Here is a 57,671-nt window from a genome sequence, read left to right as displayed (position 1 = left end):
CAGGCGCCACGGCACTGGAGCTTGGTGTCGCATACTCAGACCCGCTTGCAGATGGTCCGGTGATCCAGCGGGCTTCAAAGCGGGCACTTGATCATGGAATGAATATCGTAAAGGCAATCGAATTAGGCGGAGAAATGAAAAAAAACGGCGTGAATATTCCGATTATCCTCTTTACGTATTATAATCCTGTGTTACAATTGAACAAAGAATACTTTTTCGCTTTACTGCGGGAAAATCATATTGACGGTCTGCTTGTGCCGGATTTGCCGTTAGAAGAAAGCGCCAGCCTTCAAGCGGAATGCAAAAGCCATGAAGTGACGTATATTTCTTTGGTTGCGCCGACAAGCGAAAGCCGTTTGAAAACCATTATTGAACAAGCCGAGGGCTTCGTCTACTGTGTATCTTCTCTAGGTGTGACCGGTGTCCGCCATGAGTTCAATTCATCCGTGTACCCGTTCATCCGGACAGTGAAGGATCTCAGCACTGTTCCGGTTGCTGTAGGGTTCGGTATATCAAACCGCGAACAGGTCATGAAGATGAATGAAATTTGTGACGGTGTCGTAGTGGGAAGTGCGCTCGTCAGAAAAATAGAAGAGCTAAAGGACCGGCTCATCAGCGCTGAAACGAGAGATCGAGCGCTGCAGGAGTTTAAAGATTACGCAACGGCGTTTGGCGGCTTGTACAGTTTAAAATGAGGTGACTGGATTTGCGTATCAAAGAACATTTAAAACAGCTGAAGCCTTATCAGCCTGGAAAGCCGATCGAAGCAGTGAAATTAGAATATGGCTTGGATAAAGTTGTGAAGCTTGCTTCAAATGAGAATCCGTACGGCTGTTCAGAAGCTGCAAAAGAGGCGCTTCATCATGAGATTCAACAGCTTGCCCTTTACCCGGACGGGTATAGCGCTGCTTTGCGGACAAGGCTCAGTGAGCACCTCAATGTCAGCGAAACATCACTTATTTTCGGAAACGGATCAGATGAAATCATTCAGATCATCTGCCGGGCATTTTTAAACGATAAAACCAACACGATTACTGCTGCCCCCACTTTTCCGCAATATAAACACAATGCGGTCATTGAAGGCGCTGAAGTTCGTGAAATTGCACTTCGTCCTGACGGCTCACATGATTTAGACGCCATGCTCGAAGCAATCGACGAACAGACACAAGTTGTTTGGATATGCAGCCCGAATAACCCGACTGGCACTTATACATCAGAAGGGGAATTACTCGCATTTCTGGAACGAGTTCCTTCTGGTGTCCTTGTTGTTCTTGACGAAGCATATTATGAATATGTAACAGCAGAGGATTATCCGGAAACCGTGCCGCTCTTAAACAAGTATTCCAATCTGATGATTTTGCGCACATTTTCAAAGGCTTACGGTCTGGCAGCGCTCAGAGTCGGATACGGAATTGCTGACGAGAACCTGATTCGCCAGATTGAGCCGGCAAGAGAGCCATTTAACACGAGTCGTCTAGGTCAGGCTGCGGCGATTGCAGCGCTCGATGATCAAGCGTTTATTGCTTCCTGTGTCGAGCAAAATAATGCAGGCCTTCAGCAATATTATGATTTTGCGAAGACTCATGGTTTAAAGTGCTACCCTTCACAGACAAACTTTGTGTTAATTGACTTTAACCGTCCGGCCGATGAACTGTTTCAGGCTCTGCTGGAAAAAGGCTATATTGTCCGGTCGGGAAATGCATTGGGTTTCCCGACATCACTCCGGATTACGATCGGAACAAAAGAGCAAAATGAAGAAATTCTTGCAATTTTAGCTGAAATTTTATAAGAGGTGATCAAATATCACCTCTTTAGTCTATAAACCAGGTGATGACGTATGAATCGAATGAAAGATACAATATTGCTCGCCGGTCTCGGATTGATAGGCGGTTCAATTGCGTTAGCGATCAAAAAAGAGCATCCCGGCAAACGGATTATCGGAATCGACATCTCTGATGAACAGATAGTAGCCGCATTAAAGTTAGGTGTGATAGACGAGCGTGCTGATTCGTTTATTAGCGGTGCAAAAGAGGCAGCTACAGTAATCATTGCAACACCTGTCGAGCAAACCCTGCTTATGCTTGATGAGCTGGCTCATTCAGGAATTGAACATGAGCTTTTGATTACCGATGTAGGAAGCACAAAGCAAAAAGTGGTTCAGTACGCTGAGCAAGTGCTGCCTGGCCGCTATCAATTTGTCGGAGGGCATCCGATGGCGGGTTCACATAAATCAGGAGTGGCCGCTGCGAAGGAATTCCTGTTTGAAAATGCATTTTATATTTTAACACCGGGCCAGAAAACAGACAGACAAGCGGTAGAACAATTGAAAAACCTGCTGAAAGGGACGAATGCCCATTTTGTTGAAATGTCACCAGAAGAGCATGATGGCGTTACAAGCGTGATCAGCCATTTTCCGCATATTGTCGCAGCAAGCCTTGTTCATCAAACCCATCATTCGGAAGAGCTTTATCCGCTTGTTAAGCGTTTTGCTGCGGGCGGGTTCAGGGATATTACAAGGATTGCATCGAGCAGCCCGGCAATGTGGCGGGATATTCTATTACATAATAAAGATAAAATCTTGGACCGTTTTGATGAGTGGATTCATGAAATTGAAACGATCCGGACATATGTAGAACAAGAAGATGCGGAAAATCTATTTCGTTATTTTAAAATGGCCAAGGATTATCGCGATGGGCTGCCGCTTCGGCAGAAGGGCGCGATACCTGCATTTTACGATTTATACGTGGATGTTCCCGATCATCCGGGTGTGATTTCCGAGATAACAGCTATCTTAGCTGCGGAGCGCATCAGTATCACGAATATCCGCATTATTGAAACACGAGAAGATATTAATGGGATTTTAAGGATCAGTTTTCAGTCTGATGCCGACCGCAAACGGGCAGAACAATGTATTGAAGCCCGGGCGGAATATGAAACTTTTTATGCTGATTGAGGTGGAAAATAATGAAAAGAGAAAAGGTGCAGGCCTTAAACGGAGAAATACACATTCCCGGCGATAAATCCATTTCCCATCGCTCCGTCATGTTTGGCGCGCTAGCGAAAGGCACAACAACTGTTAAAAACTTTTTGCCGGGAGCGGATTGTCTGAGCACAATCGATTGCTTTAGAAAAATGGGTGTTCAAATTGAGCAAAATGGCAGCGATGTAGTGATTCACGGAAAAGGAATCGATTCCCTGAGTGAGCCAGAAAGCCTTTTAGATGTCGGAAATTCAGGTACAACGATTCGCCTCATGCTCGGCATTTTGGCGGGCCGTCCTTTTTACAGCGCGGTAGCCGGAGATGAGAGCATTGCGAAGCGCCCAATGAAACGTGTAACTGAGCCTTTGAAGCAAATGGGGGCTAAAATCGACGGCAGAGCCGGCGGAGAATTTACACCGCTGTCAGTGAGCGGCGCTTCATTAAAAGGGATTGATTATGTATCACCTGTTGCAAGTGCGCAAATTAAATCTGCTGTTTTGCTGGCTGGATTACAGGCTGAGGGCACAACAACCGTCACAGAGCCTCATAAATCTCGGGACCATACTGAGCGGATGCTTTCTGCTTTTGGCGTTAAGCTTTCTGAAGATCAAACAAGCGTTTCCATTGTAGGAGGCCAGAAACTGACCGCTGCAGATATTTTTGTGCCTGGAGATATTTCTTCAGCGGCGTTTTTCCTTGCTGCGGGTGCAATGGTTCCAAACAGCAAGATTGTATTAAAAAACGTAGGTTTAAATCCGACTCGGACCGGTATCATTGACGTCCTTCAAAACATGGGGGCAAAACTTGAAGTCAAACCGTCTGCTGACAGCAGTGCAGAGCCTTATGGAGATTTGGTCATAGAAACGTCATCTCTAAAAGCGATTGAAATCGGAGGAGATATCATTCCGCGTTTAATTGATGAAATCCCTATCATTGCGCTTCTTGCGACTCAGGCGGAAGGAACCACCGTTATTAAGGATGCGGCTGAGCTGAAAGTAAAAGAAACAAACCGCATTGACACCGTGGTTTCTGAGCTTCGTAAGCTAGGTGCTGAGATTGAACCGACAGCAGATGGAATGAAGGTTTATGGCAAGCAAACACTGAAAGGCGGCGCAACAGTGTTCAGTCATGGGGATCATCGGATCGGAATGATGCTTGGTATCGCTTCCTGTATAACGGAGGAGCCAATTAAAATAGAGCAGACAGAGGCTATTCACGTTTCTTATCCGACCTTCTTCGAGCATTTAAATAAGCTATCAAACAAATCCTGAAGTTTTTGCTTCAGGATTTTTTGTGCAGATTGCCCGTGAGAATCATAATCTAAGACAAGAAAACATAGCTTGTCTTATAGAGGGAAAAGAAAAACGAAAAGGGGGGGATGCGCTTGGCAGGTCAAAGAGCTGCTTTACTGTACAGAGGGCGATCTTCCTTTTTTTCATTTTCTATCTCAAGAACTTTTGGTAAACTAATAAGACTCAATAATTCCCTGCCGTACAGCAAGCATCTTATTTGCCGGGGGCTTTCGTCTGAATTATGATAAGATTAACCCGAACAAATAAAGCTTTTTTGTATGGTTGATGTTGTATAGGAAAAGAAAGGACCGGTCCGATTTGAATACATTGATTCAAGAAGCCATAAAATTAGTTGAAGCAGGTGAAACAGAAAAAGGCCTCAACACTCTCTCGAAAGCTGAAAAACAGCTCCATGACGAAGACAAAGCCATTGCAGCCCAGCTTTATTACGAGTGGGGCAATGTAGAAAAAGCGATTTCGCTGATCAGTGATTTACATGATTTATATCCAAATGAAACAGAACTGACGAATTTTTACGCTGAACTTTTAATAGATATTGACGAAGAAGAAAAAGCCCTCGCTGTGCTTGAAACTATTCCGGAAACAGATCCATCCTATCCGGAAAGTTTGCTGCTTATGGCAGATCTTTATCAGATGCAGGGGTTATTCGAAGTCAGTGAACAAAAGCTTTTACAAGCAAAGTCCATTCTGGACAATGAACCCATTATTGATTTTGCACTGGGGGAGCTTTACTTTACACAGGGAGCTTATGCAAAAGCGGTTCAATATTTTAAAGCAACGGCTAAGGAGCAGAGTGAGATCGGAGGGGTTAATGTCCATCAAAGGCTGGCCGAATCGTTAAGTGCCTCAGGTGAATTTGAGGATGCCATTCCGTGGTACGAGAAAGCTGTTGATGAGAATCCTGATCCTAATACGATTTTTGGCTATGGGTTTACAGCCTTACAGGCGGGGCTTGTTAAAACAGCCATTAAGCAGCTGTCTGATTTAAAAGAACTTGATCCATCTTATTCTTCACTTTATATGCCGCTTTCGAAAAGCTATGAAGCTGAAGGGATATATGAAGAGGCATTAAAAACGGCAAAAGAGGGTATCAGATATGATGAATATAACAAAGAGCTTTTCCTCTATGCTGCAAAAATGGCCTTGAAAATCGGGAAGTCGGAAGATGGGAAAAAGCTGCTTCAGGAGGCGCTTGCACTTGATCCGGGCTTCGTCGAGGCACTTCATACACTTCTTGCCGTGTATCATAAAGAAGAGGATTATGAACAGATCATTGATCTTATTCAAGAGGTGCGCGGCTATGGGGAAGAAGACCCGAAATACAATTGGTATCTTGCGAGCGCATATACCGAATTAGAGCAATACGGGAAAGCAAAACAATCCTTTGAGGCTGCCTTTCTTCACTACCGGGAGGACAGAGATTTCTTATATGAATACGCAAGCTTCCTATTAGAAGAAGGCCTGCAAAAAGAAGCGTTGCCGCTTTTGAAAAAGGTTCTTGAAATTGACGGGGCCAATGAAGAGCTGGAAGAAACGATTTTGCGAATCGAGGATGAATTTTCTAGATAAGCAGGAATGTTTACCATTCATGTGGAACATATAAGTATATAGATTATACGAACGATAGAGGAGGGAATTACATGCAGACCCCTGTTTCTGTCAATGAGAAAAAGGATTTTATCCGTTGGTTTTTAAACCATTATCAGTTAAAGCGCCGAGAGTGCGTTTGGATCCTGAACTACTTAATGAGCCATGATTCTCTCATGGAAAAGGTTCATTTTGTAGAGCAGGCAGAATTTTGCCCGAGAGGCATTATAATGTCAACACATTGTGTTGAAGAAGTTCCGTTTCGGTTCTATAAAGAGAATGTCATGACAACCGACGCGGAAAAATCTTTTCATGATATTAGATTAAATAAACAGCAGGATTTGTTTATCCAGCTTAATTTCCGTTCAGCTTACAGCTCACCTGAGTATGCTGCAGTACTGGAATCCAACCCTCATATTCCGAAGGATCTATATGAGAACAAAAAAGATCAGGGGTTGGCTGAACAAATTTTGGAGCACGCTATTTCCACATTCCAAAGAGAAAAGTTATTAAAAGATATTGACGATGCGTTAGATCGTCATGATAAAGAAGCATTTGAACAATTATCGCGCCAATTGAATCAGCTCACATAATTTGACCAGCCTTGCAGCGTATTGCAAGGCTTGTTGTCGTAAGGGGGAGAACGATGAGGTGGAGAATTACTGATGCCAAGGACTATTTACAAGCTAAGGATTACATTGATACCGCTGTCATCCCATTAATTAACATAAAGGTAGGCGGCCATTTCAAAATGGCGGCGGAGAAAGGCGAATTCACGCAGCTTCTGTCAGAAGAACTGGAAAGGCAGTTAAAGGGACGGGTATATTTACTGCCCCCTTATACATATGTTGATAGAAACGAAATAACCGTTCAAGGACTTAAGGATTTACGGGAAGAGCTTATATCAGAATTTCAGCATGTTGTGCTGCTCACGTCTGACGAAAATTGGAAAAGTGAGGATGCGTTAGGCAAAATCATTGTTACACCGTCTGTTCCGTTAGAGCATTTAAATGACTCTTTAAAAAGAAAAATATTGGATGAACGCACTGCTGAAATTTTGAACGTTTTGTTACAGTTGTGGAGCACTCCATAAAAACACTTACATTTCCTCATAAACAATATTTTGGGCTATATTGACCTTGCTGAGAGATTCATATATTATGAGGGTGTCTAGAGTTATTGCAATATTTTCTATATTAGTCAGTTTGCAGGGGTGACCTAGAGGGGGGAGAAGTTATGGGCGGAAAACATGATATATCCAGACGTCAATTTTTGAATTATACGCTCACAGGCGTAGGGGGCTTTATGGCGGCTAGTATGCTCATGCCTATGGTTCGCTTTGCACTCGACCCGGTATTAAAATCGACAGGGAAGCAGGACATGGTTCAGGTTGTCAGCGTAGATGAGCTGACAAAAGAGCCGCAGCGCTTTGATTTCAAAATTAATCAAGTCGATGCCTGGTATGAGTCAGAAGAGTCAAGATCAGCCTGGGTCTTCAAAAGCGGGGATGAAATTGTAGCACTTTCGCCAATTTGTAAGCATTTAGGGTGTACGGTGAACTGGAATAGTGATCCTAAAAATCCGAATAAATTCTTTTGTCCATGCCATTACGGACTCTATGAAAAAGACGGCACCAATGTCCCGGGCACGCCGCCGCTTGCGCCTCTTGATCATTATGAGCAAGAAGTAAAAGACGGCTTCCTGTATCTTGGAAAAGCAAAGCCTAAGGGGGAAGGGTGACATGCTGAACAAAATTTATGACTGGGTAGATGAGCGGCTTGATATTACACCGATGTGGAGGGATATTGCCGATCACGAAGTACCGGAACATGTGAATCCCGCCCATCATTTCTCTGCGTTTGTGTATTGCTTTGGGGGACTGACGTTTTTTGTAACCGTTATCCAAGTGTTATCTGGAATGTTTTTAACGATGTACTATGTGCCTGATATCAAAAATGCCTGGGAATCAGTATATTATTTGCAAAATGAAGTGGCATTCGGCCAGATTGTCAGGGGAATGCACCACTGGGGTGCGAGCCTGGTCATTGTGATGATGTTTTTACATACGCTGAGGGTCTTTTTCCAGGGGGCGTATAAAAAGCCGCGCGAGCTGAACTGGATTGTAGGTGTGCTGATCTTTTTTGTCATGCTTGGGCTTGGCTTTACAGGCTACTTGCTTCCATGGGACATGAAGGCTCTATTTGCAACAAAAGTCGGGCTGCAGATCGCTGAAGCCACGCCTTTGATCGGGACGCAAGTCAAAACACTCCTTGCGGGGCACCCGGATATTGTAGGCGCCCAAACGCTGACTAGGTTTTTTGCGATCCATGTATTCTTTCTTCCTGCCGCATTGTTCGGGCTGATGGCTGCACATTTTATTATGATCCGGAAGCAGGGGATTTCAGGACCGCTTTAAACTCTTGATCTGCGAATAAAAGGGAGGGGATGACATGCACCGGGGCAAAGGGATGAAATTTGTAGGCGACTCAAGGATACCGGCTGAAAAAAAGCCGAATATACCGAAGGATTATTCGGAGTATCCTGGTAAAACAGAGGCTTTCTGGCCGAATTTCTTGTTGAAGGAATGGATGGTTGGGGCTGTCTTTCTGATCGGTTTTCTTGTTTTGACGATTGTGCATCAGCCGCCTTTGGAGCGGATGGCGGACCCGACTGATACAGGTTATATTCCGCTGCCGGATTGGTATTTTCTTTTCTTATACCAGTTGTTGAAGTATGAATACGCCGCTGGAAGTTTTACAGTGGTCGGTGCCATGATTATGCCGGGACTCGCTTTTGGCGCCCTGCTTTTGGCGCCGTTCCTTGACAGAGGAACAGAAAGAAGGCCGTGGAAGCGTCCTGTTGCTGTCGGTATGATGCTTCTTGCCATTTCCGCTGCTGTATTTTTAACATGGCAGTCAGTTGCTACTCACGACTGGGCCAAGGCAGAAGAACAGGGGAAAATCACAAAAGAAGCCGACATTGACACCAATGCAGAAGGATATAAGGTTTTTAAGGAGCAGGGCTGTATTTCTTGCCATGGGGATAACCTCCAAGGGGGAGCGGCCGGGCCTTCATTGGTTGACAGTGGACTGAAGCCGGACGAAATCAAAAAAATAGCTGTTGAAGGGAAAGGCAAAATGCCGGCGGGCGTGTTCAAAGGGAATGATAAGCAGCTTGAAGAACTTGCAAAATTTATTTCTGAAACAACCGCAAAATAACGTGTTGTGAATTGTGAAATGGAAGGATATACTTTTATTATCAAAAGCTGACTCGGCGTCAGCTTTTTTATATGGACACATTATTTTTACAGACTGAGAGTTGATTTGATGTGAAATGGTTTCAATATGTATTAGGACTGCGGCCGATGCTTATTCTTGTCTTAGCCATCAATTTTCTGGGAACAGTTTACGGATACTATTGGTACTTGCCGCAGCTTCTGGAGACACCGGCCCGTTTCCTGATTTTTGTGCCGGACAGTCCGACAGCAACGTTTTTCTTTCTGTTTGTGCTGCTCGCCTTTATCATGAAACGGAATGCTCCGCTCTTTGAGGCCCTTGCGCTAGTCACCCTCGTAAAGTATGGCCTATGGGCGGTCGCTATGAATTTTCTTGTGCTGGCTGTAGAAGGTGACTTGCCGTGGGAGGGCTATATGCTGATTGCCTCGCATTTTGCCATGGCAGTCCAAGGCGTGTTGTACAGTCCGTATTTTCGTTTTTCTTTTTGGCATCTTGCAATTGCTGCAGTCTGGACGCTGCACAACGATGTCATTGATTACTTGTTTGACATGATGCCGCAATACTCTATGCTTTCTGATTATATGACTGATATAGGGTACGGAACATTTTGGCTGAGCATTTTTTCAATTGGGCTAGCTTACTTTCTTGTGGTCTCGAAAAAGCAAACAAAGCTTGAGCTGATGTAAAGACAATGTTGGTCTATCCTTGTCCCTTTCTTCATATTCTGTAAGGAGAGAGAGTGGGAGGGACCTGCATGAAACGAAAGCTGACGATCTGTTTGTTGATTGCTCTTATTTTTTATAATGGAAATGCCAAGGCTGCAGAGCGGGGAAGTCTCGAAGAATTGAACGATTTATCCGATACGGTCTTTCAAATGACCCGCCAGTCAAAATATGAAGAGGCGCTGCAAGTCCTTGCTTATTTTGAAAAAACATTAAAATCCGCTGAGAAAAAAAAGCAAGACACCATGCTAACTGGAGCCCAAATCCGCCAAATCACACTGGGCTATAATGATATGGTACGGAGTTTAAAGCAGGCTGATACATCAGATACACAAAAACTCAGAGCAGCCGCGCAGTTCAGAATGCTGATGGACGCAGTTGACAATCGGTCTGATCCGCTTTGGGGCTCACTGGAAAAACCGATTATGGAAGCCTTTGCTGAACTGAAGCAGGATGTCCAAAAGAATGAAAGTACGAGTTTTCATGAAAAATGGAATGAATTTATCAGTCTATATGATTTGATTTACCCCAGTCTCACAATCGATGTATCAGAGGATCAGCTTGAAACAGTCGGAAAACATATAGATGTCATTGAGCAAGAGGAATTTCAGCAAATGACCGAGAGCACGAAGCTTGAACGGCTTTCTCTTCTTCAGCATGATCTGAAAAATGTTTTTGACAGGGTGGAGGAGGATGATGCCGACCCGTCCTTACTCTGGGTGATCATCACAACCGGCAGTATCATCATTGCAGCTCTGACCTATGTCGGCTACAGAAAGTACAAAGCGGAGAAAAACAAGCTGAAAAAACGGGACTACCCTAAGTAAGTTTGAGGGGCGGCGGCAGCCGCCTTTTTTCTATCAAATGTCAGCGCGGAAGCGGATTTTTATTTTCATCAAGCGTAAATCCTTCTCCGAGCACATCGTGGACATCGCTTACCGCCACAAAGGCATGAGGATCAACGGAGTTAATCACACTTTTCAGCATCACCAATTCGTTTTTCGGCACAACACAATAAAGCACATCTATATCTTCTTTTGTATAGGAACCCTGTCCTTTCAAAATGGTGACGCCCCGTTCCATTTCTTCAAGAACCTTTTTCTGAATCAGATCGTTTTTCGAAGAGATAATCGTAGCGCCTTTAGCAGCGTATCCGCCTTCCTGAATAAAATCAATTAATCTTGCAGCTACAAATACAGCCACAAGGGTATACATCGCTTCTTTATAGGAGAGATAAGTAAGCAAAGACAAAATGATGACGCAGGCATCGAAAGCAAACATCGTTCTGCCCATCGGAATCCCAAAATATTTATTGGCCAAACGGGCGATGATATCAACTCCGCCTGTCGTACCGCCGAACTTAAAAATAATTCCTAGTCCGGCTCCGATAAACACGCCGGCAAATAAAGCAGCGAGCGCTAAGTCGTGCTGAAGAGGCATATGTATTTCATATCGCTGAAAGATGCTGAGGAACAAAGACAAGGCTACAGTGCCGACAAGGGTGTAAACAAACATTGTTCTGCCAAGCAGACGCCAGCCGATAAAAAAGATCGGAATGTTCAACACCAGGTTCGAGATAGAGGGGCTGATGTGGAAAAGAGCATAAAGCAAAAGTGTAATACCTGTAAAACCGCCCTCAGCCAGATTGTTCTGCATATTGAAATGAACCAAGCCAAAAGAAAAAATTGCCGCTCCGATTAAAATGAAAAATATGTTTTTTAATCTAATTTCTCCAAGCATCACATAAAACCCCTTTTCCTTCCATTAGATAGCGTTTATATTATAGTGGATGAAAAAGAAAACAGCAAACGTGCTTAAACATTTGTCAAACGTATCTGAATTAGCTAACATGTAAGAGGATGATAGGAGGTTTCGTTTAGTGAGTGATAAAACAATGAAAGACATACAGGCTGAAGTAGACCGTTACATCGGCCAATTTAAAGAAGGATATTTCAGCCCGCTTGCCATGATGGCGAGGCTGACCGAAGAACTGGGCGAGCTTGCCAGAGAAGTGAATCACCGCTATGGAGAAAAACCAAAAAAAGCGACTGAAGATGATAAAAGCATGGAAGAGGAAATGGGCGATGTGCTGTTTGTATTGGTTTGCTTAGCCAACTCTCTTGATATCTCTTTAGAGGAAGCCCACGACCGAGTCATGCATAAATTTAATACTAGAGATAAAGATCGCTGGACCAGAAAAGAAGAAGGAAAGTAGAGGAGATCGAGATGTCAAACGAAACAATTAAAGTAGTCATTGCAGGACCGCGTGGAAGAATGGGGCAGGAAGCTGTTAAATTGACGGAACGAACACCTCATTTTAACCTTGTCGGGGCCATAGACCATACATACGACCAGCAAAAATTATCTGATGTGATGTCTGTTGAGTCAGATGCCCTCATTTACACAGATATCCGTGCATGTTTTACCGAAACACAGCCGGATGTATTAATTGATTTAACAACGCCTGAAATCGGGAAAGTACATACAAAAATTGCAGTAGAGCACGGAGTTCGCCCGGTTGTCGGAACAACCGGTTTCTCAGAAGCTGATTTAAAAGAGCTTACATCTTTAACAGAAGAGAAGGGAATCGGAGCCATCATCGCACCAAACTTTGCGCTTGGTGCAGTGCTGATGATGAAATTTTCGAAAATGGCTGCCAACTACTTTGAGGATGTTGAGATTATTGAGCTTCACCATGACCAGAAGCTTGACGCACCAAGCGGAACGGCGCTTAAAACAGCGGAAATGATTTCAGAAGTTCGTAAAGAAAAACAGCAAGGGCATCCGGATGAAAAAGAAATTCTCCCAGGAGCAAGAGGAGCGGAGCAAAACGGTATCCGCCTGCACAGCGTCCGTCTTCCGGGATTGATCGCACATCAGGAAGTCATGTTCGGCATGGATGGGCAAACGCTTCAGATCCGCCACGATTCCTATAATCGCGCTTCTTTCATGTCAGGTGTTAAACTTTCAGTCGAACAAGTCATGAAGATTGATCAGCTTGTGTACGGATTAGAAAATATCATTGATTAGACAGGGGGATAAATGATGAAAATTGCTTTAATCGCGCATGACAAGAAAAAACAGGATATGGTTCAATTTACGACTGCCTATCGTGATATTTTGAGGCATCATGATCTATACGCAACCGGCACAACAGGGCTGAAAATTCAAGAGGCGACAGGTCTTCAAATTGAACGTTTTCAATCCGGCCCTTTAGGGGGAGATCAGCAAATCGGCGCACTGATCGCGGCCAATGCACTTGATCTTGTCATCTTTCTGCGCGACCCGCTGACCGCGCAGCCGCATGAACCGGATGTCTCGGCATTAATCCGGTTATGTGATGTGTATTCCATTCCGCTCGCTACAAATATGGGTACTGCGGAGATTCTTGTCCGCACACTTGATGAAGGTGTTTTCGAATTCCGCGACCTTCTTCGGGGAGAAGAGCCGAATGTATAATGCTGACGTTCTTGCGTTTGGCGCTCACAGTGATGATGTCGAGATCGGAATGGGCGGCACAATCGCGAAGTTTGTCAAACAGGGAAAAAAAGTAATGATATGCGATTTGACTGAAGCGGAACTCTCTTCAAACGGAACGGTCAGTTTACGTAAAGAAGAAGCTGCTGAAGCAGCTCGTATATTAGGTGCAGAAAAAAGAATTCAGCTGACGCTTCCGGACCGCGGCCTGATGATGAGTGATCAGGCAATACGGGTGATTGTCAGTGTCATCAGAACGTACCGGCCAAAAGCAGTCTTTATGCCGTATAAAAAGGATCGCCATCCGGATCACGGCAATGCAGCTGCACTGGTGGAAGAGGCAATTTTTTCCGCAGGAATCCACAAATATAAAGACGAAAAAAGCCTTCCCGCGCATAAAGTAAGCAAGGTTTACTACTATATGATAAATGGTTTTCATCAGCCTGATTTTGTCATTGATATCTCGGATACAATAGAGGCCAAAAAACAGAGCCTCAATGCCTACAAAAGCCAGTTTATACCGTCAAAGGATTCAGTTTCAACTCCTCTGACGAATGGCTATATCGAAATCGTTGAAGCGAGAGAAAAGCTTTACGGTAAAGAAGCGGGTGTGAAGTATGCCGAGGGTTTCTTTTCCAAACGGATGCTGATGCTCGATCATGATGTGCTTGGGGGCGAACAATGAAAAAACTAAAAATAGGGATCACATGCTATCCGAGCGTCGGAGGCTCAGGTATCATTGCGACAGAACTGGGGAAGCAGCTTGCTGAAAAGGGACATGAAATCCATTTTATCACGTCAAGCATTCCGTTTAGACTAAATACATATCACCCCAATATTCACTTTCATGAAGTTGAGGTTAATCAATATGCTGTTTTTAAGTATCCTCCGTATGATTTGACATTGGCAAGCAAAATCGCTGAGGTGGCAGAACGGGAGAATTTAGACATTATCCATGCTCACTACGCTCTCCCGCATGCCGTTTGCGCCTATCTTGCAAAGCAGATGCTGAAACGCAATATCGGCATTGTAACAACTTTGCACGGCACGGATATCACGGTGTTAGGCTATGACCCGTCTCTCAAAGACCTTATCCGTTTTGCCATTGAGGCATCAGACAGGGTGACCGCTGTCTCCTCAGCGCTTGCAGCTGAAACGTATGATTTAATTAAACCGGAGAAAAAAATCGAAACGATTTATAACTTTATAGATGAGCGCGTGTATCTGAAGAAAAACACTGCCGCGATTAAAGAGAAACATGGTATTTTACCAGACGAAAAAGTCGTCATCCATGTGTCCAACTTTAGAAAAGTCAAACGCGTGCAGGACGTCATCCGTGTGTTCCGCAATATCGCCGGCAAAACGAAAGCGAAGCTGCTTTTAGTTGGAGACGGTCCAGAGAAATCGACAGCCTGTGAGCTAGTCAGAAAATATGGATTGGAAAACCAAGTTTTAATGCTTGGAAATCAAGATCGTGTTGAGGAACTTTATTCCATTAGCGATTTGAAGCTGCTGCTGTCTGAAAAAGAAAGCTTCGGCCTTGTCCTGCTTGAGGCGATGGCTTGCGGGGTGCCTTGTATCGGAACAAACATTGGCGGTATCCCGGAGGTTATTAAGAACAATGTGAGCGGGTTTTTGGTGGATGTCGGCGATGTTGCAGCCGCAACAGCCCGCGCGATGAGTATTTTAGAAGATGAACAGCTAAGCAAGCGTTTTACAAAGGCGGCAATGGAGATGCTCAAAAATGAATTTTCTTCACAAAAAATTGTCAGCCAGTATGAACAGATTTATGCCGATTTAGCAGAACCGGAGTGATAACATGGAACAAGTTTTTATCAAAGCACTTCCCGTGCTCCGCACCTTAATCGAAGCGGGCCACCAGGCTTATTTTGTCGGAGGCGCAGTTCGTGACAGCTATATGAAACGAACGGTCGGAGATGTCGATATCGCAACTGATGCAGCACCAGAACAAGTAGAACAGCTGTTTCAGCGGACGGTTGATGTAGGCAAAGAGCACGGGACGATTATTGTGCTCTGGGAAGATGAAACCTACGAAGTCACTACATTCCGGACTGAATCAGAGTATGAAGATTATAGAAGGCCGTCAGACGTGCAATTTATCACATCATTAGAAGAGGATTTAAAACGCAGAGATTTGACGATTAATGCGATGGCCATGACAACGGATGGGAAGGTGCTTGATTACTTTGGCGGCAAGAAAGATATTGATCAGAAACTAATTCGAACCGTCGGAAAGCCTGAGGACAGATTTCAAGAGGATGCGCTTCGTATGCTGAGAGCTGTACGCTTTATGAGCCAGCTTGGCTTTACGCTTTCACTAGAAACAGAAGAAGCCATCACGAAAGAAAAATCACTCCTATCCCATGTTTCAGTTGAACGAAAGACAATAGAGTTTGAGAAACTGCTGCATGGAAGAGCGTCCCGCCAGGCGCTTCAAACGCTTATTCAAACGGGACTGTACGAGGAACTGCCTGGTTTTTATCATAAACGAGAGAACCTGCTTGCAGCGAGTGAGTTTCCGTTTCACTCTTTAACATCCCGTGAAGAGCTTTGGGCTGCGCTTTTAATTGATCTTGAAGTAGATTTGAAAGATGCGCCGCTTTTCCTGAAAGCATGGAAGCTCCCGGGAAAAGTGATGAAGGAAGCCGTTCACATTGCCCATACGTTTGGCCAGAGACTTGACGCTATGTCAATGTACAAAGCAGGGGGGAAATCACTTCTTTCAGCGGCCAAAATATCGCAGCTTCGGCAAAACGAAAAACTGGATGAAGAAAAACTGAAAGACATTCAATACGCTTATCAAAGCCTGCCGATCAAAAGCCTTAAGGATCTTGATATCACGGGTAAGGATTTGCTTGCGCTTCGAAACCGGCCTGCCGGGAAATGGGTGTCGGAAGAATTACAGCGGATCGAGCAGGCTGTTGTGACAGGAAAGCTCTCCAATCAAAAGAAACACATAGAGGAGTGGCTGAAGACATGCGGTCAACATTAAGAAAAGACCTTATTGAATTATTTTCTCAGGCCGGAAATGAATTTATTTCCGGCCAAAAAATCAGTGATGCCCTCGGCTGTTCCCGAACTGCCGTGTGGAAGCATATTGAAGAGCTTCGGAAAGAGGGCTATGAAGTAGAAGCCGTTAGAAGAAAAGGATATCGGCTCATCAAAAAGCCCGGGAAACTCAGTGAAAGTGAAATTCGCTTCGGTTTGAAAACGGAAGTAATGGGCCAGCATCTAATTTATCAAGACGTTATATCAAGCACGCAAAAAAAGGCGCATGAGCTTGCGAATAATAACGCACCGGAAGGAACTCTCGTGGTGGCTGACAAACAAACAGCCGGCAGAGGCCGAATGTCTAGGGTATGGCATTCTCAAGAGGGAAACGGCATTTGGATGAGCCTCATTTTGCGGCCTGACATTCCGCTCCAAAAAACACCGCAGCTCACATTACTGGCTGCAGTAGCTGTTGTGCAGGGAATAGAAGAGGCAGCAGGCATCCAAACGGATATTAAATGGCCTAATGATATTTTGATTAACGGAAAAAAAACAGTCGGCATCTTAACAGAAATGCAGGCCGAGGAAGATCGCGTACGTTCAGTCATTATCGGGATCGGAATTAACGTGAACCAGCAGTCTGATGATTTTCCAGATGAACTGAAGGACATCGCGACAAGCCTCAGCCAAGCTGCCGGAGAAAAAATTGACCGGGCCGGCGTCATCCAGCATATTTTACTTTGCTTTGAAAAACGGTACCGGGATTATATGACACACGGTTTTACACCAATTAAGCTTTTATGGGAAAGCTATGCGTTGGGAATCGGCACTCATATGAGAGCCAGAACGTTAAACGGAACCTTTTACGGGAAGGCGTTAGGTATAGATGATGAAGGCGTTCTTCTTTTAGAAACGCAGAAAGGCATTAAAAAAATCTATTCTGCCGATATTGAATTGGGTTAATGTATTGGTACAAGCCCGTTGATTTTGGTATACTTCCATTGGGCAGTATCGCCTGCGAACTGCACCTATTATAAAAATAGATAGACATTGCAGCAGTCTGCCTTGATCCAAAAAAGGACTGGGACAGAGGGATGAAACTCGCCGAACTTTAGAAAGTGAAGAATCCTTCTCGTTAAACGGAAGGTTTTTTGGCTTGTATAAGAAAACGGCAGCTCATCTCCTCTAAACATGAGGAGGAGAAAACATGAAAACAAAACTCGATTTTCTAAAAATGAAGGAGACTGAAGAACCGATCGTGATGCTGACCGCTTATGATTATCCGTCAGCTAAGCTTGCTGAACAAGCGGGAGTGGACATGATTTTAGTCGGTGATTCACTCGGAATGGTCGTCCTCGGCCTTGATTCAACTGTCGGTGTGACAGTTGCGGACATGATCCATCATACAAAAGCTGTTAAAAGGGGCGCGCCGAATACTTTTATTGTGACAGATATGCCGTTTATGTCTTATCACCTGTCCAAGGAAGATACACTGAAAAATGCTACGGCTATCGTTCAGGAAAGCGGAGCTGACGCCCTTAAGCTTGAGGGCGGAGAAGGTGTGTTTGAATCTATTCGCGCATTGACGCTCGGAGGCATTCCGGTAGTCAGTCACTTAGGCCTGACACCGCAGTCAGTCGGTGTATTGGGTGGATATAAAGTACAAGGAAAAGACGAACAAAGCGCCAAAAAATTAATAGAAGACAGTATAAAATGCGAAGAAGCAGGAGCTATGATGCTTGTCCTGGAATGTGTGCCTGCAGAACTCACAGCCAAAATTGCCGAGGTGCTAAGCATACCGGTCATCGGAATCGGGGCTGGTGTGAAAGCAGACGGGCAAGTTCTCGTTTATCATGATATTATCGGCCACGGTGTTGAGAGAACACCTAAATTTGTAAAGCAATATACGCAAATTGACGAAACAATCGAAACAGCAATCAGCGGATATGTTCAGGATGTAAGACATCGTGCTTTCCCTGAACAAAAGCATTCCTTTCAAATGAATCAGACAGTGCTGGACGGCTTGTACGGAGGAAAATAAGATGAGACAGATTACAGATATTTCACAGCTGAAAGAAGCCATAAGACAATATCAGTCAGAGGGGAAGTCAATCGGATTTGTTCCGACGATGGGCTTTCTGCATGAGGGGCATTTAACCTTGGCAGACAAAGCAAGACAAGAAAATGACGCAGTCGTTATGAGTATTTTTGTGAATCCCGCGCAATTCGGTCCTAATGAAGACTTTGAAGCATATCCGCGTGATATTGATCGGGATGCGGCTCTTGCACAAAACGCCGGAGTCGATATTCTTTTTACGCCTGATGCTCATGATATGTATCCCGGTGAAAAGAATGTCGCGATTCACGTCGAAAAACGTACAGGCGTTTTATGCGGACGCTCAAGAGAAGGACATTTTGACGGTGTTGCAATTGTACTGACGAAGCTGTTCAATCTTGTGCAGCCGACCCGCGCCTATTTCGGTTTAAAGGATGCACAGCAGGTAGCAGTTGTTGACGGCTTAATCAGCGATTTCTTCATGGATATTGAATTGGTTGCAGTCGATACGGTCAGAGAGAAAGACGGCTTAGCCAAAAGCTCCCGCAACGTATATTTAACAGCTGACGAAAGAAAAGAAGCGCCTAAACTGTATCGGGCCCTTCAAACAAGTGCAGAGCTGATCAGAGCCGGCGAAAGAGACCCTGAAGCGGTGATAAAAGCTGCGAAAGAAATCATTGAAACGACAAGCGGCACCATTGACTATGTGGAGCTTTATTCCTATCCGGAACTCGAGTCTGTGAACAAAATTGAAGGGAAAATCATTTTGGCTGTTGCAGTTGCTTTTTCAAAAGCGCGTTTAATAGATAATATCATTATTGATATTCGAGAAATGGAGAGAATATAATATGTATCGCACGATGATGAGCGGCAAGCTTCACAGGGCAACCGTTACGGAAGCAAACCTGAATTATGTGGGAAGCATTACAATTGATGAAGATCTCATTGATGCTGTGGGAATGCTTCCTAATGAAAAAGTGCAAATTGTGAATAATAATAATGGAGCACGTCTGGAAACGTATATTATTCCTGGTAAACGAGGAAGCGGCGTCATCTGCTTAAACGGTGCAGCCGCACGCCTTGTGCAGGAAGGAGATAAGGTCATTATTATTTCCTACAAAATGATGTCTGATCAAGAAGCGGCAAGTCACGAGCCGAAAGTGGCTGTTCTGAATGATCAAAACAAAATTGAACAAATGCTGGGGAACGAACCAGCTCGTACAATTTTGTAGGAGAAAAGCCCCCTTTATCGGGGGTTTTCTTTTAAGATTTTGAGAGTAAAACGGTTTTGCCGCTCCATTATCGTACAAAACGTGTTACACTTTTGTCGTATGCAAGAATTGAGGTGTCCATTTTAATGAATAAGCAACGGTTCGTTGTTATAGATGTTGAAACAACAGGGAATTCGCCAAAGAAAGGCGATAAGATCATACAAATCGCAGCGGTTGTAATTGAAAATGGACAAATTACTGAGCGGTTTTCAAAATACATTAATCCAAATAAATCCATACCTGCTTTTATTGAGCAGCTTACTGGAATCTCTAATCAAATGGTAGAGCATGAACAGCCGTTTGAGGCTGTCGCTGAAGAAGTGTTCCATTTGCTTGACGGCGCTTATTTTGTCGCCCACAATATCCATTTTGATCTTGGATTTGTCAAGTATGAGTTACATAAGGCGGGCTTTCAGCTTCCGGATTGTGAAGTGCTGGATACTGTCGAGCTCTCCCGTATTGTTTTTCCGGGATTTGAGGGATATAAGCTGACTGAATTAAGCGAGGAGCTTCAGCTGCGGCATGATCAGCCGCATCGGGCTGACAGCGACGCTGAAGTGACAGGGCTTATTTTTTTGGAAATCCTTGAAAAGCTGCGGCAGCTTCCTTATCCGACATTAAAGCAGTTAAGAAGGCTTTCGCAGCATTTCATCAGTGATCTGACACATTTGTTGGATATGTTCATTTATGAAAACAGACATACCGAAATGCCGGGATATGTGCGCTTTTCCTCTTTTTCTGTCAGAGAACCCCAATCAATCGATGAACGTGTCAATGAAGACGGGAACTTCTCATTTGAGATCGAAAATTGGGAGGCGGGAAATGAAAAAGCGCTGTCAGAGTTAATGCCAAGGTATGAAAAAAGAGAAGGCCAAATGATGATGATGAAAGAAGTAGCTGAAGCGTTTGCCAATCGTGAGCACGCGTTGATTGAAGCTCCTCCTGGAATCGGAAAAACGATTGGCTACCTCATTCCGGCTGCGCTTTTTGCCAAGAAATCAAAAAAGCCGGTCATTATCAGTACGTATTCAACGCTTTTACAGCAGCAGATTCTGACAAAGGATTTGCCGATTGTCCAAGATCTGTTTCCATTTCCGGTAACAGCGGCGATTTTAAAAGGGCAATCGCATTATTTATGCCTGTATAAATTCGAGCAGGTGCTTCACGAAGACGATGATAATTATGATGCCGTACTGACAAAGGCACAGCTCCTCGTTTGGCTGACAGAGACTGACACAGGAGATGTAGCTGAACTGAATTTGCCTTCAGGCGGAAAATTGCTGTGGGACAGATTGGCTTATGACGATGACTCATATAAAAAAAGTCGCAATGAGAATGTGACCGGCTTTTATGAGCGGGCCAAACAGATTGCTATGCGTTCCGATTTGGTGATCACCAACCATTCTCTTTTGCTGACCGATGAAGGCAGCCAGAAAAAAAGGCTCCCTGAAAGCGGCACATTTATTATCGATGAAGCACATCATTTTGAACGTGCGGCAAGCGAACATTTAGGAAAAAGAGCCACGTACATAGAATTGCATACTAAATTGAGCAGAATCGGCACTCTGAAAGAACAGGGACTTCTAAAAAAGATGAGACAGCTATTCCAGCGAAACAGCCTGCCGGTTGATTCCTTCTTCGAATTAGAAGAGTGGATTCAGCACATTCAAGCAGAAAGTGATGCTTTCTTCAGCTCGGTACATTCTTTTGTCAAACGAAGAAAACCTAAAGAGGACTTAAACCGTCTAGTTTTTAAGGTGAACAAAGAAAGCCAAGATAAAAGCTGGCCGATTTTAACTGATGGAGCGGAGAGGCTTTGTTCCATGCTGACACATTTGCAGCAGCTTTTTGAGGCACAGTCGGCCCTGATGGAAAAACACCTGACGAGTATGAAGAGAAAAACCGTCTTTTTAGCCGATGAATATCAAAGAAGCATGAAAGGCTTGCAGCATTACTGTCAGACGTTGCAGAAGCTGTTCTTTGAGTCTGAAGATGATGAAGCGGTTTGGGTTGAAATAGACGCAAAGGGAGCGAAAAATGCGGTGGCCATTTACGCACAGCCGCTTGAACCTGGTGAACTTCTGGCTGATCAGTTTTTCGCGCGCAAAAACAGTGTGGTGCTAACATCTGCAACCCTTACAGTCGAAGATTCTTTTCAATTTATGATTGAGCGATTGGGGCTGGGTGACTTTTTCCCGCGGACAATGAGAATTGAGTCGCCTTTTTCTTACGATGAGCGCATGCGGGTGATGATACCAAAAGAAATGAAATCAATCCAAGATACGGGGCAAGCTGAATTTATACAGGATACTGCCCGTTATATCGAACTGATGGCAAAGGAAAAACAGCCTAAAATCCTTGTGCTGTTAACATCCCATGATATGCTGAAAAAGGTTCATCAGGAACTCAAGCACGTGATGAGCGCTTCTGGCATTCAGCTCTTGGCGCAAGGAATTACAGGCGGAAGTCCTGGCAAACTGATGAAGACTTTTAAAACAGCCAATCAGGCGATCCTGCTTGGCACGAATCACTTTTGGGAAGGCGTTGATTTTCCTGGTGATGAGCTGACAACAGTAATGATCGTGAGGCTTCCATTCCGGTCCCCTGATCATCCGCTTCATGCTGCGAAATGTGAGCTTGCCCGCAAAAAAGGGCGGAATCCGTTTCAAACAGTATCACTTCCCGAGGCTGTGCTGACCTTCAGACAAGGAATCGGCCGCTTGCTGCGGACGGCGGGAGACAAAGGGACGATTGTCATATTGGACAGACGGATAAAAACGGCTGGTTACGGCCGACTGTTTCTTGATGCCCTGCCGACAACCTCTGTATCTGAAATGACTGACAGCGAGCTTGAGGCTTACGTTGCAGGGAAAAATGAATAAAAGCCGCATAAAGCGGCTTTCCGGTGTGGGAGTAGGATGGTGTTTTATTTAAAAGCGGTTTTGCCGCTCTGTGATACTAGTATGCCGTGTCCTGAAATGGAGTATGACTAACAATATTTGTTCAAACTGGAGGATGAAAAAATGGAAAGCAAAATCGAAATTCTTTCAACAATTAATGTAGAGCATTCTGATGACCTGTATAAAATTGTAGACACACTGAATCGGACACTGAAAAGAGACAATCTGATGTTCGGCCTTGCGCTGGATGAAGAAAACAAAAACCAAGCCGTTTTTACCATTTATCGTACGTAGGTGAGAAGATGAGAAAAAAAGCATTAATATTTACCGCCATTTTTGGTATTATTTTTTTAGCAGTACTTCTTGTCTCGGCAAGCATTTATAAATCAGCCATGGCACAAAAGGAAGAGGGGCACGAAGCAGCAGCTGCTGAAGCTAAAAAAGAAACCGATCTCGCCAACGTTGATCAAGTCGAAACATTTGTCGGAAAAGAAAAATATTATGTCGTAAAGGGAACGAACAAAAAAGGCACTACATTATATGTCTGGGTTCCTACGGATAAAAAAGCAAAAATTCTCTCAAAAGAAGCAAAAGAGGGGATCTCGGAAGACAAAGCGGCAAAAATCATACAGGATGAAGGGCTGGTTTCAAAGCAAAAAGAGGTTCACCTGGCAAGAGAAGGAAATGTCCTGCTTTGGGAAGTAACGTACTTAGACAAAGAAGGTCAATACAGTTTAAGTTATGTGGACTTTACAACTGGAAAGATTCTCAAAAATATCACGCCTTAAGACGAATTAGGGGGAGTTCAAGTTGAAACTGGCAAAAAGAGTATCCGCATTAACACCATCTACCACACTGGCAATCACAGCGAAAGCGAAAGAACTGAAAGCGGCAGGCCATGATGTCATCGGCTTAGGAGCAGGCGAACCTGACTTCAATACACCTCAGCACATTATTGATGCCGCTGTACGTTCAATGAACGAAGGTCATACGAAATACACGCCTTCAGGTGGTCTGGCTGAACTGAAAAACAGCATTGCAGAGAAATTTAAACGTGACCAGAATATTGAATACAAACCATCTCAAATTATTGTCTGCACTGGTGCCAAACATGCTCTGTACACCCTTTTCCAAGTGATTTTGGATGAAGGAGATGAAGTCATTATTCCAACGCCTTACTGGGTAAGCTATCCGGAGCAGGTGAAACTCGCTGGCGGAGAGCCTGTTTATGTAGAAGGGCTTGAGGAAAATCATTTCAAGATTACTCCTGAGCAGCTGAAAAATGCGATCACGGATAAAACAAAAGCGATCGTCATTAATTCTCCAAGCAACCCAACTGGTGTTATGTATACGGAAGAAGAACTGTCAGCGCTTGGTGAAGTTTGCCTTGAACATGACATCCTGATTGTGTCTGATGAAATTTATGAAAAACTTACATATGGCGGAAAGAAACACGTTTCCATTGCACAGCTGTCTGACAGTCTGAAAGAGCAAACGGTTATTATTAACGGCGTGTCGAAGTCACACAGCATGACGGGATGGAGAATTGGTTATGCCGCAGGGTCTGAGGACATTATTAAAGCGATGACGAACCTTGCAAGCCACAGTACGTCAAATCCAACATCAATCGCACAGTACGGAGCAATTGCTGCCTATAACGGGCCTTCTGAGCCATTGGAAGAAATGAGAGAAGCATTTGAACATAGATTAAACACAATCTATGCAAAGCTCGTAGAAATCCCTGGGTTCAGCTGTGTGAAGCCGGAAGGTGCTTTTTACTTGTTTCCGAATGCAAAAGAAGCAGCTCAATCCTGCGGTTTCAAAGATGTAGATGAATTTGTTAAAGCGCTTCTTGAGGAGGAAAAAGTTGCGATTGTTCCTGGGTCAGGATTCGGCTCTCCTGATAATGTCCGTCTGTCTTACGCAACATCGTTAGATCTTCTTGAAAAAGCGGTTGAAAGAATCAAGCGTTTTGTAGAAAAACATAGCTAACAGATTAAAAAGCGGCTGACAGAAAAGCCGCTTTTTATCTGCATTGACCCGGTTAGTTAAGTGCGGGTATAATAAAGTGATGATAATAGAGTTCGGGCCAATGGGCTTCCGAATGTCTTTCTTGTTTTGGAGGGAAATATGTTGAAAACAACAATCAACCAAGTGTACAAGCACGTAGGTGAGGAAGTAACGATCGGAGCTTGGGTCGCTAATAAGCGCTCAAGCGGGAAAATCGCGTTTTTACAGCTGCGGGACGGTACCGGATTTATTCAAGGTGTCGTAGTAAAAGCGGAGGTGGAAGAAAGCATTTTCCAAACAGCTAAATCTGTGACGCAGGAAACGTCACTCTATATAAAAGGGATTGTCAAAGAGGACGAGCGTTCTCCTCTTGGGTATGAATTAGCTGTGACAGGTATTGAAGTGATTCACGAAGCGACTGACTATCCAATTACGCCAAAAGAACACGGCACAGAATTCTTGATGGATCACAGACATTTATGGCTGCGTTCAAAACGCCAGCATGCGATCATGAAAATCCGTAATGAAATCATTCGCGCGACTTACGAATTCTTTAATAACGAAGGCTTCGTAAAAGTGGATCCGCCGATTCTGACTGGAAGCGCACCTGAAGGAACAACAGAGCTCTTCGCGACAAAATACTTTGATGAAGATGCTTACTTGTCTCAAAGCGGTCAGCTTTACATGGAAGCTGCGGCAATGGCTTTAGGAAAAGTTTTCTCCTTTGGGCCGACATTCAGAGCGGAAAAGTCTAAAACAAAGCGCCACTTGATCGAATTCTGGATGATCGAACCTGAAATGGCGTTTGTAGAATTTGAAGAAAACCTTCAGGTACAGGAAAATTACGTTTCTTTCATCGTGCAATCAGTTCTTAAGAATTGCAAGATTGAATTAAACACATTAGGAAGAGACACGTCAAAACTTGAACAAATCAAAGCTCCGTTCCCAAGAATCACGTATGACGAAGCGATTGATTTTCTGAAAGAAAAAGGCTTTGATGATATCGAGTGGGGAGATGACTTCGGAGCACCTCATGAAACAGCAATTGCCGAACACTATGACAAACCGGTGTTCATCACTCGCTACCCGACGTCCTTAAAACCGTTCTACATGCAGCCTGCTTCTGACCGTGATGATGTCGTGCTTTGTGCTGACCTGATTGCGCCGGAAGGCTATGGAGAAATTATCGGCGGATCTGAACGGATTCACGATATGGAACTTTTGGAAGCGCGTCTTAAAGAACATGGACTGGATTCTGACGCATATAAATGGTATGCTGAACTTAGAAAATATGGATCAGTCCCTCATTCCGGCTTTGGCCTTGGACTAGAGCGGACAGTAGCTTGGATCAGCGGAGCGCCTCACGTTCGTGAAACCATTCCGTTCCCAAGACTGTTAAACCGTCTGTATCCGTAATACATTCAAATGAAACAAGAAAAAGAGTCTCCTGCAAGGGAGACTTTTTACAGTAAAGGGGAAATCATGATCCTTTACAGTAAGAGGTGTGACGATGAAAAAACATCAATTTATTGACATGCAGGAGCAGGGAACATCAACAATCCCCAATCTTCTGCTCACGCATTATAAACAGCTCGGGCTTAATGAAACAGAACTTATCCTGCTGTTAAAAATCAAAATGCATTTAGAAAAAGGCTCTTATTTTCCTACACCGAATCAGCTGCAGGAAGGTATGTCAATTTCTGTTGAGGAATGCACAAACAGATTGCGGATGTTCATTCAAAAAGGTTTTCTGTTTATAGAAGAATGCGAAGACCAAAACGGCATCAAATTTGAGAAATATTCTCTTCAGCCTTTATGGGGTAAGCTGTACGAATATATGCAGCTTGCACAGAATCAAACTCAGGAAAGAAAAGCAGAAGGGGAACAAAAAAGCCTTTATACCATTTTTGAGGAAGAGTTTGCAAGGCCGTTATCACCTTTGGAGTGTGAAACACTGGCTATTTGGCAGGATCAAGACCAGCATGACGCACAGCTGATCAAACACGCATTAAAAGAGGCTGTACTATCAGGAAAACTCAGCTTCCGCTACATTGACCGGATTTTGTTTGAATGGAAGAAAAACGGACTGAAAACTGTGGAACAGGCAAAAGTCCACAGCCAAAAATTCCGGCGGGTGCAAACAAAGCAGAATGAACCGCAAAAAGAGTATAAAAGGCAGGTTCCTTTTTACAATTGGCTTGAACAATAAAGTGAAAAGGTGACAATCGTGTTAAATCTAAAACAAATTGAATTCTGTTTAGACAAGATAGGCGACATGTTTCCCCACGCGGAGTGTGAACTGGTTCATTCCAATCCTTTTGAATTAGTGGTGGCAGTTGCTTTATCGGCGCAATGTACAGATGCACTAGTAAACAGAGTGACCAAAACATTATTTCAAAAATATAAGCGGCCTGAAGACTATTTGGCTGTTTCGCTGGAAGAGCTTCAGCAGGATATTAAATCAATCGGTTTGTACCGTAATAAAGCGAAAAATATCCAAAAACTGAGTAAAATGATTATTGAAGATTACGGCGGAGAAGTGCCGAGAGACCGTGATGAGCTTGTCAAACTGCCAGGTGTCGGAAGAAAGACTGCCAACGTCGTGGTATCCGTTGCCTTTGGCGTGCCAGCCATTGCTGTAGATACCCATGTGGAGAGAGTCAGCAAACGTTTGGGATTCTGCCGATGGAAGGACTCGGTGCTGGAAGTGGAAAAGACGCTGATGCGCAAGGTTCCAAAAGAAGACTGGTCCGTTACGCATCACCGGCTTATTTTCTTCGGCAGATACCACTGTAAGGCCCAGTCGCCGCGCTGTGCAGAATGCCCGTTGCTTTCTTTGTGCAGAGAAGGGCAGAAGAGAGATAAAAAAGGGCTGGTGAAACGATGACGCAAGCGAAAGAAGTGTTGGCTTCCTATGAGCAATACTTACGCAGTCTTGGCCAGATGAGCTTCTCAGATATGAAAGAAGCCTTGTGGATGAATCCAGTGTATTTTGATTTCTGCACGGAATCTCAAGGCGTTTTGCCATGGGAGGACAGCGGCAACTATGTTCCGCTTTTATTTAATGTATGGGAAGACATTAAAGAATCACTTCTTCCAGTCTTTCGAACACGAAAATCGAGATGTGACCAAAACGACATGCTGAAGGGCATTGTGTGTTTGTTGGCTTCGCTTCACTGGACAGCAGGTGAGCGGGTGAAATCACTCGATTGGCTAGAACTAACAAAGAAATCATTTCCCGCAAAGCCGATCAATTGGGCTGAACGAGTAGAATTTATTCTTCTAAAGCCGACCCAATATCATTGCTTTATTCAGCTTGATGAGCTGTTTACTGAAATGAAAAAGCATTTTTATAAATACCATGCGATGAATCGATAAAACCTTCCCAAAATAGGGGAGGTTTTATCATGAAGAAAAGCCATCACCTTTTGGGTGATGGCTTTTTGTTTAATTTGTTTTTTCAGTTGATGATGAGTTCGTTTGTACTTTGTCAGATGTGTCTGTTTTGTTTTTATTTGTATCAGAGCCTGATGAATCATTCTTATCTGAGTTCGAATCACCATCCGACGTATCCTGGTTGTTGCTGTTATTGTTGCTGTTATCGTTAGGTTTGTCTTGGTTACCGTTGTCGGGCGGATTGGTGTTCGTGTTATCTTGTTTATTGTCTTGGTCGTTTGTTGAATCATCTGTCTGATCTTGATCTGTCTGACTGTCATCTGTTTGAGAATCATCAGTTTGTGTGTCATCCTGAGTCTTCTCATCATCTTGATTTTCATCATCGGTTTGTTGCTGGTCTTCTTTATCTTTTTCGTCTTCATCTTTCGGTACTTCATAAGATGTGGAAGCTGTGCTTTTGCCATCATCACTGACGGCTGTTACTTCGAATTTGTATACAGACCCTGGCTGCACGCCCGAAATGACTGCCTCTTTTGCGGAGCTGTTTTGAATTTCTGAGTAGCTGCCGCCATCAACAGATTGCTTAACAGCAAAGGTCGCATCTCCGTCGTACTTCCAGCTTAATGTCAAAGATTGATTGTCTTTATCATATTTCACGCTTAAACCAGATAGTTTTTCTGTTTCTTCTTTTTCTTCTTTCTCATATGTTTTAGAAACAGTAGAAGGAGCTGTGCCTTTTACAAAGTACTCTGTGAGCTTTTTATCGCTTGGCGTATTTGGCCCTGCCAGTTTTGCCGGGTTAGAGCCTTTTTCTACAGTGGCTTCCACTACGCTGTCAGGCTTCTCAAATGATCCGCTTCCGTCATCGACTTCGGCAATGAGTTGGGCGAATAGCCGTTTTGCGACCTGTTGTTCTGTGTGATTTAAAGATTTTTTTCCTATCTTATTTTGAGAATCTACACCTGTCCACACGGCAGCGGTATATTGAGGTGTATACCCCACAAACCATGAATCTGGTACACCGCCTGATGCGATATTGTATTTTTGCATTGTCGCTTCGTCAAAGTTTGTTGTACCTGTTTTACCCGCGACTTCCACTCCTGGTACTTGAGCGAGCTGTCCAGTACCTGTCTTAACAGCAGTTTTTAGCATATCTGTAATCATGAACGCAGTATAATCGCTCATTGCTGATTTTGATTTTGGTGTTAAATCAAGCTTCGTACCATCGTTAAATTCAATGGATTTCACAAAATGCGGTTCATTATACGTTCCATTATTTCCGAACGCGCTGTATGCTCCAGCCATAGTTAGAGAAGAGACACCCGGATTATCATCCCCGAATCCTCCGATAGAATATGATTCATACACTTTTTCTTTATTTAATCCGAGCCCCAATCCATTAGCAAAATCCACTGCTGCATCTTTTCCGACTGCTTGGAATGCTTTTAAGGCCGGGATGTTACGAGATTGAGCAAGGGCGTAACGCATAGAAATTTGCCCTAGATATTTACGATCCCAGTCACGAATTGGATCCCCATTAGAATACGTGTAAGCCGAGTCGTCTATTTGCTCGTAAGTAGACCATTTTTTGTTTTCAATAACTGGTCCATAGTCTAAAATCGGTTTAATAGTAGAACCAGGCTGAGTTTTTCCTTGAGTAGCATAGTTGAAGCCTCCAACCGTAGAATTTCTTCCGGCACCAATCGCGCTTACTTCTCCAGTTTTTGTATCGAGAAGTGTTACGCCGCCCTGCATGCCTTCAGTAAATCCAACAGTGTCTCCGTCCATTAATTCATCTAGTTTGTCTTGTGCTTTTGTATCTAATGTCGTATAAATCTTTAATCCGTCAGTACCTGGATTGACATCAGATTTTTCTTCAATTTCTTTCATGACTTCTTCAACAAACGCGCTGTACTTGTTTGAATTGTTTTTTTCATATTCTTTTTGTGAAACAACGCCTTCATCTTTCATCGCCACTTTTTTGGCTTTATTATATTCAGAATCAGAAATGAATCCTTGCTTTTTCATGAGACTGAGTACGATGTTCCGTCTTTTTTCCGCTTTATCCGGGTTTTTAACGGGATTGTACGCTGTCGGGCTTTGCGGCATACCCGCAAGAGTCGCAGCTTGTTCCACAGTCAATTTGCTTAAATCTGTGACGCCGAAAAATTCTTCCGCCGCTTTTCCGATTCCGTATGCTCTAGGAGAAAAATAAATCCGGTTTAAATACATTTCTAAAATTTCATCTTTAGAGTAATTGCGCTCCAGCTGAAGTGAAAGCCATACTTCCTGCACCTTCCGTTTCAGCGTCTTCTGATGTGAAAGAAGGGAGTTCTTGACGACCTGCTGTGTGATCGTACTGCCGCCTTCAGCTCCGAAGCCGTCTGTAAAGTTGGCAACTAAGGCGCCGCCGATACGGACAGGATCAATCCCGTGGTGCTCATAAAATCGGGCGTCCTCTGTCGCAATAAAGGCTTCTTTTACAACATCGGGAATTTCATCTATCGAGACGTAGGTCCGCTTTTCGGAGCCATATTCAGCGATTTCTTTACCATTTTTATCGTAAATTGTCGATGAATAAGGCGTCTTCAATTTGTTTTCGTCTAGTGATGGCGCATCTGAAACCATGACGGCAAATGTTACGGCACCGCCGACTACGCCTAAAACAAACAGAATGAGTAAAGTGAAAAGAGTCTTTTTAAACAATCCGCCTTTTTTTCGTTTCTTGCCTTTTTTCGGTGAAGGACTCGATTTGCTGTTCGCTTTTCGTCGAGCTTCACGGCTGTTAAATTGATCTGACATAACATCTCAACCTTTCGTTAATCAACCTTTCGCACTAGATGATGATGGCGAAAAATAAAGCTGTTCAATAATACTAATATAATCAATTCTAGGTGCGTATCCAAGAGAAATCGGATACGCTGCTTCCTCTAACTCATCTTTTCGAATTGATTTTCTGCCGTTTTTTTCTTTTCTGTCCCAGAAATAAAACAGCTTATCGGCTTCCAAAAAATAAACTTGGTCGAAAGCGGATATAATAACAAAACAAATACCGTCTTGAGCCTTTACCTGCTTCATATGCTCGATTTGATGGTCATGGAAATTCTGCAGGGGGAAAGAGGTCTTGTTTTTCGTTTCTTTCGCCTCAAAATCAATATACCGCCCTTTGTAAATCCCGTTATAATCTGTTGTCGACGATTGTTTAAAGTAAGCTTCTTTAATCACTGCGGCGCTTCTTTTTGGATAATGGACATTTACAATTTGAACAGGTGTCGGCTTTTTGTGTATGACGGCAATTTGGTTTGTCAGATAATACTTATTCGTTTCGTTTAAGTCATCTTCGAGGGTCATTCCGCGATTACTGTAAGACGGGGCCCTTTTCTGACTGTTTTGGGATGAAACCGAATGTTTCGGCTGGAACGTTTTTCCGTTAGGATACCGAATCACTTTCTCATCCTCCTTATTAAACTATTCATGACGGAAGTGAATGAACGTGCAAGAACAACATACCAACAGAAAGCTTCTGAGCCGGATTGAGCGGCAGACAAAAGCAAAAAACGCAGATAACATCTCAAGAACGAACGCGTATAAAGCGTTTTATGACCGTCATCCGGAAATCAAATGGTCGCTTTTGGCATCTTTCGTTTCCCGCAATGCCGGCTGGTCAATGACTGACTTAAAAGGCAGTCTGTTTCAGCTTGGACTCCGTGAGAGACAGCAAAAGTGGTTCTTCTTAGCCTATGAAAGAGCGAACTGGCTTATTTTTTCGGATGCCTATCCGCAGCTTCTTTTGTACCACTGGTCAAAAAAAATCGGGAAACCGTTGTTTCATCACCTGCATGTGTTTGGCGTCTCGCAATTTATGACGGAAGAGTGGGCCCGATTTTGGCATGAGCGAAACACGGAGCGGCTGATGTATGCCCTCATTATAAATGAACAAAACACTATCCAAACACCTATTATACAAAATCCTTCGTTTAAAAAGAACGTTTTTGACACGATTCCTTTTTATTTAAGTGATTGGTTTCATTTTAACACGGTTATTTTTCCTTCTTCAGACGGGTTTCTTTATGGCATTTCAGTGAAGCGCTTTTCAAAAACAGAGGAAAGAGTAAGGCTGGGAAAGCAGCTGTCTCAATTGCTGTTCAGTCCAGAATTGTTCCCCTCTTTTTATCGCTTTTTGCACACAGTGCCGCACACAGGCTCCCGTTTTGATATGGAAAAAATGATTGGGATCACAAAAAGAACATCTCCTATGCTAAGGACATGCTATCCTGAGTTAATCCACTCATTAGACGGAGAGAAAACAGATTGGTTTCATGGAAAGATTAAGAAAACGTTCTTTAGGCGTGAGGAATTGCCGAAGCAGATTGAATTGACAGACTGGTATTTACATAAAAAACGCCAGCTTCATGCGCTTTTTGCGGTGGAGCATTGGCTGAAAAAATAAAGAAGCAAGGAATTTCCTTGCTTCTTACGTAGAAGGGCGGTTCGGGCCGCCTAGTTTTTTATCTAAAGAATCGATTGCTTTTGATTCAGTCTTTTTTTGCTGGCCGGCTTTTTTCGGTCTTGTTTTCATACGGCACCTCCTCACAAGTATCGTTTGCATTAAGGGAGAGGATCATACAATTTTTGCGGGTGTTTTTGTCGAAAACTTCAGCTTTTCGTGGAATACCTGTTTGTTTGGCGATTTGCTTCTAGTTTTGTCATGAGGAAGGAAAGAGCCTGAAGAGCAAAGAATTTTAACCGGGAGAGACAAGGAAAGGGAGGTACACGAATGTCCGGTTATGTAAGCAAAACAGATATTCTCCGTATGCTTTCTGATATAGAAGATGAATTAACACGAGCTGAGCAAAGCCTGAATCTTTCTTTACATGCATTTGAGGCTGAGATGCGGGAAACGGAAAACGATCGCCTGAGTGTGCTTGAAGAAGAACTCATGGACCTTCATATTTGTATAAATGAACTGTATCAATCGCCTCAACACAGGTATGCGTTTGAAAAGGTATACCGCATCGGCTGAATTTGCGAGTGAAATTTGGTACGATATGCATTGAGGTGAAGGGTATTGCAATCACAAACGTTGCTGGAAATGACCGAACAAATGATTGAAGCTGCTGAAAAAGGTGCTGATCGATATCTAGAAGGAAAAGACAGTGATCATTCTTATGATTTTTTTGAGACGATAAAGCCTGCAGTTGAGGAGAATGATGATCTGGCGGCTCGCTGGGCGCAAGGAGCGCTTGAATTGATAAAAGCCCGCCGTCCGAAATATGTGCATAAAGAGCAAATCGAGACCGTAAAGGATAATTTCCTAGAATTGGTCCTTCAATCATATGTTCATCATATTCATAAAAAACGATTTAAGGACATCACTGAGTCAGTCCTTTATACATTGCACGCAGTAAAGGATGAAATTGCAAGAGAAGACAGCCGGTAAAGGCTGTCTTCTTTTAAGTTTGTTATAGGGGGCCGGACATTAATTCAACTCATATGCCGGGCTTTCTGCTCCATTTGCTTCGAGAACCTTCATACTGTTACGAAACTCAGTTGTGCTGAGATGTCCTTGAATATAGAGGAACTTGGCAAAGTCCATCAGTTTATTCATACAGTCTGTTTCATATTTCTTCATTTCTGCAAAACGTTTGCTTAAGTATGATACGTTCATTATGGTGCATCCCCTCTCATCTGTATTGAAAATATGGTACCATAATGATTCGACTTTTTTCTGTTTTTGAAAAATTTAAACTTTCGACACAATTAGACAAATGCGAATCAGGACCTGTGACACAAACAATAGATTTTATTCATACATATATAGAAGAGAAACATGTTGAGTTTAGGGGGAATCGCAATGAACAGGAGTTCTCAAAGCTATCCTCGGCAAATGGGCTATTATTATCCGCAGCAAATGCAAGGATATTATCAGCAGGCTTCGCCAGGCCAATACTTGCCGCAGCAGCATTATGGGCAGCAGGATTATTACCAGCCGTACGTTCCAATCCAGTCAATGCCTATGCAGCCGCCTGTATTTTCTAACCCTTATCCAATTCCAAGGCCTAATCAGCAGCAGCCCACACAATTTCAAAGTATTATGTTGCAGTTCAAAAAAGCCAACGGGCAGTTTGATTTTAATAAAATGATGGATACGACAGGTCAAGTGATGAGTGCAATGAATCAGGTCGGATCTTTAATAAAAGGATTTACCAGCTTTTTTAAATGATAGAAGCATGAATGACTCGTTCATTCATGCTTATTTTTTGGAAAGAAAAGTGTCATTGTCTGCTCGTTCCAAGAGGTTTCCATATCTTCTTGGTGCACTTCATAAGGCAGCTGAACTGTTCTCGTCATGCTTGTAAAAGTGGCCTCATTGTACTGTTTCTGTTTCTCTTGAAGTGTTACATGCAGGTACCTCGATTTAATATCAACGACGATCTCGCCATCTCGAAACGTTGCCGGAATTGTAATATCGACATACAGCCCGGTATCTCTTTCTCTTACATGTATGGTCGTCTGTATATCCTTTAAACTCGAGTTAATCAGGTTTTGAAATCCGTTTAATAGATTGCCGAATGCTGAGGATTGAAAAAGATGGTCCATTGCCTCCGTGATGATATCTTCTTTCTTTTGCAGTTCTTTCTTCTTGTCATCATGGAATTCCAAATCTGCCACCGCCTTTTTTAACCAGATTATGCGTCTATGCCAGATGTTGTTATAAATTGAAGCAAAATTGAAAGTGTGGTTAAATAGTGGTGAATGAAGGGATAACGGTTGGAAGCGAATGAGAAGGGAGAAAACACATTGCTGAAAAAATTATTCGGAATGGGCAAAACTCAGGAAAAAACGACAGAAGAGGTTATTTATTCGCCGGCAGACGGTACGGTAATGGACCTGACAGATGTGCCGGACCCTGTTTTTTCACAGAAAATGATGGGGGAAGGAATAGCAGTGGAACCTTCAAACGGTGAAATCGTTTCACCTGCTGAAGGTGAAGTGATTCAGATTTTCCACACCAAACACGCCGTTGGTATTCGAACTCGCTCGGGAATTGAACTGTTAATTCATGTCGGGCTGGAAACGGTCAATATGAACGGAGAAGGGTTTACTGCCCACATTAAAGAAGGGGACAAAGTGAAGGTCGGTGACCCGCTGATTACGTGTGATTTAGAATTAATAAAAGAAAAAGCGAGCAGCACAGTCATCCCGATCGTTATTATGAATGGTGAGGCTGTAGGGTCAATTGTGCCGGCAGGCGAAAAGGCTGCCCACAAAGGCGAAACAAAGCTTCTCACAATAAAAGCGAAATAAGCAGGGCGTATGCCTTGCTTTTTTTGTTCGATTGTATAAAATTTGCACCTAGCCATGCAAACAAATATTCGGTAAACTGTACTTGACAAAGAGGTGTAAAGAATGAAAAAGAAATCACTGACTGAGCTCATTTCTGAATTAAAGGGAAATGAAAACGTTGTGAATTGGCATGAAATTGAGCCTCGTGAAGCAAGAACTAGGCCGATGCCTGAAAGTATAGACGAAAGAATAAAAGCGGCCCTTTCGAAAAGGGGCATTGATGAACTATATACCCACCAATTTTCCGCTTTTCAATATGTGCAAAAAGGAGAAAGCATCGTTACGGTAACGCCAACTGCATCAGGAAAAACGTTATGCTATAACCTCCCAGTCCTGCAGTCCATCGCCCAAGACGAAACAAACCGGGCGCTGTATTTATTTCCGACTAAAGCGCTGGCACAAGATCAAAAGAGCGAGCTAAATGAAATCATTGATGAAATGGGCATTGATATTAAAAGCTTTACATATGACGGGGATACGTCCCCGGCAATCAGACAAAAGGTGAGAAAAGCCGGTCATATAGTCATTACAAACCCCGATATGCTGCATTCTGCCATTCTTCCGCATCATACGAAATGGGTCAGTTTGTTTGAAAACCTTAAGTATATCGTCATCGATGAGCTTCATACGTATCGCGGTGTTTTTGGGAGCCATGTGGCGAATGTGATCCGGCGGCTAAAGCGGATCTGCCGGTTTTATGGAAGTGATCCGGTTTTTATTTGTACTTCCGCAACGATTGCCAACCCGAAGGAATTGGGGGAGCAGCTGACCGGACAACCGATGCGGCTGGTCGATGATAACGGTGCCCCGAGCGGACGGAAGCACTTCGTGTTTTATAATCCGCCAATTGTGAACAAACCGCTTAATATTCGAAAGAGCGCAACAGCAGAAGTGAACGAACTGGCGAAAGAGTTTCTGAAAAACAAAGTGCAGACCATTGTTTTTGCCAGAAGCAGAGTCAGGGTGGAAATTATTTTAAGCCATATTCAGGAGCTTGTAAAAAAAGAGATTGGGACAAAGTCAATCAGAGGCTATCGGGGAGGCTATCTTCCGAAAGAGAGAAGAGATATCGAAAGAGGCCTGAGAGAAGGCGAAATTTTAGGAGTGGTCAGTACGAATGCCTTAGAGCTTGGTGTTGATATCGGCCAGCTGCAAGTGTGTGTGATGACGGGTTATCCTGGAAGTGTGGCAAGCGCATGGCAGCAGGCGGGCCGGGCCGGCAGAAGACACGGTGAGTCTTTGATTATCATGGTCGCCAATTCAACGCCGATTGACCAATATATTGTACGTCATCCTGAATACTTCTTTAACCGTTCGCCGGAATCTGCAAGAATCAATCCGGAGAATTTGATTATTTTAGTTGACCACTTAAAATGTGCGGCTTATGAGCTTCCTTTCAGAGCTGATGAAGAGTTTGGGCCGATGGATGTACGTGATATTCTAGAGTACCTTCAGGAAGAGGCCGTTCTTCACCGGAACGGCGAACGGTATCATTGGGCAAATGAATCATTCCCTGCATCAAATATCAGTTTGCGTTCCGCCTCACAGGAAAATGTCGTTATTGTTGATCAGTCAGATATTGCAAATGTAAGGATTATCGGTGAAATGGATCGTTTTAGCGCGATGACGCTTTTGCATGATGAGGCGATTTATTTGCATGAGGGCGTTCAATATCAAGTAGAGAAGCTCGATTGGGACCATAAAAAGGCTTATGTCAGAAAAGTTGATGTCGAATATTACACGGATGCCAATCTGGCAGTTCAGCTAAAAGTATTAGAAATTGATAAAACGAAAGAAAAAAGCCGTACATCATTGCACTATGGTGACGTCACTGTCAATGCCCTGCCGACCATTTTTAAAAAAATTAAAATGACCACTTTTGAAAATATCGGGTCTGGTCCTATTCATTTGCCGGAAGAAGAACTTCATACAAGTGCAGCTTGGCTCGAAATTAAAACAACAGACGAAGACATCGGGGAAAAGACGCTGGAACAGCTGCTTCTTGGCATCTCAAATGTGCTGCAGCATATTGTCCCTGTGTATATCATGTGTGACCGAAGCGATGTGCATGTCGTTTCTCAAATCAAAGCAGCCCATACCGGATTGCCGACTATATTTTTATATGATCATTATCCGGGCGGTATCGGTTTGGCGGAGGAAGTCTTCAAACGGTTTGCAGATATTAATGAAGCTGCGAAACAGCTGATTAAACAATGTCCCTGCCATGACGGCTGTCCGTCTTGTATAGGTACCGAAATAGAAGGGATAAAAGCAAAGGAAAGAATTTTGCAGCTGTTGGATCAAATGTCGTAAGGAGGGAGGTTAGATATGTCATTAAAAGGGAAACTCCAGCGAATGAAAAAGCATATGGTGCTCGACGAAGGAGAACATAAAATAGAAGCAGGCAAACAAGAAAACAATTTCGCTGACATCCATACTGAAATCCCGTTTTTAAAAGAATGGGAGGCTTTTGGCATTAAGCCTTTTTTCTTCGAAGATGAATATTGCCTCATCAGAGAAGTCGAATATCCGCTTTCTCACCGCCATGGGCTATACAGTTTTTCTGAGCTTGATGAAGTGATTACACTCTGGAATCAAAGCAGCCTGTCGCATACGTTGTCAGCAAAAGGGTATAACAAAAACAATCTCTTTTTCTTTGATACAGAAACAACTGGTCTTGGAGGCGGAACCGGAAATACCATTTTTTTGCTTGGGCATGCGAGAGTATATGAAGACCGAGTGACAGTCAAACAGCATCTTTTGCCCAAACCGGGGAATGAAGTCGCCTTGTATCAAAGCTTTTTAAGCGAGGTTGACATTACATCACTTGTAACCTACAACGGAAAAGCCTTTGATTGGCCGCAGGTGAAAACAAGGCACACATTGATCCGTGACAGACTTCCGAAGCTCCCGGAGTTTGGCCATTTTGACCTTCTGCATGGGGCAAGACGCTTGTGGAAACACAAAATGGACCGCGTATCACTTGGCACGGTTGAAAAAGAGGAGCTCGGTATTCGCAGACAAGAAGACACACCGGGCTACTTGGCGCCAATGCTTTACTTTCATTTTGTCAAGGCGCAAGAGCCTGATCTTCTAAAAGGTGTCCTGCATCATAATGAAATGGATGTGCTATCACTCATTTCACTGTACATTCATATGTCTAAAAAAATTCTTTCAGCATCTTATGAGCCAAAAGAGTACATTGAGCACAGTGAAGCTTATGCCATGGCGAAATGGTTTATGGCCCATAAAGAAACGGATCAAGCGGTCAAACAGCTGGAAAGGCTTAAAGAAAAGTCGTTTGAGGATCAGGACAGAGCCCAGCTGGATTTATCGCTTCTGTACAAAAAACAAAACCGGCTGGAAGAAGCAGTGCCGCTTTGGGAAAAGCTGTCCTGCTCCAAAAATCAGAAGTGCAAATACGCTGCTACGATAGAGCTCGCGAAATATTACGAGCATAAGAAAAAAGAGTTCGGGAAAGCATTGTATATAGCAGAACAATTACTTAGCGATGCGGCATTCTTATCAGAAAAAGAATCAGAAAAACTGCAAGTAAGAATTGCCCGGCTGAAGAGGAAATATTCCTCTTAAATATTCCCCGGGAAAGCGCAAAAGGCGACTTGTTTCGCCATGAATTTTTTTTGCTGAATTCACATTGATTTTGTTGTAGAATAGCGCCGAATCCTGTAAAATGACGTTAGTTATTTTTAAAGGGAGAGTTGGTATGTATAAGGGTGTTTTTTACTTGTTCTTTGTTGTGGTATTTTTGATTGCTTTTGTGTTTTCAAATTTTAAAGACAGTTTAATTGTACACTTTTAAAATAGGTCTTTGTATTAGAACATGTACCCCTTATTTTTCATAGCTTAGTAATGTAATAAAGTTTATGGAAAGGGGATTTAATCATGCATCACTGCAGACCGCACATGATGGCGCCGATTGTCCATCCTACTCATTGCTGTGAACACCATACGTTTTCAAATACTATCGTGCCGCACATTCACCCACAGCACACAACAAACGTAAATCACCAGCATTTTCAGCACGTTCACTACTTTCCACACACTTTCTCAAATGTTGATCCGGCAACGCATCAGCATTTTCAAGCAGGAAGACCTTGCTGCGACTAGTATGGAAACGTGCAGCTTGATGGTGTAAACAAACAGCACATCAAAATGGGGCCCAATGGGAGCCCCATTTTTTAAAGCAGGTGAAGTAATGAAAGTATTGGCAGTAACAGGATACAAGCCGTTTGAACTCGGGATTTTTAAACAGGATGATAAGGCACTGTATTACATAAAAAAAGCGATCAAAAACCGGCTGATCGGATTTTTAGATGAGGGCTTAGAATGGATTTTAATATCGGGCCAGCTTGGAGCGGAACTGTGGGCGGCTGAAGCTGCATATGATCTGCAGGAGGAATACCCTGATTTAAAGGTAGCTGTGATTACCCCTTTTTACGATCAGGAAAAGAACTGGAAAGATCCTAATAAAGAGCTTTATGAAGCTGTTCTGGCACAGGCTGACTATGAAGAAAGCCTAACTCACAGGCCGTATGAAAGCCCGCTTCAGTTTAAACAAAAAAATCAGTTCTTCATAGAAAAATCAGACGCGCTGATGCTTTTATATGATCCTGAGATGGAAGGATCTCCAAAGTACATGCTTGAGACGGCTGAAAAGAGACGCGAACAGGATGGCTACCCCATTTACTTTATCACAATGGATGACTTAAGAGTGACAGTAGAGGAAGACAGCTACTCATAGCAATAAGAGAAATTTGACAACCGTACAGATTTCTGAAAAAATATATGTAATGATTCACGATACGAGGTGAAAAAGATGCTTGCTGATAAAGTTAAGCTTTCTGCGAAAGAAATTTTGGAAAAAGAATTTAAAACAGGCGTTAGAGGCTACAAGCAAGAAGACGTTGACAAATTTTTAGATATGATTATTAAGGATTATGAAACCTTCCATCAAGAAATTGAAGAACTGCAGCAGGAAAATCTGCAGCTGAAAAAACAGCTTGAAGAAGCCAGCAAAAAACAGCCTGTGCAATCTAACACAACGAACTTTGATATTTTAAAACGGCTGTCCAACTTAGAAAAACACGTTTTTGGCAGCAAGCTTTATGATTGATCGCGCTTGAAAAAAATGGTGCTTGTAAATTGCAAACAGTTGTTATATAATAATTCTTGTTCTTAACGTTCGGGTAATCGCTGCAGATCTTGAATCTGTAGAGGAAAGTCCATGCTCGCACGGTGCTGAGATGCCCGTAGTGTTCGTGCCTAGCGAAGTCATAAGCTAGGGCAGCCTTGATAGGCTGACGGCAGGAAAAAAGCCTACGTCCTTTGGATATGGCTGAGTATCCTTGAAAGTGCCACAGTGACGAAGTCTCACTAGAAATGGTGAGAGTGGAACGCGGTAAACCCCTCGAGCGAGAAACCCAAATTTTGGTAGGGGAACCTTCTTAACGGAATTCAACGGAGAGAAGGACAGAATGCTTTCTGTAGATAGATGATTGCCGCCTGAGTACGAGGTGATGAGCCGTTTGCAGTACGACGGAACAAAACATGGCTTACAGAACGTTAGACCACTTACATTTAAAATGATGAAAACAAGCTCTCCCGTATAAGGAGAGCTTTTATCTTGAAAAGAAAAGTTTTAAAAGACAGGGTGATACGATGAAGAAGTATACACTAATTGCAACGGCGCCGATGGGCATTGAAGCTGTTGTCGCAAAGGAAGTACGAGATTTAGGATACGAATGCAAGGTTGATAACGGAAAAGTTATTTTTGAAGGCGATGCGCTTGCTATTTGCCGTGCAAACCTTTGGCTTAGAACAGCCGACCGTATAAAGGTCCAGGTTGCTTCTTTTAAAGCGAAGACATTTGATGAACTGTTTGAAAAAACGAAAGCGATTAACTGGCGCTCATTTATACCTGAAAACGGGAAATTCCCTGTCATCGGGAAATCGGTAAAATCAACACTTGCAAGCGTTCCCGACTGTCAGCGGATTGTCAAAAAAGCGATAGTCGAAAAGCTCAAGCTGCAGTCCGGCAAAGCCAATGACTGGATTGAAGAAACAGGTGCCGAGTATAAGGTGGAAATTTCTTTATTGAAAGATCAAGCGGTTATTACGCTGGATTCTTCCGGGACAGGCCTCCACAAACGAGGATACCGTGTCGACCAAGGCGGTGCGCCGATTAAAGAAACACTTGCTGCCGCTTTAGTGCAATTAACCAATTGGACCCCGGACCGTCCATTTGTCGATCCTTTCTGCGGTTCCGGAACGATCGCGATTGAAGCCGCGTTAATCGGCCAAAATATCGCCCCGGGCTTTAACCGCGATTTTGTCTCAGAGGACTGGGGATGGATTGGTAAAGAGCTGTGGGACAAAGCACGCCTTGAAGTCGAAGAAAAGGCGAACTATGACCAGCCGCTTACGATATTTGCAAGCGACATCGACCACCGCATGGTTCAAATCGCAAAAGAAAATGCAGAGGAAGCAGGCTTGGGAGATTTAATCGAATTTAAGCAGATGCAGGTCAAAGACTTCACGACAACTTGGGATTTTGGCGTGATTGTCGGCAATCCGCCATACGGAGAGCGTCTTGGTGAGAAAAAAGCCGTTGAGCAGATGTACAAAGAAATGGGACAGGCGTTCGAACCTCTTGATACCTGGTCTGTGTATATGCTGACTTCGAATGAGAATTTTGAGGAAGCATACGGCAGAAAAGCGACGAAGAAACGAAAGCTCTTTAACGGATTTATTAAAACGGATTATTATCAATACTGGTCAAGAGTAAGACCGCAGCGCAAGAAAACAGAAAACGCATAAAAAGAAGACGCTCTGCATGCGTCTTCTTTCATCTTTCAGCCATATTCTATCGTTACCAACGGTGCGCTTTCGCATTGCTTCTCAATATAATGTTGGTTTGGGACATTTCAGTGTGACCGTTTACTTGAGACTTAGAACGTTTAGGCCGCGTCCAATTGTGATGAAACAGTTCAGAATGCTGATCTAATCGATTTCTATAACTCATGTCAACATCACTCCCTGATAGAATATTGTTGATAAGACGGATAATCCGGTTACGGAATATCGAATGTAGTTTGTGCATGTTTCGGCGATAACATGCGGAAAGCATGTATATAAAATGAAAAGTTCGCATACAATGATGATTATTTCCATCAGAGGTGATCTCATGCTGAACAGCGAACATATTAATCTTATTCAAAGGGCGCTTGACGCAACAGCCAACGAGCTGAAGGAGCTCGGGGCTGATTTGTCTCCGTCTGTGATGTCGCATGCGCAAAATGATTTAGAAAAAGCGGTGGAACATATTTTTTCAACAGACCATCCTTTTTTATCATCGCATGTGATCAATCGAAAGTAAGTAGCAAAAAACTTGGCTTTGCCAAGTTTTTTTATTGTATTCATCAGTAGGAAATGATATTATTGGTGGTCTGAATGTTGAATAGTTGGGGGTTGGAACTAGGTGACAACATCACGTTTGCCTTTTTCTTTAACGAAAACAAAGAATTTTTATGAAGAATTGAACAATTGGATTGGTGACGTGTTTTACGATATCCTTCCCGAAAAAGGGTTTGATCTTCGGGATGAGCAAGTATTTATGGCTTTTCAGCTGGAGCGGGCGTTTAAAGAGAAAAAAGTCATGTTTGCCGAAGCTGGAGTGGGAACGGGGAAAACGCTGGTTTATCTTCTTTTCGCGATCAGCTATGCAAGATATGTCGGCAAACCTGCCATTATCGCTTGTGCTGATGAAACATTAATCGAACAGCTAGTAAAAAAAGAGGGCGATATTTCAAAGCTGGCTGAGCATCTCGATCTGAAAATTGATACAAGGCTGTCGAAGTCACATGAGCAATATTTATGCTTAAAGAAGCTTGAAAAAACGATGCAGCGATCTGATGATGATAAATGGCTGGATCTTTATGAGTCGTTACCGTCATTTGTCCATGAATCACAGGCGATGCAGCGCTTTTATCCGTATGGCGACCGTAAGCAGTACGCTAATCTATCGAATGAAGAATGGTCTGAAGTAAGCTACGACTCGTTTCAGGATTGTCTGACTTGTGATATGAGACACAGATGCGGTTTGACGCTTTCCAGAGATTATTACCGTAAGTCAACCGACTTGATCATTTGTTCTCATGATTTTTATATGGAGCATGTATGGACGGAAGAATCGCGCAAACGAGAGGGCCAGCTGCCGCTCTTGCCTGATCACAGTGCAGTTGTATTTGATGAAGGGCATCTGTTAGAGTTTGCTGCACAAAAAGCATTAACCTACAGAGTGAAGCAGTCTACTCTTGAATTGTTTTTGGAACGTTTGCTTCAAAATGACATCAGAGAAGAGTTTGCTGAACTGATTGAAGATGCGCTTGCTGCAAACGATGAATTTTTCTATGTTCTCTCTGAAGAATCAAAAGAAGTAGCTGGTTCACACCGTTTAGAAATAAAAAATGACCAGCGTGTCAAAAAGGCGGCGGACGAGCTTTGCCGTTTGCTTGATAAAATCGGTGAGGCTCTCGTGTTCGAGTCTGAGATGTACACGATTGATCAATACGAGCTGTCAGTTGTGGAAGAATATGTTGAACAAATGGCGTATTCATTATCTCTATATCAAAAGGATGCGATCAGCTGGCTGGAGAAAAAGGAAGCAGAATCAACCTTTGTTGTAATGCCGAGAACGGTAGCGGAAGTGCTGGGCGAAAAAGTGTTTTCTAAGAAAATTCCTTATATCTTTTCTTCTGCTACGCTGTCAGAAGGCGGTTCGTTTGATTATATTGCTGACAGTCTGGGGATTCACGATTATTTGTCGTTAACCGTTGATTCTCCTTATGATTATGACGAGCAAATGACCGTTAATCTATATGCAAAAACAGAGATGACGGCTGAACAAAAAACGGCTGAAACAATTAAAACAATCAAGCGTTATAAAGGCAGAACGCTAGTGCTTTTCCCTTCTTTTGAGGAATTAAACGAATTTAAGAAGCTGTCGGCGGCTTGGGAGCTGCCGTATCCGATTTTCTTTGAAGGTGATGAAGAAATCAGCAGCTTAGTGGAGAAGTTCCAAGAGGAAGAGGAAACAGTACTTTGTTCGGTTCACTTATGGGAAGGACTCGATATTCCTGGTGACGCATTGAAGAATGTTACCATTTGGTCATTGCCATTCCCGCCTCATGATCCTGTATTTACAGCGAAACGCAACGGGGCGAAAAAAGATCCGTTTGAAGAAGTTGATCTGCCATATATGTTATTACGCGTACGGCAGGGCATCGGGCGTCTGATTCGTTCGAATCAAGACAGTGGCTCGATTCACATTTACGCTGGCGGAGAAAATGAACGCATCATGAACGAGGTCAGCAAGGTCTTGCCTGTTGAACCGCATATGATGTAATAGAAAAAAGCTGACGATCGTGTTCGTCAGCTTTTTTGATTTGTCAGCGGGATAACCAGCCGCCGTCAACTGCTAATATATGCCCATTTACATAATCTGAAGCACGCGATGCCAAAAAGACTGCAGTCCCGCCGATATCATCCGCTTTGCCCCAGCGGCCGGCAGGGATTCTCTTTAAAATGTCCTCATTCCGCTTTTCATCATCCCGAATAGGCTGTGTATTCGCTGTAGAAATATAGCCAGGGGCGATGGCGTTAACCTGAACACCGGACGCTGCCCACTCATTTGCAAATGATTTTGTCAAACCGGCAACCGCGTGTTTGCTCGCTGTATAAGCGGGAACGAGGATACCGCCTTGAAAAGACAGGAGAGAGGCGATATTAATAATCTTTCCATAACCTCTTTTCAGCATGTGGCTGCCTGCCAGCTGTGTCAGAATAAACAAGCTGTTTAGATTGACATTCAGTACGTGATGCCAGTTCTCTTCTGCAAAATGTTCCGCTTTTTCCCGGTGAATAATGCCGGCATTATTGACAAGGATGTCGATCTGCCGGTTTTCAAACAGCTCAGCTGCAGAATCCTTTATTGCTTCTGGCTTGCTCATATCCAATGTAAAAGATGTAAACGTTCGGCCTTCCTGTTCTACAAGCTGCTGTGTTTCAGACAGACTGCTTTTATGTGATGTGCCGATAATATCAGCGCCAGCTCCGGCCAGCGCTTTGGCAATTCCTTGACCGATTCCCGTTCCCGGCCCTGTTACCAGTGCTGTTTTTCCTTCTAATGAAAAGGCGTCATGTAGATAACTCATTCTATTTCAGCCCATCCATCGGAACGACATCCATGTCCGTGAATGTGTAGTTTTCTCCAGCCATCGCCCACACAAAGCTGTAGTTTGATGTTCCTGCACCAGAGTGAATAGACCAGGCAGGAGAAAGGACAGCCTGCTCATTTCCGACAACTAGATGGCGTGTTTCGTCCGGCTGGCCCATGAAGTGAAACACCTTCGAATCCTTCTCAAGATCAAGGTAAAGATAAGCCTCCATCCGGCGGTCATGGACATGTGCAGGCATGGTGTTCCAGTTGTTGTTTGGATCTAGCATCGTAATTCCCATCATAAGCTGACAGCTTTTAATGCCATCTTGATGAATGACTTTGTACAGGCTTCTGACATTAGACGCTGCATCATCGCCTAGGCGGTCCGGTGTCAGTTCAGAAAGTGCGGCTTTTTGCGTCGGATAGCTTTGATGCGCACAAGCGGAGACGAAGTAAAATTTAGCTTGTTCTCCGTTCAGACTTGTAAATGCTACATCTTGATTGCCCATTCCGATATAGAGAAAATCCTTTGTCTGGAGCACATATTCATCATCACCGACCCTAACAGCGCCAGGCTGGCCGACATTAATAATCCCGATTTCACGCCGTTCCAGAAAAAAGTCTGTTTTAAGGAAATCTCCGGCGTCAAGCTTCAGTTCACTTTGCCCTGGAGCCGCACCGCCGATGACAACCCGGTCTTCATGCGAGTAATACATCGTCAGTTTGTTTTCCGTAAATAAAGTATCCATTAAGAAATGACTGCGAAGCTCCTCTGTTGTAAAGCGCTTTACTTGTTCAGGGTGTACAGAATAACGATTTTCCATTATATTTCCCCCTTGGTTAGGATTTCGGCCTCACTTGAATGAAAATATTTTGGTAACGGTTTCAAAGAAAATTTTAGGATAAATAGCGAAAAGAGTCAACGGGAAAATTGTGAATAAGCACATTATTAAAAAAACTCTTTCCTATTTTAAAAAATATGGTATTCTTTTGTTGTAACGGTTTTGAAATCGGTTTCAAATATATGAGATACAGGAGCACTTGAATGAAAAAGAAAACAACAGGCCATACGACCATCAAAGACGTAGCTGAATATGCAGGAGTTTCGAAATCGACAGTTTCCCGCTATATCAACGGAAAAATTGATGCGATTTCTCCTGAAAAAGTGAAAAACATTAAAAAGGCAATTGCAGAATTGAATTATCGGCCAAGTAAAATGGCGCAAGGTTTGAAAATAAAAAAAAGCAAATTAATCGGTTTTGTTGTAGCTGACATTACAAATCCTTTTTCGGTTGCGGCTTTCAGGGGAGTCGAAGAGGTTTGTGATCAATTTGGCTACAGCATTATGGTGTGCAACACAGATAACAGTCCTGAAAAAGAGCGGGAAATGCTCTTAAAGCTTGAAGCCCATTCGGTTGAAGGGCTCATTTTAAACGCAACCGGAGAAAACAAGGATGTACTGCACGCCTTTTCTGAACAGCAAATTCCAACGATATTAATTGACCGGAAACTCCCGGATCTGAAACTGGATACGGTAACGACTGACAATAGAAGGATTACAAAAGAGATTCTTCAGAAGATTTACAGTAAAGGGTACACTGATGTCGCGCTGTTTACCGAACCAATTTCATCAATCAGCCCTCGTGCAGAAAGAGCAGCTGTGTACCAGGAAATGGCTTCGGCCCAAAATACGAACGGGCTTGTCAGAATGTATGAAATTGACGTGAAAAACAAGGAGCAGCTTAAGGCGGCGCTTCGTTCTTTTCACAAGGAGATGCCGGGGCAAAAAAAAGCGATTCTGGCTTTGAACGGCTTAATTATGCTGAAAATCATCAGCTGTATGGAAGAGCTTGGTCTGCGCATCCCTCAAGATATAGGGATTGCTGGGTTCGATGATACGGAATGGTATAAACTGATCGGTCCGGGCATTACAACGATCGCCCAGCCGTCACATGATATGGGCAGGACGGCGATGGAACGTGTATTAAAAAGGATTGAAGGTGACAAGGGAGCGCCTCAAACCATTGAATTAGAGGCAGAAGTCATCATGAGACAGTCACTTTAATCCTAGGTGCCCTCAACTAAGAGGAGGTTGGGAAGAAATGAAGCTTGATGCGGTGACATTCGGGGAATCGATGGCCATGTTTTACGCAAATGAGTATGGAGGCCTTCATGAAGTATCCACTTTTTCTAAAGGGCTGGCCGGAGCAGAAAGCAATGTCGCTTGCGGCCTGGCCAGACTCGGATTTCAGATGGGATGGATGAGCAAGGTTGGAAATGATCAGCTCGGAACATTTATTTTACAGGAGCTTAAAAAAGAGGGAGTGGATGTGTCCCGTGTGATCCGCTCGCAGGACGGAAATCCAACCGGTCTGCTGCTGAAGTCAAAAGTGAAAGAAGGAGATCCGCAAGTTACCTATTACAGAAAAAACTCAGCTGCAAGCACATTAACTTCTGCTGAATATCCGAGAGATTATTTTCAATCCGCTGGCCATTTGCATGTCACAGGCATTCCGCCTGCTTTGTCAGCCGATATGAAAGACTTCACGTATCATGTAATGAACGACATGAGAAACGCCGGGAGGACGATTTCAATCGATCCCAATTTGAGGCCATCGCTTTGGCCTGATCAAGCAACAATGGTACACACAATCAATGATTTGGCTGGGCTTGCAGATTGGTTTTTCCCCGGGATCGCAGAGGGAGAGCTATTGACCGGAGAAAAAACACCTGAAGGCATTGCCAACTATTATCTGAAAAAAGGTGTAAGCTTTGTCGCTATTAAACTCGGAAAAGAAGGTGCTTACTTTAAAACGAGAACAAGTGAAGGATTTGCAGAAGGCTTCCGGGTCGATCGGGTGGTTGATACAGTCGGTGCCGGAGACGGATTTGCAGTCGGGGTGATCAGCGGAATCCTTGACGGATTGTCGTACAAGGATGCGGTGCAACGGGGAAATGCGATTGGCGCTTTGCAAGTTCAGGCACCGGGGGATATGGACGGCCTGCCAACCAGGGAGAAATTAGCTGCGTTTTTATCTGCTCAAAGAACGGTTTACCAAAAGAAAGGGGATTATTAATATGGAGTCTAAAATCGTTGAAAACCGTCTGAAAGAAGCAAGGCTGATTGCAGTCATTCGCTCAAAGGATACACAGGAGGCCTGTCAGCAGATTGAGAGTTTACTAGACAAAGGGATTCGTGCGGTTGAAGTGACTTATACGACGCCTGGGGCATCAGATATTATCAAATCCTTCAGTAATAGAGAAGATATCTTGATCGGCGCGGGCACGGTCATCACTGCGCAGCAAGCGGGAGAAGCTGCTGAGGCTGGCGCGCAGTTTATTGTCAGTCCGGGTTTTTCACCTGACCTAGCTGAACATCTTTCTTTTTTAAAAACACATTATATCCCCGGCGTATTGACTCCGAGCGAAATTATGGAAGCGCTGACATGCGGTTTTACTACATTGAAGCTATTCCCAAGCGGTGTGTTTGGCATCCCGTTTATGAAAAATTTAGCGGGTCCTTTCCCGCAGGTGACCTTTATTCCGACAGGCGGGATACATCCGTCTGAAGTGCCGGATTGGCTCAAAGCCGGAGCTGGTGCCGTTGGTGTCGGAAGCCAGCTGGGCAGCTGTTCAAAAGAGGATTTGCAGGCTGTTTTCCAAGTGTAAGGGATCATGTTTTTTCATAACCGGAGGATGGGAGAATCCACATATGAAAATCAAAGCGACAATTGAACGGGTACCTGGCGGAATGATGATTATTCCGCTGTTTCTGGGAGCGGCGCTCAATACGTTTGCACCTGGAACAGCGGAGTTCTTTGGAGGTTTTACGGGTGCTTTGATTACCGGAACGCTGCCGATACTGGGTGTTTTTATCTTTTGCGTAGGAGCGACGATTGATTTTCGTTCTTCAGGCTACATTGCAAGGAAAGGAATCACATTATTATTGGGGAAGGTCGGATTTGCGGCGCTGCTCGGCGTGATCGCAGCGCAATTTATACCTGATGAAGGCATACAATCCGGCTTTTTTGCAGGTCTTTCTGTTTTAGCCATTGTCGCGGTAATGAATGAAACGAACGGCGGCCTGTATTTGGCGCTCATGAACCATATGGGAAGAAAAGAGGATGCGGGCGCTTTCGCATTTATCAGTACAGAATCAGGTCCTTTTATGACCATGGTGACGTTTGGTGTGACAGGACTTGCCGCTTTCCCATGGGAAACGCTGGCAGCGACCGTCATCCCATTTTTACTCGGCTGTATACTTGGAAATCTTGATCATGATCTCAGAGACTTATTCAGCAAGGTTGTGCCGGCGATCATCCCGTTTTTTGCCTTTTCGCTCGGCAACACCTTGAATTTTGGAATGCTGATCCAATCAGGGCTGCTTGGGATTTTTATCGGTGTTTCTGTCGTCATCTTATCGGGCAGCTCCTTATTTTTGCTTGATCGTTTTGTCGCGCGGGGAGACGGTGTGGCGGGTGTGGCGGCTTCTTCTACGGCGGGGGCGGCTGTAGCTGTGCCATACGCATTAGCAGAAGCGAATGCTTCGTTTGCACCAATTGCTGAATCGGCAACTGCAATCATAGCGACAAGCGTTATTGTTACCTCGCTATTAACCCCGCTTGCAACAGTGTGGGTGGATAAAAAAATCAATGATAAAAAGCGGAAAACACCGCCGCCAAAAAATCAAATGACAATCAACTGAACCCACAGAAGGCTGCCGTCCAAAATACCGGCAGCCTCTTATACAAACAATTTGACTTTCATACCCCCTTCCATTAGCCTGTAATGGAACGGCTAGAATAGGGAGGGAATGGATATGGAGATACATACATATGAAAAGGAATTTTTTGATCTTTTAAAAAGAATCTCACATTACAGTGAAGCAGTTGCTTTAATGCACTGGGACTCCAGAACAGGTGCGCCAAAAAACGGCTCAGAGGACCGTGCCGAAAGCATCGGCCAGCTTTCAACAGATATATTCAACATCCAGACGTCGGATCGGATGAAGGAGCTAATCGATGCTCTGTATGATCGATTTGATGACTTGTCTGAAGATACGAAAAAGGCAGTGGAGCTGGCGAAAAAAGAGTATGAAGAGAATAAAAAAATTCCTGAAGCTGAATACAAGGAATACGTAATTCTGTGTTCCAAGGCAGAAACTGCGTGGGAAGAAGCGAAAGGAAAATCTGATTTCAGCTTGTTTTCCCCTTATTTAGAACAGCTGATTGAATTCAATAAACGTTTTATTACGTATTGGGGTTATCAAGAACATCCTTATGATGCATTGCTTGATTTGTTTGAGCCGGGTGTTACGGTAAAGGTGCTTGATCAGCTGTTTTCCGAGCTCAAGGAAGCGATTATTCCTCTTGTTAAACAGGTGACAGCTTCAGAAAATAAACCAGATACAAGCTTTATCACAAAAGCGTTCCCGAAAGAAAAGCAAAAAGAGCTTAGTCTGTATTTTTTACAGGAGCTTGGCTACGATTTTGATGGCGGACGGCTTGATGAAACTGTTCATCCATTTGCGACCACGATGAACCGCGGAGACGTTCGGGTCACGACGAGATACGATGAAAAAGATTTTCGTACGGCGATCTTTGGCACCATTCATGAGTGCGGTCACGCGGTATACGAGCAAAATATTGACGAGGCACTGAGCGGGACGAACTTATCAGACGGTGCATCAATGGGAATCCATGAATCTCAATCATTATTTTACGAGAATTTTATCGGCCGCAACAAGCATTTTTGGACACCGTACTATAAGAAGATTCAAGAAGCATCACCTGAACAGTTCAAGGACATCTCTCTGGATGATTTTGTCCGGGCAATCAATGAATCAAAACCTTCATTTATCAGGGTTGAAGCGGATGAATTAACGTATCCTCTTCATATTATCATCCGATATGAAATTGAAAAAGCGATTTTCAGCAATGAAGTGTCAGTGGAAGAACTGCCATCGCTTTGGAATCAAAAATACCAGGATTATTTAGGGATTACACCGCAGACAGACGCAGAGGGAATTTTACAGGACGTCCATTGGGCAGGAGGAGATTTCGGCTACTTCCCATCCTATGCGCTCGGTTACATGTATGCAGCTCAGCTGAAACAAAAAATGCTTGAGGATCTTCCTGAATTTGACACTCTCTTGGAAAGAGGGGAATTTCATCCGATAAAGCAGTGGCTGACGGAAAAGGTGCACATTCACGGAAAACGGAAAAAGCCGTTAGACATTATTAAAGATGCAACAGGAGAAGAGCTGAATGTACGCTATTTGATCGACTATTTGTCAAGCAAATATTCAAATCTCTATCTGTCGTAATCAAAAGCCTGGCGGCCCGTCCGTCAGGCTCTTTTAGATTGGAATCCCTTGAAAGACGAATGATGTTTCGGAAAATGAAAATAAAGTTCGGGAATTTTCATTTTCCGTCTATGCAAGAGATGAGAATCTTGATATAATTTATTACAATATCATAGGAACACTCATATAATCGCGTGGATATGGCACGCAAGTTTCTACCGGGCACCGTAAATGTCCGACTATGAGTGAGCAATGAGACCGCATCTGTACGGTTTTTTGTTATATCAGCATTGCTTGCTCTTTTTTTGAGCGGGCAATGCTTTTTTTATTCTCATAACGGAGGTAAGACAGGATGGAAGCACTGAAACGGAAAATAGAGGAAGAAGGCGTCGTATTATCTGATCAGGTATTGAAAGTGGATTCTTTTTTGAATCACCAAATTGATCCATTGCTGATGCAGAAAGTCGGCGACGAATTTGCGGCCAGATTTGCAAAAGACGGTATTACTAAAATTGTGACAATCGAATCATCTGGAATCGCTCCCGCTGTGATGACAGGCTTGAAGCTGGGGGTGCCTGTTGTCTTTGCGAGAAAACATAAATCATTAACTCTCACCGACAACTTGCTGACAGCGTCTGTTTATTCCTTTACAAAGCAAACAGAAAGCCAAATCGCAGTCTCAGGAACCCACCTGTCGGATCAGGATCATGTACTGATTATCGATGATTTTTTGGCAAATGGACAAGCAGCACACGGACTCGTGTCGATTGTGAAGCAGGCGGGTGCGTCTATTGCGGGACTTGGCATTGTCATTGAAAAGTCTTTTCAGCCGGGAAGAGATGAACTTGTGAAGCTGGGCTATCGGGTGGAATCTTTGGCAAGAATTCAATCCCTGGAAGAAGGAAAAGTGTCCTTCGTACAGGAGGTTCATTCATGAAAAACGGATTTGGCAAAACGCTGTCTTTAGGGATACAGCATGTGCTCGCTATGTATGCCGGTGCCATTGTCGTTCCTTTGATTGTCGGAAAAGCAATGGGCCTTACTGTCGAACAGCTGACCTACTTGGTATCAATTGATATTTTTATGTGCGGTGTGGCAACACTTCTGCAAGTGTGGAGCAACCGATTTTTCGGGATTGGGCTTCCGGTTGTGCTTGGCTGTACATTTACAGCTGTATCGCCGATGATTGCAATTGGATCTGAATACGGGGTTTCAGCGGTTTACGGAAGTATTATCGCTTCAGGCATTCTTGTCATTCTGATTTCATTTTTCTTTGGAAAGCTCGTATCGTTTTTTCCGCCGGTCGTGACAGGCTCAGTTGTTACGATTATCGGTATTACACTGATGCCGGTAGCCATGAATAACATGGCCGGCGGTGAAGGAAGTGCAGATTTCGGAGATCTTTCCAATCTTGCTCTCGCCTTTATCGTTTTGAGTATCATTGTGCTTCTATACCGTTTTACGAAAGGCTTTATTAAGTCCATCTCGATATTGATCGGTATTTTGATTGGGACTTTTATTGCTTATTTTATGGGAAAAGTCCAATTTGATAACGTTTCGGACGCGGCAGTTGTTCAAATGATTCAGCCGTTTTACTTCGGAGCGCCGTCTTTTCATACAGCGCCTATTATTACGATGTCCATCGTTGCGATTGTCAGCCTTGTAGAATCAACGGGTGTTTACTTTGCCTTAGGTGACCTGACGAACCGCCGTCTGACAGAGAAGGATTTGTCTAAAGGCTATCGCGCTGAAGGGCTGGCTGTGCTGCTGGGCGGTATTTTTAACGCTTTTCCTTACACGGCATTTTCTCAAAATGTCGGACTTGTGCAGCTCACAGGAATAAAGAAAAATGCCGTCATTGTTGTCACGGGTGTGATCTTAATGGCATTTGGACTATTTCCGAAGATCGCTGCTTTCACGACCATTATTCCATCTGCTGTTTTGGGCGGGGCAATGGTGGCGATGTTTGGAATGGTGATCGCTTACGGAATCAAAATGCTAAGCCGCATTGATTTTGCAAAACAGGAAAATCTGCTGATCGTTGCCTGCTCAGTGGGTCTAGGTCTCGGTGTGACAGTTGTGCCGGATATTTTTAAGCAGCTTCCAAGCGCCTTAACGCTACTTACGACAAACGGAATTGTTGCCGGCAGCTTTACTGCAGTAGTCTTGAATATTGTATATAACGTATTCTCTAAAGCCAAAAAAACAGAACAAAAAGCTGACATCACTGAGCGAAAAACAGCAGTCTAACTCCGCCGCGGCGGAGTTTTTTGCATATAAAAAAGATCGTTGCGGCACAATGTATCAAAGAGGTGATCGCATGGCATTTATTTTATCCATCGGAACAAGTCTTCCTGCGTACGATGTAAACCAAGAGAAAGCGGCTGAGTTCGCCCGCAATATGTTTCAGTACTCCTTTAAGGATATTGACCGGCTGTTAACCTCCTTTAAAAACGGGCAAATCCACTCGAGACAATTTGTTAAGCCGATTGAATGGTATAAAGAGGATCACAGCTTTGAAGAAAAAAATCAAATATATATAGAAGAAACGCTTAAGCATAGCAGAGAGGCTGTTCGGGAGTGCCTCTCTCATCCTGAATTTCTTCAAGAAGCCATTCCTTATGAGAAAGTGGATGCTGTTTTTTTCGTCTCCAGCACGGGCCTTTCCACACCGAGCATCGAGGCGCGGCTCATGAATGAACTTCCGTTTTCTCCATATACAAAGCGGATTCCGCTTTGGGGGCTCGGCTGTGCAGGAGGAGCAAGCGGACTTGCGCGCGCAGCCGAATACTGCAAAGCGTATCCTGAAGCTTTCGTGCTCGTCATTGCTGCTGAGCTGTGCAGCCTGACTTTCCAACCGGAAGATAAAACGAAAAGCAATCTGATCGGCACCTCGCTTTTTGGCGACGGCATTGCTGCAGCATTATTATGCGGAGAGAAGGCGGACCGCAGGATGTCAAAACAGAAGCTTGTGCCGAAAATAACGGATTCCCAATCTGTTTTGATGAAACAATCAGAAGATGTCATGGGCTGGGATTTTACTGATCAAGGATTCAAAGTCATTTTCTCAAGAGATATTCCGACTTTGGTGGAAAAATGGCTCAAAACAAATGTACAGGTTTTTTTGGACAAACATCAGCTGTCATTCAGTGATATCAGTGTTTTTTTAGCGCATCCAGGCGGAAAAAAAGTGATCGATGCCTACATCAAAAGTCTTGAGCTGTCACCAGAAAAGCTTTCATCTGCACAAAGCATATTGCAAAAGCACGGAAATATGTCTTCAGCCACAATATTGTATGTGATCAAAGAACATCTGCTGGACGGACATAAAAAGGAAGCAGAACGGGGACTGATTGGCGCATTAGGGCCGGGATTTTCATCAGAGCTGCTGTTATTCAGCTGGGGAAAGGGGGCTTGATTCATGTTTTGGTTTTTGATCGTCATTCTCATTACTCAAAGAGTGGCTGAAATGGCAGTAGCCAGACAAAACGAACAAAAAGTAAAGAAACAAGGGGCGATTGAATTCGGCGAGAGCCACTATCCGTATATCATCATCATGCATATCCTTTTTTTCTTGTCTTTAATTGCGGAAGTGCTGCTGATGAACAAACAGCCGTCAAGCTGGTGGATTGGTATCGCTGCTGCTATTTTATGCGTGCAAGCAGTACGGTATTGGGCACTTTGTTCCTTAGGAGCATATTGGAATACGAAAATTCTTGTCGTTCCAGGGGCAGAGCTTGTAAAAAAAGGCCCTTATAAATGGATAAAGCATCCAAACTATACCGTTGTTATATTAGAAATCTTATTGATTCCGCTGCTGTATCAAGCCTACGTCACCATGTGTCTGTTTTCCCTTGTCAATGCCGTGTTGTTAACTGTCAGGATACGTACAGAAGACAAGGCATTAGAGGAATACAGTATAAAATAGAGATTGAAAATCATTCTCACCCATGTTAAAATGAATTTGAAAAAGATTCTCAATCAGGATGGTGAAGCAAATGACAATGCTATTTTTGCTTGGGGCGGTTTGTACATATAGTATACTAATTGGTTTTGTATTAAAAGGAATTTCAAATAAATCTGTTTAATCAATCTGGAACTTGTCAAAGTTGCAGATTTTCTTTTATAAAGGCTGCCATATGGCGGCTTTTTTCTATTATCTTAAAGAAATTTGGATCATTCTTGTGTAAAATGAAAGAGAATGTATTCAGATCTTTCGAAAAAGATTCACAATTGAAACGGCACAAAGGGGTTCAGATTTATGACAGAACATAACAGAGAAGAGCTTTTACACAAAACAGGGGAACTTTATAAGCGGTTGATCGAGAATCAAGATGAACAAAGAGCTGCTAAACTGGCTGCAGTCATGAAAAAAGCGGCAGATGAAGAGGTTTATATCGCGTTTACCGGGCATTATTCAGCGGGAAAATCATCACTGCTGAACTGCCTGTTAATGGAGAATATATTGCCGACAAGCCCGATCCCAACAAGTGCTAACCTTGTTGTGATCAGAAACGGGGAAAAGCATGTTCGGCTCCATACAACAGACGGAGCATGCGCTGAGCTGGAGGGGGCTTATCAGAAAGACAAGGTGCAGCAATATTGCAAAGATGGAGAGCAAATTGAAAGCATTGAAATTTTTGACCGGTATACTGAGATCGATTCAGGGGTTGCGTATATTGATACCCCTGGGATTGATTCAACAGATGATGCCCATTTTCTATCGGCGGCGTCTATCCTCCATCAGGCGGATGCGCTGTTTTACGTCGTTCACTATAATCATGTGCACTCAGAGGAAAATGTAAAGTTCCTCAGATCGATAAAAGAAAGCATTCCGAATGTGTATTTTATCGTCAATCAAATTGACCGCCACGATGAGACGGAGACACACTTTAAAGACTATAAAGCACAGGTAGAGGAGATGCTTTGCAATGAAGGCATTTCAAAGGGAGCGCTCTATTTTACGTCAGTGACAGAGCCGAACCACCCGTTTAATCAGCTTGAGATCTTGAGAGAAGAATTAAAAAGAATAGAACAGCAATCAAAAAGCAATATGCAGGCTTTAACAAAACAAAAAGTCCGCAATCTGCTGAAGGAACATACGGAAATGCTTTTGAAAGACGAAACAGATGGTCCAAGCTTCGCTGAACAGCTTGACACACAAACTGAACGGGTCCAATCGCTCCATGATCAATTGGATGAGGCGGCGAAACAAGCGACAAAGGCAGAAAACAGGATGCAGGAAGAAATCAATCGCATTTTAAAAAACGCCAACCTGACGCCCTTTGAAATGCGTGAGCTGGCATCTGCATTCCTAGAATCGCGAGAGCCTTCTTTTAAAACCGGTTTTTTCTTTTCTAAAGCAAAAACTGCACAGGAAAGAGATAGAAGAAAGAATGCTTTTTTCTCTGATGTGAAAAAACGAACAGAGGCCGAAGCGGATTGGCACATAATAGACTCGTTCCATAAACTCGCCAAGGCATTTGATATTCATACAGCTGAAAGTGAAAAGCTGATTCAGGCCTATCACACTCCGCTTGAAATTGACATCATTGAGCACGCAGTCAAGCATGGGGCAGCTTTTTCCTCAGAATATGTATTGCAATATACAAAAGACTTGGCAGAGCTCATCCGCAAAGAGGCGAAAAGGAAAGCGGCAGATATCATAAAGGAGCTTACCGAGATGGTGAAAGCGTGTGTTTCCAAAGACTTGCAAACGATCAATGGCCGGCTCATACAGGAAACAGAAAAACTCGCCCTTCTCGAAGAACAGGCCCGTTTAGAGAATAATGCCCGCGAGAAAGCTGATCGCATATGGGCTGT

The 57,671-nt window shown here is 43.6% G+C and carries 64 protein-coding genes, 1 other RNA gene and 1 riboswitch (2 of these 66 cut by a window edge); of the genes, 56 read left to right on the top strand and 9 right to left on the bottom strand.

The annotated features are described in order from the left end of the window. The 12 genes from trpA to ypjB form a co-directional block, all read left to right on the top strand. On the top strand, positions 1–695 hold the 3' portion of the coding sequence (gene trpA / locus M0696_RS11175; protein WP_166851359.1) for a tryptophan synthase subunit alpha. It extends 109 nt beyond the left edge of the window; 695 of the gene's 804 nt are visible here — the last part of the coding sequence; its start codon lies beyond the left edge, outside the window; it ends in the stop codon at positions 693–695. Positions 696–706: 11 nt separating this feature from the next. After that, positions 707–1,789, top strand: coding sequence for a histidinol-phosphate transaminase (gene hisC / locus M0696_RS11170; protein ID WP_222143067.1), 1,083 nt, complete (start codon positions 707–709; stop codon positions 1,787–1,789). Positions 1,790–1,837: 48 nt separating this feature from the next. Further along, a complete protein-coding gene (locus M0696_RS11165) occupies positions 1,838–2,953 on the top strand; it encodes a prephenate dehydrogenase (protein WP_222143066.1) in 1,116 nt (371 codons plus the stop codon). Positions 2,954–2,964: 11 nt separating this feature from the next. Beyond that, the gene (gene aroA, locus M0696_RS11160) at positions 2,965–4,251 is read left to right on the top strand and encodes a 3-phosphoshikimate 1-carboxyvinyltransferase (RefSeq protein WP_166851368.1); all 1,287 of its coding nucleotides are present in this window, start codon (positions 2,965–2,967) and stop codon (positions 4,249–4,251) included. 339 nt (positions 4,252–4,590) lie between these two features. Then, complete coding sequence (locus M0696_RS11155; RefSeq protein ID WP_248601960.1) at positions 4,591–5,862, top strand: tetratricopeptide repeat protein; 1,272 nt, start codon at positions 4,591–4,593, stop codon at positions 5,860–5,862. Between the two features lie 71 nt (positions 5,863–5,933). Beyond that, positions 5,934–6,473, top strand: a complete 540-nt coding sequence (locus M0696_RS11150) for a ReoY family proteolytic degradation factor (protein WP_087986937.1) — start codon at positions 5,934–5,936, stop codon at positions 6,471–6,473. Positions 6,474–6,526: 53 nt separating this feature from the next. Then, entirely contained in the window at positions 6,527–6,973 is a 447-nt protein-coding gene (locus M0696_RS11145; RefSeq protein WP_222143064.1) for a YpiF family protein, read from the top strand. A 143-nt stretch (positions 6,974–7,116) separates the two neighbouring features. Next, positions 7,117–7,620: a Rieske (2Fe-2S) protein gene (locus M0696_RS11140; RefSeq protein WP_222143063.1), complete on the top strand. Its 504-nt coding sequence runs from the start codon at positions 7,117–7,119 to the stop codon at positions 7,618–7,620. 1 nt (position 7,621) lies between these two features. After that, complete coding sequence (qcrB, locus tag M0696_RS11135; protein ID WP_003225560.1) at positions 7,622–8,296, top strand: menaquinol-cytochrome c reductase cytochrome b subunit; 675 nt, start codon at positions 7,622–7,624, stop codon at positions 8,294–8,296. 34 nt (positions 8,297–8,330) lie between these two features. Then, positions 8,331–9,098 (top strand): menaquinol-cytochrome c reductase cytochrome b/c subunit, encoded by a 768-nt coding sequence (locus tag M0696_RS11130; protein ID WP_003225562.1) that lies wholly within the window; start codon positions 8,331–8,333, stop codon positions 9,096–9,098. A 110-nt stretch (positions 9,099–9,208) separates the two neighbouring features. After that, positions 9,209–9,802, top strand: a complete 594-nt coding sequence (gene lhaT, locus M0696_RS11125) for a lipoprotein heptaprenylglyceryl N-acetyltransferase LhaT (RefSeq protein WP_222143062.1) — start codon at positions 9,209–9,211, stop codon at positions 9,800–9,802. Between the two features lie 68 nt (positions 9,803–9,870). Beyond that, complete coding sequence (ypjB, locus tag M0696_RS11120; RefSeq protein ID WP_166851386.1) at positions 9,871–10,665, top strand: sporulation protein YpjB; 795 nt, start codon at positions 9,871–9,873, stop codon at positions 10,663–10,665. Between the two features lie 40 nt (positions 10,666–10,705). Here the strand turns inward: ypjB and M0696_RS11115 are convergent, their stop codons facing one another. Next, positions 10,706–11,578 (bottom strand): YitT family protein, encoded by an 873-nt coding sequence (locus tag M0696_RS11115; protein WP_222143061.1) that lies wholly within the window; start codon positions 11,576–11,578, stop codon positions 10,706–10,708. A 139-nt stretch (positions 11,579–11,717) separates the two neighbouring features. Here M0696_RS11115 and M0696_RS11110 point away from each other — a divergent pair, with 139 nt between their 5' ends. The 18 genes from M0696_RS11110 to M0696_RS11025 all read left to right on the top strand — a co-directional run bounded on the left by M0696_RS11110 (position 11,718) and on the right by M0696_RS11025 (position 27,942). Further along, positions 11,718–12,053 carry a nucleotide pyrophosphohydrolase gene (locus tag M0696_RS11110; protein WP_004398044.1) on the top strand — a complete coding sequence of 112 codons (336 nt, stop codon included), beginning with the start codon at positions 11,718–11,720 and terminating at the stop codon, positions 12,051–12,053. A gap of 11 nt (positions 12,054–12,064) precedes the next feature. Further along, positions 12,065–12,868 carry a 4-hydroxy-tetrahydrodipicolinate reductase gene (gene dapB, locus M0696_RS11105; RefSeq protein WP_222143060.1) on the top strand — a complete coding sequence of 268 codons (804 nt, stop codon included), beginning with the start codon at positions 12,065–12,067 and terminating at the stop codon, positions 12,866–12,868. 15 nt (positions 12,869–12,883) lie between these two features. Next, positions 12,884–13,297 (top strand): methylglyoxal synthase, encoded by a 414-nt coding sequence (gene mgsA / locus M0696_RS11100; protein ID WP_003225572.1) that lies wholly within the window; start codon positions 12,884–12,886, stop codon positions 13,295–13,297. After that, entirely contained in the window at positions 13,290–14,000 is a 711-nt protein-coding gene (gene bshB1 / locus M0696_RS11095) for a bacillithiol biosynthesis deacetylase BshB1 (RefSeq protein WP_222143059.1), read from the top strand. Before mgsA ends, bshB1 begins: the two co-directional genes overlap by 8 nt. Next, positions 13,997–15,130, top strand: coding sequence for an N-acetyl-alpha-D-glucosaminyl L-malate synthase BshA (bshA, locus tag M0696_RS11090; RefSeq protein WP_222143058.1), 1,134 nt, complete (start codon positions 13,997–13,999; stop codon positions 15,128–15,130). Before bshB1 ends, bshA begins: the two co-directional genes overlap by 4 nt. A gap of 4 nt (positions 15,131–15,134) precedes the next feature. Next, a complete protein-coding gene (locus tag M0696_RS11085) occupies positions 15,135–16,328 on the top strand; it encodes a CCA tRNA nucleotidyltransferase (RefSeq protein ID WP_222143057.1) in 1,194 nt (397 codons plus the stop codon). Further along, positions 16,313–17,290, top strand: coding sequence for a biotin--[acetyl-CoA-carboxylase] ligase (locus M0696_RS11080; protein ID WP_222143056.1), 978 nt, complete (start codon positions 16,313–16,315; stop codon positions 17,288–17,290). The genes M0696_RS11085 and M0696_RS11080 overlap by 16 nt, the downstream gene beginning before the upstream one ends. 244 nt (positions 17,291–17,534) lie before the next feature. Next, on the top strand, positions 17,535–18,368 hold the full coding sequence (panB, locus tag M0696_RS11075) for a 3-methyl-2-oxobutanoate hydroxymethyltransferase (protein WP_222143055.1): 834 nt from the start codon (positions 17,535–17,537) through the stop codon (positions 18,366–18,368). A gap of 1 nt (position 18,369) precedes the next feature. Continuing rightward, complete coding sequence (panC, locus tag M0696_RS11070; protein ID WP_166851410.1) at positions 18,370–19,230, top strand: pantoate--beta-alanine ligase; 861 nt, start codon at positions 18,370–18,372, stop codon at positions 19,228–19,230. 1 nt (position 19,231) lies between these two features. Beyond that, complete coding sequence (panD, locus tag M0696_RS11065) at positions 19,232–19,615, top strand: aspartate 1-decarboxylase (protein ID WP_003225586.1); 384 nt, start codon at positions 19,232–19,234, stop codon at positions 19,613–19,615. Between the two features lie 125 nt (positions 19,616–19,740). Next, on the top strand, positions 19,741–22,536 hold the full coding sequence (gene dinG / locus M0696_RS11060) for an ATP-dependent DNA helicase DinG (RefSeq protein WP_222143054.1): 2,796 nt from the start codon (positions 19,741–19,743) through the stop codon (positions 22,534–22,536). A gap of 141 nt (positions 22,537–22,677) precedes the next feature. Further along, a complete protein-coding gene (locus M0696_RS11055) occupies positions 22,678–22,848 on the top strand; it encodes a YpmA family protein (RefSeq protein ID WP_003225588.1) in 171 nt (56 codons plus the stop codon). 8 nt (positions 22,849–22,856) lie between these two features. Beyond that, positions 22,857–23,342 carry a cell wall elongation/penicillin-binding protein regulator TseB gene (gene tseB / locus M0696_RS11050; protein WP_222143053.1) on the top strand — a complete coding sequence of 162 codons (486 nt, stop codon included), beginning with the start codon at positions 22,857–22,859 and terminating at the stop codon, positions 23,340–23,342. 22 nt (positions 23,343–23,364) lie between these two features. Next, the gene (gene aspB / locus M0696_RS11045) at positions 23,365–24,546 is read left to right on the top strand and encodes an aspartate transaminase AspB (RefSeq protein ID WP_222143052.1); all 1,182 of its coding nucleotides are present in this window, start codon (positions 23,365–23,367) and stop codon (positions 24,544–24,546) included. Positions 24,547–24,687: 141 nt separating this feature from the next. Further along, complete coding sequence (asnS, locus tag M0696_RS11040) at positions 24,688–25,980, top strand: asparagine--tRNA ligase (RefSeq protein WP_166854643.1); 1,293 nt, start codon at positions 24,688–24,690, stop codon at positions 25,978–25,980. A gap of 94 nt (positions 25,981–26,074) precedes the next feature. Further along, on the top strand, positions 26,075–26,773 hold the full coding sequence (gene dnaD / locus M0696_RS11035) for a DNA replication protein DnaD (protein ID WP_222143051.1): 699 nt from the start codon (positions 26,075–26,077) through the stop codon (positions 26,771–26,773). A gap of 18 nt (positions 26,774–26,791) precedes the next feature. After that, a complete protein-coding gene (gene nth, locus M0696_RS11030; protein WP_166851444.1) occupies positions 26,792–27,451 on the top strand; it encodes an endonuclease III in 660 nt (219 codons plus the stop codon). Then, positions 27,448–27,942 (top strand): YpoC family protein, encoded by a 495-nt coding sequence (locus M0696_RS11025; RefSeq protein ID WP_222143050.1) that lies wholly within the window; start codon positions 27,448–27,450, stop codon positions 27,940–27,942. The genes nth and M0696_RS11025 overlap by 4 nt, the downstream gene beginning before the upstream one ends. A gap of 69 nt (positions 27,943–28,011) precedes the next feature. On the opposite strand, the gene M0696_RS11020 is transcribed toward M0696_RS11025, so the two are convergent. Next, positions 28,012–30,762, bottom strand: a complete 2,751-nt coding sequence (locus tag M0696_RS11020) for a transglycosylase domain-containing protein (protein WP_248601959.1) — start codon at positions 30,760–30,762, stop codon at positions 28,012–28,014. A 21-nt stretch (positions 30,763–30,783) separates the two neighbouring features. Further along, positions 30,784–31,407: a Holliday junction resolvase RecU gene (gene recU, locus M0696_RS11015; RefSeq protein ID WP_248601958.1), complete on the bottom strand. Its 624-nt coding sequence runs from the start codon at positions 31,405–31,407 to the stop codon at positions 30,784–30,786. A 40-nt stretch (positions 31,408–31,447) separates the two neighbouring features. On the opposite strand from recU, the gene M0696_RS11010 reads away from it, so the two are divergent. After that, the gene (locus tag M0696_RS11010) at positions 31,448–32,410 is read left to right on the top strand and encodes a DUF2515 domain-containing protein (protein ID WP_248601957.1); all 963 of its coding nucleotides are present in this window, start codon (positions 31,448–31,450) and stop codon (positions 32,408–32,410) included. 24 nt (positions 32,411–32,434) lie between these two features. Here the strand turns inward: M0696_RS11010 and sspM are convergent, their stop codons facing one another. Beyond that, the gene (sspM, locus tag M0696_RS11005; protein WP_003225606.1) at positions 32,435–32,539 is read right to left on the bottom strand and encodes an acid-soluble spore protein SspM; all 105 of its coding nucleotides are present in this window, start codon (positions 32,537–32,539) and stop codon (positions 32,435–32,437) included. Positions 32,540–32,737: 198 nt separating this feature from the next. Here sspM and M0696_RS11000 point away from each other — a divergent pair, with 198 nt between their 5' ends. Both M0696_RS11000 and M0696_RS10995 read left to right on the top strand, forming a co-directional pair. Beyond that, on the top strand, positions 32,738–32,983 hold the full coding sequence (locus tag M0696_RS11000; RefSeq protein ID WP_222143047.1) for a DUF5446 family protein: 246 nt from the start codon (positions 32,738–32,740) through the stop codon (positions 32,981–32,983). Between the two features lie 45 nt (positions 32,984–33,028). After that, positions 33,029–33,400 (top strand): YppE family protein, encoded by a 372-nt coding sequence (locus tag M0696_RS10995; RefSeq protein WP_248601956.1) that lies wholly within the window; start codon positions 33,029–33,031, stop codon positions 33,398–33,400. A gap of 39 nt (positions 33,401–33,439) precedes the next feature. On the opposite strand, the gene M0696_RS10990 is transcribed toward M0696_RS10995, so the two are convergent. Next, positions 33,440–33,628 carry a YppF family protein gene (locus M0696_RS10990; protein WP_003225611.1) on the bottom strand — a complete coding sequence of 63 codons (189 nt, stop codon included), beginning with the start codon at positions 33,626–33,628 and terminating at the stop codon, positions 33,440–33,442. 186 nt (positions 33,629–33,814) lie between these two features. On the opposite strand from M0696_RS10990, the gene M0696_RS10985 reads away from it, so the two are divergent. Beyond that, positions 33,815–34,183 (top strand): YppG family protein, encoded by a 369-nt coding sequence (locus tag M0696_RS10985; protein ID WP_222143045.1) that lies wholly within the window; start codon positions 33,815–33,817, stop codon positions 34,181–34,183. Positions 34,184–34,203: 20 nt separating this feature from the next. Here the strand turns inward: M0696_RS10985 and M0696_RS10980 are convergent, their stop codons facing one another. Next, a complete protein-coding gene (locus M0696_RS10980) occupies positions 34,204–34,623 on the bottom strand; it encodes an Hsp20/alpha crystallin family protein (RefSeq protein WP_166851470.1) in 420 nt (139 codons plus the stop codon). A gap of 138 nt (positions 34,624–34,761) precedes the next feature. On the opposite strand from M0696_RS10980, the gene M0696_RS10975 reads away from it, so the two are divergent. From M0696_RS10975 to M0696_RS10935, 9 genes are all read left to right on the top strand, one after another. Further along, entirely contained in the window at positions 34,762–35,268 is a 507-nt protein-coding gene (locus M0696_RS10975; protein ID WP_166851473.1) for a PTS sugar transporter subunit IIA, read from the top strand. Between the two features lie 102 nt (positions 35,269–35,370). Further along, the gene (mrfA, locus tag M0696_RS10970) at positions 35,371–37,620 is read left to right on the top strand and encodes an ATP-dependent helicase MrfA (protein ID WP_166851476.1); all 2,250 of its coding nucleotides are present in this window, start codon (positions 35,371–35,373) and stop codon (positions 37,618–37,620) included. Positions 37,621–37,635: 15 nt separating this feature from the next. Beyond that, positions 37,636–38,898 carry a ribonuclease H-like domain-containing protein gene (locus M0696_RS10965; RefSeq protein WP_248601955.1) on the top strand — a complete coding sequence of 421 codons (1,263 nt, stop codon included), beginning with the start codon at positions 37,636–37,638 and terminating at the stop codon, positions 38,896–38,898. Positions 38,899–38,998: 100 nt separating this feature from the next. Next, positions 38,999–39,127: a hypothetical protein gene (locus M0696_RS10960; RefSeq protein ID WP_119996594.1), complete on the top strand. Its 129-nt coding sequence runs from the start codon at positions 38,999–39,001 to the stop codon at positions 39,125–39,127. Positions 39,128–39,210: 83 nt separating this feature from the next. Further along, positions 39,211–39,435, top strand: a complete 225-nt coding sequence (gene cotD, locus M0696_RS10955; protein WP_080010318.1) for a spore coat protein CotD — start codon at positions 39,211–39,213, stop codon at positions 39,433–39,435. 88 nt (positions 39,436–39,523) lie between these two features. Continuing rightward, the gene (locus M0696_RS10950) at positions 39,524–40,069 is read left to right on the top strand and encodes an SLOG family protein (protein WP_166851483.1); all 546 of its coding nucleotides are present in this window, start codon (positions 39,524–39,526) and stop codon (positions 40,067–40,069) included. Between the two features lie 75 nt (positions 40,070–40,144). Further along, positions 40,145–40,441 (top strand): cell division regulator GpsB, encoded by a 297-nt coding sequence (gene gpsB, locus M0696_RS10945; protein WP_003225629.1) that lies wholly within the window; start codon positions 40,145–40,147, stop codon positions 40,439–40,441. A 65-nt stretch (positions 40,442–40,506) separates the two neighbouring features. Next, positions 40,507–40,888, top strand: an RNA gene (rnpB, locus tag M0696_RS10940) — RNase P RNA component class B. 98 nt (positions 40,889–40,986) lie between these two features. Continuing rightward, positions 40,987–42,144, top strand: coding sequence for a THUMP domain-containing class I SAM-dependent RNA methyltransferase (locus M0696_RS10935; protein WP_248601954.1), 1,158 nt, complete (start codon positions 40,987–40,989; stop codon positions 42,142–42,144). A gap of 52 nt (positions 42,145–42,196) precedes the next feature. On the opposite strand, the gene M0696_RS10930 is transcribed toward M0696_RS10935, so the two are convergent. Next, positions 42,197–42,349: a YpzG family protein gene (locus tag M0696_RS10930; RefSeq protein WP_010327933.1), complete on the bottom strand. Its 153-nt coding sequence runs from the start codon at positions 42,347–42,349 to the stop codon at positions 42,197–42,199. Positions 42,350–42,511: 162 nt separating this feature from the next. On the opposite strand from M0696_RS10930, the gene M0696_RS10925 reads away from it, so the two are divergent. Both M0696_RS10925 and M0696_RS10920 read left to right on the top strand, forming a co-directional pair. Further along, positions 42,512–42,703, top strand: a complete 192-nt coding sequence (locus M0696_RS10925) for a hypothetical protein (RefSeq protein WP_166854644.1) — start codon at positions 42,512–42,514, stop codon at positions 42,701–42,703. 102 nt (positions 42,704–42,805) lie between these two features. Then, entirely contained in the window at positions 42,806–44,731 is a 1,926-nt protein-coding gene (locus tag M0696_RS10920) for an ATP-dependent DNA helicase (RefSeq protein ID WP_222143042.1), read from the top strand. A gap of 43 nt (positions 44,732–44,774) precedes the next feature. On the opposite strand, the gene kduD is transcribed toward M0696_RS10920, so the two are convergent. Further along, the gene (gene kduD, locus M0696_RS10915; protein WP_222143041.1) at positions 44,775–45,539 is read right to left on the bottom strand and encodes a 2-dehydro-3-deoxy-D-gluconate 5-dehydrogenase KduD; all 765 of its coding nucleotides are present in this window, start codon (positions 45,537–45,539) and stop codon (positions 44,775–44,777) included. A 1-nt stretch (position 45,540) separates the two neighbouring features. Continuing rightward, positions 45,541–46,368, bottom strand: a complete 828-nt coding sequence (gene kduI / locus M0696_RS10910) for a 5-dehydro-4-deoxy-D-glucuronate isomerase (RefSeq protein WP_166851495.1) — start codon at positions 46,366–46,368, stop codon at positions 45,541–45,543. Between the two features lie 221 nt (positions 46,369–46,589). Between kduI and kdgR the strand changes: the two genes are divergently transcribed. From kdgR to dynA, 11 genes are all read left to right on the top strand, one after another. After that, a complete protein-coding gene (kdgR, locus tag M0696_RS10905) occupies positions 46,590–47,609 on the top strand; it encodes a pectin utilization transcriptional regulator KdgR (protein WP_166851498.1) in 1,020 nt (339 codons plus the stop codon). Positions 47,610–47,646: 37 nt separating this feature from the next. Continuing rightward, positions 47,647–48,621 (top strand): 2-dehydro-3-deoxygluconokinase, encoded by a 975-nt coding sequence (gene kdgK / locus M0696_RS10900; protein WP_248601953.1) that lies wholly within the window; start codon positions 47,647–47,649, stop codon positions 48,619–48,621. A 1-nt stretch (position 48,622) separates the two neighbouring features. Further along, positions 48,623–49,213, top strand: coding sequence for a bifunctional 4-hydroxy-2-oxoglutarate aldolase/2-dehydro-3-deoxy-phosphogluconate aldolase (gene eda, locus M0696_RS10895; RefSeq protein ID WP_166851503.1), 591 nt, complete (start codon positions 48,623–48,625; stop codon positions 49,211–49,213). Between the two features lie 43 nt (positions 49,214–49,256). Then, a complete protein-coding gene (kdgT, locus tag M0696_RS10890; protein WP_166851506.1) occupies positions 49,257–50,249 on the top strand; it encodes a 2-keto-3-deoxygluconate transporter in 993 nt (330 codons plus the stop codon). A gap of 114 nt (positions 50,250–50,363) precedes the next feature. Beyond that, positions 50,364–51,869, top strand: coding sequence for a carboxypeptidase (gene ypwA, locus M0696_RS10885; RefSeq protein WP_166851509.1), 1,506 nt, complete (start codon positions 50,364–50,366; stop codon positions 51,867–51,869). Between the two features lie 141 nt (positions 51,870–52,010). Then, a riboswitch (purine riboswitch) is annotated at positions 52,011–52,110 on the top strand. Between the two features lie 90 nt (positions 52,111–52,200). Then, a complete protein-coding gene (xpt, locus tag M0696_RS10880) occupies positions 52,201–52,785 on the top strand; it encodes a xanthine phosphoribosyltransferase (protein ID WP_166851512.1) in 585 nt (194 codons plus the stop codon). After that, positions 52,782–54,098, top strand: coding sequence for a xanthine permease PbuX (gene pbuX, locus M0696_RS10875; RefSeq protein ID WP_166851515.1), 1,317 nt, complete (start codon positions 52,782–52,784; stop codon positions 54,096–54,098). The genes xpt and pbuX overlap by 4 nt, the downstream gene beginning before the upstream one ends. 70 nt (positions 54,099–54,168) lie before the next feature. Further along, a complete protein-coding gene (locus M0696_RS10870; protein ID WP_248601952.1) occupies positions 54,169–55,266 on the top strand; it encodes a type III polyketide synthase in 1,098 nt (365 codons plus the stop codon). Positions 55,267–55,269: 3 nt separating this feature from the next. After that, a complete protein-coding gene (locus M0696_RS10865; RefSeq protein WP_222143036.1) occupies positions 55,270–55,776 on the top strand; it encodes an isoprenylcysteine carboxyl methyltransferase family protein in 507 nt (168 codons plus the stop codon). Between the two features lie 70 nt (positions 55,777–55,846). Next, complete coding sequence (fbpC, locus tag M0696_RS10860; RefSeq protein ID WP_109491777.1) at positions 55,847–55,936, top strand: Fur-regulated basic protein FbpC; 90 nt, start codon at positions 55,847–55,849, stop codon at positions 55,934–55,936. A gap of 173 nt (positions 55,937–56,109) precedes the next feature. Further along, on the top strand, positions 56,110–57,671 hold the 5' end (the start) of the coding sequence (dynA, locus tag M0696_RS10855) for a dynamin GTPase (protein WP_222143035.1). The gene runs 2,020 nt beyond the window's last position; the window shows 1,562 of its 3,582 coding nt (coding positions 1–1,562); its start codon is at positions 56,110–56,112; its stop codon lies beyond the right edge, outside the window.

Source organism: Bacillus rugosus (assembly GCF_023238245.1).
In the GTDB taxonomy this organism is placed as follows: Bacteria; Bacillota; Bacilli; order Bacillales; family Bacillaceae; genus Bacillus; species Bacillus rugosus.
This window is presented reverse-complemented; position numbering and strand designations above follow the sequence as displayed.

Coding starts and splice junctions, on each gene's coding strand:
- M0696_RS10965 (WP_248601955.1), top strand. CDS start 37,636: ATGTCATTAAAAGGGAAACTCCAGCGAATGAAAAAGCATATGGTGCTC.
- ypwA (WP_166851509.1), top strand. CDS start 50,364: ATGGAGATACATACATATGAAAAGGAATTTTTTGATCTTTTAAAAAGA.
- gpsB (WP_003225629.1), top strand. CDS start 40,145: ATGCTTGCTGATAAAGTTAAGCTTTCTGCGAAAGAAATTTTGGAAAAA.
- M0696_RS11080 (WP_222143056.1), top strand. CDS start 16,313: ATGCGGTCAACATTAAGAAAAGACCTTATTGAATTATTTTCTCAGGCC.
- panC (WP_166851410.1), top strand. CDS start 18,370: ATGAGACAGATTACAGATATTTCACAGCTGAAAGAAGCCATAAGACAA.
- kdgK (WP_248601953.1), top strand. CDS start 47,647: ATGAAGCTTGATGCGGTGACATTCGGGGAATCGATGGCCATGTTTTAC.
- kdgR (WP_166851498.1), top strand. CDS start 46,590: ATGAAAAAGAAAACAACAGGCCATACGACCATCAAAGACGTAGCTGAA.
- kduI (WP_166851495.1), bottom strand. CDS start 46,368: ATGGAAAATCGTTATTCTGTACACCCTGAACAAGTAAAGCGCTTTACA.
- panB (WP_222143055.1), top strand. CDS start 17,535: ATGAAAACAAAACTCGATTTTCTAAAAATGAAGGAGACTGAAGAACCG.
- M0696_RS11085 (WP_222143057.1), top strand. CDS start 15,135: ATGGAACAAGTTTTTATCAAAGCACTTCCCGTGCTCCGCACCTTAATC.
- M0696_RS10950 (WP_166851483.1), top strand. CDS start 39,524: ATGAAAGTATTGGCAGTAACAGGATACAAGCCGTTTGAACTCGGGATT.
- aroA (WP_166851368.1), top strand. CDS start 2,965: ATGAAAAGAGAAAAGGTGCAGGCCTTAAACGGAGAAATACACATTCCC.
- M0696_RS10865 (WP_222143036.1), top strand. CDS start 55,270: ATGTTTTGGTTTTTGATCGTCATTCTCATTACTCAAAGAGTGGCTGAA.
- bshB1 (WP_222143059.1), top strand. CDS start 13,290: ATGTATAATGCTGACGTTCTTGCGTTTGGCGCTCACAGTGATGATGTC.
- eda (WP_166851503.1), top strand. CDS start 48,623: ATGGAGTCTAAAATCGTTGAAAACCGTCTGAAAGAAGCAAGGCTGATT.
- M0696_RS10935 (WP_248601954.1), top strand. CDS start 40,987: ATGAAGAAGTATACACTAATTGCAACGGCGCCGATGGGCATTGAAGCT.
- tseB (WP_222143053.1), top strand. CDS start 22,857: ATGAGAAAAAAAGCATTAATATTTACCGCCATTTTTGGTATTATTTTT.
- M0696_RS10925 (WP_166854644.1), top strand. CDS start 42,512: ATGCTGAACAGCGAACATATTAATCTTATTCAAAGGGCGCTTGACGCA.
- M0696_RS11000 (WP_222143047.1), top strand. CDS start 32,738: ATGTCCGGTTATGTAAGCAAAACAGATATTCTCCGTATGCTTTCTGAT.
- M0696_RS10960 (WP_119996594.1), top strand. CDS start 38,999: ATGACGTTAGTTATTTTTAAAGGGAGAGTTGGTATGTATAAGGGTGTT.
- M0696_RS10870 (WP_248601952.1), top strand. CDS start 54,169: ATGGCATTTATTTTATCCATCGGAACAAGTCTTCCTGCGTACGATGTA.
- kduD (WP_222143041.1), bottom strand. CDS start 45,539: ATGAGTTATCTACATGACGCCTTTTCATTAGAAGGAAAAACAGCACTG.
- ypjB (WP_166851386.1), top strand. CDS start 9,871: ATGAAACGAAAGCTGACGATCTGTTTGTTGATTGCTCTTATTTTTTAT.
- M0696_RS11115 (WP_222143061.1), bottom strand. CDS start 11,578: ATGCTTGGAGAAATTAGATTAAAAAACATATTTTTCATTTTAATCGGA.
- M0696_RS11025 (WP_222143050.1), top strand. CDS start 27,448: ATGACGCAAGCGAAAGAAGTGTTGGCTTCCTATGAGCAATACTTACGC.
- M0696_RS11140 (WP_222143063.1), top strand. CDS start 7,117: ATGGGCGGAAAACATGATATATCCAGACGTCAATTTTTGAATTATACG.
- panD (WP_003225586.1), top strand. CDS start 19,232: ATGTATCGCACGATGATGAGCGGCAAGCTTCACAGGGCAACCGTTACG.
- M0696_RS11010 (WP_248601957.1), top strand. CDS start 31,448: ATGAACGTGCAAGAACAACATACCAACAGAAAGCTTCTGAGCCGGATT.
- pbuX (WP_166851515.1), top strand. CDS start 52,782: ATGAAAAACGGATTTGGCAAAACGCTGTCTTTAGGGATACAGCATGTG.
- M0696_RS11055 (WP_003225588.1), top strand. CDS start 22,678: ATGGAAAGCAAAATCGAAATTCTTTCAACAATTAATGTAGAGCATTCT.
- M0696_RS11150 (WP_087986937.1), top strand. CDS start 5,934: ATGCAGACCCCTGTTTCTGTCAATGAGAAAAAGGATTTTATCCGTTGG.
- M0696_RS11145 (WP_222143064.1), top strand. CDS start 6,527: ATGAGGTGGAGAATTACTGATGCCAAGGACTATTTACAAGCTAAGGAT.
- bshA (WP_222143058.1), top strand. CDS start 13,997: ATGAAAAAACTAAAAATAGGGATCACATGCTATCCGAGCGTCGGAGGC.
- fbpC (WP_109491777.1), top strand. CDS start 55,847: ATGACAATGCTATTTTTGCTTGGGGCGGTTTGTACATATAGTATACTA.
- mgsA (WP_003225572.1), top strand. CDS start 12,884: ATGAAAATTGCTTTAATCGCGCATGACAAGAAAAAACAGGATATGGTT.
- sspM (WP_003225606.1), bottom strand. CDS start 32,539: ATGAAAACAAGACCGAAAAAAGCCGGCCAGCAAAAAAAGACTGAATCA.
- M0696_RS10985 (WP_222143045.1), top strand. CDS start 33,815: ATGAACAGGAGTTCTCAAAGCTATCCTCGGCAAATGGGCTATTATTAT.
- cotD (WP_080010318.1), top strand. CDS start 39,211: ATGCATCACTGCAGACCGCACATGATGGCGCCGATTGTCCATCCTACT.
- M0696_RS11130 (WP_003225562.1), top strand. CDS start 8,331: ATGCACCGGGGCAAAGGGATGAAATTTGTAGGCGACTCAAGGATACCG.
- M0696_RS11165 (WP_222143066.1), top strand. CDS start 1,838: ATGAATCGAATGAAAGATACAATATTGCTCGCCGGTCTCGGATTGATA.
- qcrB (WP_003225560.1), top strand. CDS start 7,622: ATGCTGAACAAAATTTATGACTGGGTAGATGAGCGGCTTGATATTACA.
- M0696_RS11020 (WP_248601959.1), bottom strand. CDS start 30,762: ATGTCAGATCAATTTAACAGCCGTGAAGCTCGACGAAAAGCGAACAGC.
- dapB (WP_222143060.1), top strand. CDS start 12,065: ATGTCAAACGAAACAATTAAAGTAGTCATTGCAGGACCGCGTGGAAGA.
- xpt (WP_166851512.1), top strand. CDS start 52,201: ATGGAAGCACTGAAACGGAAAATAGAGGAAGAAGGCGTCGTATTATCT.
- kdgT (WP_166851506.1), top strand. CDS start 49,257: ATGAAAATCAAAGCGACAATTGAACGGGTACCTGGCGGAATGATGATT.
- M0696_RS10990 (WP_003225611.1), bottom strand. CDS start 33,628: ATGAACGTATCATACTTAAGCAAACGTTTTGCAGAAATGAAGAAATAT.
- dnaD (WP_222143051.1), top strand. CDS start 26,075: ATGAAAAAACATCAATTTATTGACATGCAGGAGCAGGGAACATCAACA.
- mrfA (WP_166851476.1), top strand. CDS start 35,371: ATGAAAAAGAAATCACTGACTGAGCTCATTTCTGAATTAAAGGGAAAT.
- dinG (WP_222143054.1), top strand. CDS start 19,741: ATGAATAAGCAACGGTTCGTTGTTATAGATGTTGAAACAACAGGGAAT.
- M0696_RS10930 (WP_010327933.1), bottom strand. CDS start 42,349: ATGAGTTATAGAAATCGATTAGATCAGCATTCTGAACTGTTTCATCAC.